Consider the following 57671-nt stretch of genomic DNA (forward strand, 5'->3'; position numbering starts at 1 on the left):
ATTTATTTATCCTCGCTGGTCATCTCTGACTCACGACAATTAAATATATTACCATCTCTCAACCTTCTGGTCAAGAATTTTTTTAAATTTATTTTTTGTCGTTTGTCTTATTGACTCGCGACAAGTAATTATATTACCTGATTCATTTCAGAATTGCAAGAACTTTTTATTCTTTTTTGAAATGAATTTTGTCATCGAGGCTTTTCCTCAATACGACTTTATCTAAGATACAGGATTATTTTGATTTTGGCAAGCATTTTTTGCTTTTTTCAAAAAAACTATATCCAATCACAATAATCGCGATGACTTAATTAATTTACACTATTTTTTTCTTTTTGGCAATAGTTTTTTTAAAAGAAAAAGGACACATTATTGTGTCCTTTTATTAACAACCCTTTTTTACATTCCAATTGTATCGTGTAATTCCTTTTGGCGATCCAATTCTTGAAATTGCAGAAAAAGACATGTATGAATTTGATGAATCTGATCTTCGCAGTTATGCATTATCCAATAATATATCGTGTGATACATTGCTTTAGATATTCGAACAAGGGTTGGCTCAGAATAGCATCCCCGTCCACGCGCATAATATCTTAAAATTTCAAACAGTGCTACTTCCACATTTTTACCAAAAGCTTTATCAGCACCAAGATAAACTAAATTAGTATAAAAAATTTGGTTATCCTTCAAAACTTTTAGTAACTGTAACATTCTACTAGAAAAATTATCATACTGATTTGAAAGTAATATTCTGTTCAAATCTTTTATAAAAATACTCTCGGAAAAATCTTCAATTCCCTTAAAATGATAATAAAAGCTCCCCCGTGAAACTCTTGCCACCTCACACAAGGTTTTAACTTGAAAATTCTTTACTCTTTCTGTACTGAGATACTTGTACAAAACTTCTTCTAGCTGTTTTAGATTCATCCAGCCTCCATATATCTAAAAATTATACGATGATAAACTCTTTATTTTTAAATTTTAAAAAACAAAATTTAAAATTAATAAGAATGTAATTTATCAGATTTATATAATTTGTCAAGCTTTTTTATTCAAAAAAGCAAAAAAATGCGAAAAAACTGTATATAATAACAGTTTATTCGCATTTTTCTATTCTTATAATGTAATAGCACCACTAGCTAGCAATTCATCACATTTTGTTGGTTCAAATTTTTGACCAACTTCAAAATTATCTGGTACAACCATGATGCCACGTTTTTGAGGAGCATGAGCCAAGCCTAACTCACGTGCTGAGCAAATCATTCCATATGATGGAACGCCACGTAATTCACCAGGCCAAATTTGTGCACCATTGGGCATTAAAGTACCAGGCAATGCAACAACAACTTTTTGGCCTGCCTCAATATTAGGTGCACCACAAACAATCTTTACATCATCATCTAATCCAACATCAACTGTTGTTACATGCAAATGATCAGAATCAGGATGGGCTTCACATGTTTTTACGTAGCCATATACCAAAGTGGGCTTTGATGGCTTTAATTGATCAGAAAATCCATTATCTGTAAGAACTTGGTTTAATTTAGCAAGATCTTCAGCTGTTAATTCAACTTCGCCATTATTTAAAGCATCATAGTTAAGATATTGATCAACATTAAAAAAGTTAAATCCGATAACTTTGTTATCTTCATCTAAAACTCTGGTAACTTGACCCTTTTCTTCATAGTGACTTCTGCCTTTATCTTGACCCAAAATAACAATTAAAGTATTTGGATATGCATGTTTATTTGTACTTGCAATCATTGATAATCCTCACTTCTGTTAATCAAGTGAACGCAAAAAACTTTCGACTTGGTCTTTAGTTTTGCGGTCCTTATTAACTAGTCTACCAATTTCTTGACCATCTTGGTAGACAACAAAGCTAGGAATTCCCAAAATCGACAAATCTTTCGCCACTTCAACCGAATTATCTCTATTTATTTGAAAAAACTTACTATCAGCAAAGTCTTTTTCAATTTCTGGCATAATCGGATCTAAAAAACGACAGTCTGGACACCAATCAGCGGAAAATTCTAAAACTGTTCGTCCATTTCTTGTTAGTTCAGCTAATTTTTCTTTAGTTAATGCATCAATTTTTTCCATAACTTGCCTCCTTATGCTTACTTTTTATAAGTATAATAAATCAAAATCTTAAAAAAGTAAATTAATTAAAATGAGCATGTAGGGCATAGATTGGATTTCCCTTTGAAGCGAATTTATGCTCATATTCCGTTTCAACATTCTTAGCTACAATTTCTTCACTTTCATGATGTAAATCGACACTAACAAAATCAAACGTCATGCCATAGTTATTTAAACTCATTAAACTATAACTAAACAAGCCACTATTGTCAGTTTTAAATTCAAGATGACCAGTTGGCTTTAAAATGGTTTCATAGTTTTTCAAAAAATCTTTGTAAGTTAATCTTCTCTTTTCATGACGTGTTTTTGGCCAAGGGTCACTAAAGTTTAGATACAAGACATCCACACTATTTTCAGCAAAAAAGCTAGCGATACTAATAGCATCCCCACGCAAGATTTGCAAATTGTCTAACTTCTTTTCTAATTTTGTACGCAAAATAATTCCTGCAGCAGTAGTTTGCAACTCAATCGCAACGTAATTTCTATCAGGATGTTTTTGAGCTAAAGTTGTTATAAATTGGCCTTTCCCTGAACCAATTTCTACTTCTAAAGGGCGAGAAAAATCTTCAAAACGCTTTTCCCACTCAATCCTAATTTCTGGATTAGGGTCTTGTAATACACTTTCTGGGTGTTCATCAACTAACTTAACAGCCCATGGTTTGTTTCTTAATCTCATAGTTACTCCTACCTTTTCTTTTTTAATTTAATCGGTAAATATAAATTGGTAATCATCAACATAAAAAGCAACAAAATAGCTGCATTTAGCAATGCTATAACTTTAATTTTAAAAATTATTATCCAAACTATTGCTATCACTATAACTTGAAGAAGCAAAGCCCATGTAATTACTGATTTCACTTCTCTAGTATTATCTTTTTTTATTGGCATAACATGATACATAATATGTCGCTGATACAAATTTTTTATTGGTAATAATTGATATGCTGTTAAAAAGGTTACTAAAGCTGAGAGTATTAGTAACATATTAGTATCTGTTATCACTAAAGACAACAAGACAGCAAATGCTGTCATTCTGACAAGTAATGAAATATAGTCAGGATTTCGAAGGAGATTTCTTTGCAATAAAAACTGATTAGCACTCTTTGTTTTTTGAAAATTAAGCAAAAAGTCTAGATATTTTCTTCGCTTAATTACAACTGCTTTTTCAGCAACATCTGTAAACATACTATAGAAAATAAAAACTCTGTTTTGCCTTATACGTTCTTTTTCATATGCTTTTGACCAGTCAAAACTATCAAGTTTTTGTTTGAAAATATAAATAGCAAATCCAATAAGAGCAATTAACAATGCAGCTGAAGCGGAAAAATCGAATAAACTAGCATAAATACCTAAAAAAGCAATCAAATAAAATAAAACTTTAGAGTAATGATATTGAAAAGATAAAGATAAGTATTCAAGTTGCAAATATACTGCTTTTAATAGATAAAGCAGTATGGCAATAATCGAATATCCTCCCAATTGAATTCCCAACTTTATCCCAGCAAAAGGAAAAGCAATTCCGATTACTAATGTCAGAATAATAAATGGCAAAACTAAACTATAACCTTTCAATTTCTTTAAGTATGCAGCCATTTCTGAATCTTTTACAAATAAAAATTGTAAATCAGCTTTTCTTAAAAGCGTGACTAACTCCCCCGGAACTAAACTAATAGTAAAAACAATTGCAAGCAAAGGCTTATAAAACCATAAATTAGCGGGAATTTTTGGTAAGTTTTGTGCATACCAATACATAAAGCCACCAAATAAGAAAATTAAAGCTAAAACAAAAAAATCATTAAATACTAAACGCAAATAGCGCAAATTTTTTTTAATATTTTCTTCTAGACGTTTTTTAGCTAATTCAACCATTTTGCACCTGCTCTCTTGAAAGAATTTCGTAAATCTTATCAAAAGAATCAGAACTTGATAAACCATAATGATGCTTAATTTCATCTAATGAACCACTAGCTTCAACACACCCATTATTCAAAACTGCAAATTTTGAAATTGTAGTTTGTACTTCACTAAGAACGTGGCTAGTCATCAAAACCATTCTTCCATCTTGAATTGCTTTATTTATTAACTTAGTCAAACTAAGCGCAGATAATGGATCTAACCCTGTAAAAGGTTCATCAATCACTAAAAGCTCTGCATCAGTCATAAAGGCGGTAATCAACATAACTTTTTGCTTCATCCCTTTAGAGAAATGAATTGGCAACCAATCCAATTTATTATCAAGTCGGAAAATCTTCAAAAGCTCATTTGCTTTTTTCCAAGCTTTTTCTGGATTAAGCTCATAAGCCAAAATAGTTAAATCAATATGTTCTTTTAATGTGAGCTCAGGATATAAAACCGGAACTTCTGGAATATATGCTAATTGCTGTTTAAACTTATCGGGATTTTTTGTTAATTCAAGTCCGTTTAAGCTAATTAAGCCTTTTTGAGGCCTCAACAACCCTAAAATATGCTTAATAGTGGTAGATTTTCCTGCACCATTTAAGCCAATTAAACCTACGGCTTCGCCAGGCTTTATTTCTAAATTCAAATTTTTAATTACGGCTACGCCATGGTAGCCTCCACTTAAATTTTTAATTTTTAATGTCATAATCTTTTTCCTTATTAACTACAATCGTAATTATGATAACATGAACAATGAAAGAAACTAAAGATTAAAGGAGCGAGTGCAACAATGAGCCATTTAGATGACAATTGTTTATTCTGTAAAATTATAAAAGGAGAAATTCCAAGTTACAAGGTTTTCGAAAATGATGACGTTTATGCATTTCTTGATATTTCTCAGGTAAATCCCGGGCATACTCTCATGGTACCCAAAAAACATATTGTTAATTTATTTGACTACAGTCAAGAAGATGCGGCTAAATATTTGCAATATATCCCAATGATTGCGAATGCCATTAAAAAAATCGATCCTAAGATTAGCGGAATGAATATTGCAGCGAATAATGGAGCTAGTGCAGACCAAGTAGTAATGCACTCGCATATTCACTTCATCCCTCGATTTGAAGGGGATGGCTTTAAAATGGCTACTAGAAATAATGCTGATCAATATACTCCTGAAAAATATGAAGAAATCGCTAATGAAATTCGAAAAGAATTTTAACAATTATAATTAAAGAAAGAAGGAATTTTATATGTTTAAATCATTTGGTTTAGGTTTTATTTTAGGCGCAGGTGTTGGATTAGTCGCAGCATTTTTGCCAACAGATGATGAGAAAAGATGCTTAAAAGATGATGTTAAAGATTATGTTGATGGTACTGTAAACGATAGCACTACTTTTTCAAATAACTTAACTACCTTTCAAGACAATTTAAATAACTTCAGCCAACAAACTCCAATTGCTACTGAAACTCTTTCATCATTACAAAATAGAACAGAAAAGTTTCAAAATATTGTGAACAAAAAAACTGATGAATTGAAAGATAAAATCTCTAATTTGAATGAGAAATTAATTTCTTTAAATGCCGATTTAAAAGAAAGAAACTAAGACGTTAAGCCAGTTACTTTTATAGTAGCTGGTTTTATTCTAAGCAAAATAATAGTTACAGGCATAAAATTTAACTAAAGTAGTGTTTAAGAAACTATGACTTTTTTGTGAATTTGAATAATTTTGAAACAAGATTCACTAAAGTATGCTATATTATAAGGCAGTAATGTTTATAAGGATGTGGAGATTTATTTCTATGAATAAATATTGGAAAAAAGCTGCAGCTATTGTTGCTGTTGCAGGTATCGCTTTGTCTGCTACTGCTTGTTCAAGTAGTGCAACTTTAGTTAGCTACAAGGGTGGAAAAATTACCCAAGATGAATACTATAAAGAACTAAAGTCATCACAAGCAGGTAAGAGTACCCTTGCTAACATGATTATCTACCGTGCTTTAAAGCAACAATATGGTAAAAAAGTTTCTCAAAAGCAAGTTGACAAAGAATACAACGCTTATAAGAAACAATATGGTTCTTCATTTGAATCTGCATTAGAGCAAAATGGTTACACAACTTCTAGTTTTAAGAAAAATATTGAAACTAACTTGTTAACTGTAGCTGCTTTAAAGGATATTAAGAAGATTACCTCAAAACAAGAACAAAAAGCTTGGAAGAGTTACCAACCAAAAGTTACAGTTCAACATATCTTAGTATCAAAGAAGTCAACTGCTGAAGATATTATTAAGCAATTAAAGAGTGGTACTAGTTTTGCAACTTTAGCAAAGAAGTATTCAACTGATTCAGCTACTAAAGATAAGGGCGGTAAACTTGCAGCCTTTGATTCAACTGATACTACTTTAGATTCAGACTTCAAGACTGCTGCTTTCAAGCTTAAAACTGGTGAATATACTACTACCCCAGTTAAAACACAATCTGGTTACGAAATCATTAAAATGATTAAACACCCTTCAAAAGGCAAGTTTAGCGACCACAAGAAAGAAATTGATGAACAAATTTACCAATCAATGGAACAAGACACTGCTACTATGCAAAGTGTTATCAGAACTGTTTTAAAGAAATCTGACATTTCAATCAAAGACAAAGACCTAAGCAATGTTCTTTCATCATACATGTCAACTACAACTAGTTCAACTACTAGCTCAAACTAGTTAATATATATCAAGATAATAAAAGCCACTTCAAATGAAGTGGCTTTTTATTTACTCTAATTTAATTTATCAATTTTATCTAAATCACTATTTTTTGGTCGATAAAACTTACGTCCACTTTGTGCAAAAATTGGATTAGTAAATTCACCTGGCTTAGTTTCTTGTAATGCTTTAGTTATTTCATAAATGCTTGCATCTAAATCATCGATTCGATGTAGTAATTCTGCTTCAAGCAAAGCAGGACGTTTGGCTGCTCCATATTCAGGTAAGCCATGATGTGAAATAACCATATGCCGTAGAAGAACTACATCTTCGCTTTCTTTATCTATTTTTAGTTCATTAGCTGCCAAAACAATTTCTTCATCACCAATTACCAAATGTCCTAATAAATTTCCTGCAGTAGTATACCTAGTGGCTACTGGTCCAGTAAATTCAATAACTTTTCCTAAATCATGTAAGATACATCCTGCAAAAAGGAGCGATTGATTAACTTGAGGATAGTTTTTACTAATGGCCTCTGCATCCCTTAACATTGAAAGAGTATGATACGCTAAACCCGCTTGAGTAGCATGATGGTTAGATTTCGCTGCAGGAAAGGCATAAAACTTATTACTCCATTTTTCCAAAAGATAACGAACTATCCGATTCCAAGTTGGATTTAAGATTTTGAACACATAATCGTTAATCTCTTCTTTCATACTTGCTGAAGCTTCTGGAGCTTTTTTTACAAAACTTGATAGATCATACCCATTATCATTATTTATTGGTCTAATTGAAAAGATTTTGATTTGGGGACGATTTTGATACTCATCAATAACTCCATTAACAGCTACCAAATCCCCTGTTGGATATTTTGCCAAATCCTCTTCATCAGCATCCCACAAATTGGCACGCATGCTTCCGGATTTATCTGCTAATTCCAACATCAAATATGTTGTTCCTTTTTTAGTATGAAAAAGTTGAGCATGCTTAATCAGCAAAACTTGGTCAAATTCTTCACCTAAATTGTAATCCATTAAATTTTTTAACATTATTCACCCCTACCCTTCAAAAGTTAAAACATGTTTAGTCAAAGCATTGGCTAAAGATTTTCTTGCAGTAAAAATAATAATTTGACTTTCTTGTGCTAATTGTTCAAGTAACTTAATAATATTTTCTGTACGACCATGATCAAAGTTAACAAAAGAATCATCAATCAAAATAGGTAAATTAATATCATCTTGAATTTGTTTAGCAAAAGCCAATTTTAAAGCAAAATATAATTGTTCTTTTGTTGCCCTAGATAAATATTTGATTTCTATCTTTTTTCCAGTGCGATTAGTAACTTTAATTGTCTTTCCAAAATTAATTGCCTGATAATTACCATTAGTTAACAAAGTGAAATACTCTTGACTTGCAACTAACATTTTGGGAAGTCTTTCACCAGAAGCAATATCAAGAGCCCTAGTAATTATCCGACTAGCTAAAATATATGCTAAATATTTACTAGTCGCAGTATTCAATTGCGTATTGGTTGTTTCAAGTTCCTGCTTTTGCCGCTCAATCTCATCAGAATTTGCAAAGTTTTCCATCTTTACTTTAATTTCAGCAGCATTTTGATTTAACTTAGCTAAATAAAGTTCTAACTGATGATTTTGTTTCTTTAAAGCATCTTTTTTTTGTTGCCACTTTTCTTCATCAAGCATAATTTCATGTAATTTTTCATGACTATCTTTAAAGTTTTCCGATAATGCATTGAGACGATTTTCTTGCTCCTTATTAGCAAAATAAGCTTCACGCAATTTTAAATATTCATCCCAAGATTTCACTTCCGCTTTTAATAGTAGGTCATTAATCTGCTTAGAAATCGTTTCAATTTTCTTTTTTAAAGTTTCGATATTTGTAACCAAACTTGCCTTATTGGCTGCAAGTATACTTCGCTGTCTTACAGTAAGTTCCAGGCTATTTAAGGCTTCATTTACTTCTTCCAAAGCAAGTGGGCGCTTTAAATATTTACCTAAGTTTACAATATAATTTTGGAGCTTAGATTGTAATTTTTCGACATCAATTGTGAAATTACTAATATCAAGTTCAATCTCTTTTAGTTTATTTAGCTTTTCAATTACTAAATTAAGCTCTTGATTATTAGGATTAAAACCATATTCTTTAACAAAACTAGCTAATCTTGCTTCTCTTTGTTTAGCAACTGCCTTTCTCTTAGATTCTTTAAATCCTAAATAGCCCGTAAGTATAAACAAAAATAAAGCTAAAATTGGATTTATTATTAAAGAAATAGTTCCTACAACTGCTAAGCCAACTATCCATGGCATAATTTTAGACTTAGTTGTATTAGTTGGGGAGCTTATTTTTTTAGCTGAAATTTGTAATTGATTAATATCAACTTCTTCCAAATTTCTTAAAAATGGATACAGAGATATAAGTTGTTCACGTTGTTTCTTTCGTTTATCAAGCTCATATTTTTTATATTCAAGTTGATTTTGCCAATCCACAAACGAATTGCGTTCTAATAACAATTTTTCCGCTTGTTCTTGATCAAAGTCATCAGCTTGTAAATTCTTTAATTGTGAATTATCTTCTTCTAAGTTTGCTAGTAAATTCTTTTTCTCAACTACTAAGTTTTGACACGAATTAAAATCAGCTTCAGAAAATTTAACTTCTGTAAGACTGTTTTTCAATACTTGATATTTTTTATATGAAACTAATTTCTGTTCTAATTCTTTAGCTGCGATAAGTTTTTCATTGTTGGTTTTATACTCATTTTGACTTTTAATATATTCTGAGCGTTGCTTATTTAAATCATTTTCTAAAACTTTATAATTAGCAAATTCTGCTTGTTTCTGACTTAAATCATCTAATTCATCAATTCTTTTAGCAAGTAACTGATTAACTTCTGGTTTTTTTCCTAATTTCTTAAACAGAGTTCCTGCTTCCTTATCAAATTTATCTCTCAAATTTAAAAATTCTGTTGATTTTGCCGCACCTAAATAATAGATTTGTTCAACTAAATCATTTTCTGTCAATTTCATTATTTGAGCTAGCGTATCTTGATTAAAGATAAAGCTGTCAGCATAAAAGCTACCATCAATATTTTGAATTTGATCAAAAAAAAGACTTTCAGGCACAATATGCCCATCTTTTTTGACTGTTAAAGTTCCTTTTTTACTTTTATCTCCCTTAGCCCATAGTCGCTCTAACTCAAATTCACTACCATCTAATTCAAAAAACAAGCTACCTCCCATTGGGCTAACTGCAGCTAATGGTTCATATTCTTCAAAGAAGGGGCTCTTACTACTTCTCAAATAAAAGCCAAATAGAATTTGTTTAATAAACGCAACAGTCGTACTTTTTCCAGCCTCATTTTGACCAAAAAAAACATTGATTTCTTTACTCGGGAGGGAAAAAGTAAGATTAGATAACTTACCAAAATGTATAATTTTAATTTTCGTTAGTTTCATCATCAATTCCCTTCATACTTTGAGCCAAAATCACTAATGCTCTTTCAACAGTTTCTTGTTGAAAATCTTCTCTTTGACATAATTTAGCTAAATACTGATCCTTTTTAATTAGGTCTTGGGCTAATTTCAAAAAAGCTTCTTTATTTGTACTTTCTAACTTTGCTTCAGAAAATGCTTTTTGCTCTTTAGCCCCTAATTTTATTTGTAAATTACTTTTTAATCTTAAATCAATTACTTGGCTAGAAAATGCTAGATTTTGACTTAAATTATTCCAAAAATCACTATCTGTAATCAACTCAATTTGAGCTTCACTTAAAAATTGGGCTTTATTTATCACAACATAAAAAAATGTTAATTCTTTATTTGCTTTATTTAGTTCACTAATAAGCCAGTTTTGCAATTCTGCTTTTGAAAGTTGCTCTGTTAATGTAAGCTCCAATTTTTTCCACAAAATTGGAGCTGTTTTTTCAAAAGATATTTTAGTTTCTTTTCTTTCTTCATCAACTATCGCTAAATAACAACCCTTTTCACTCAACTCATTAATGTGGCGTCCTTGAATATTACCAGGATAAATAATTAATGGTTTCTGAGACAAAACCTGTCTAGCATGAATATGCCCCAAAGCAAAATAATCATAATCTAAGTTTCTCAGCTCTGCTACTTCAAAAGGCGCATAAACATTTTGATACGCTTCAGTAGTTTTAACACCTGCATGCATTAATCCAATAGTATAGTTGCTATCTTTAACAGGGAATTTACTTACCATATTTTCAGTAATATGGTTATTTTGATAGGAAAATCCTACTACATTGTATTCAAAACCTTGTTTAGTTTTTAGAGATATTTTTTCAACTTTTTGTCCATTTCCTAACAAGTGAAAGTATGGACTGGCATTAACAAATAAACTATTTAAGTCCATATAGTCGTGATTTCCAAAAATCATAACCACTTCAATTTCGGCATCTGTCAATCTCTTTACTTGTTCAGCAAAAAATAACTGACTTTTCGGACTGGGCTTGTTTGAATCGAAAGTATCCCCAGCTATCAATACCAAATCAACTTCTTGGGCTAATGCCAAATCACAAATACGCTGAAAAGATTTTTCAGCCGCACTTTTTATTTCTTCATAAGTCTTATAAGGCAAAAAAGATAGTCCACGAAATGGACTATCTAAATGCGCATCTGCTAAGTGAATAAATTTCATTTTTATTTACCTGAATGAATACTGATATCTTCATAAAGATCAGTAATTGGCTTAGCAATTGTTTTTTGAATATCATCAAGTAACATATAAATTCCTTGTTCAGCCATAATTACTTGCTTTACATGTGGATCATTTTGAATTTTTTGATTTAATTCTTGATATCTAGCCTTTTCTTCATCAGTCATTTCTTGACCATTTTGTTGTTTTTCTAAAATTCCTTTTTGAAACTCTTCCATTTCACGATAAATAGCTAGACTGGTTTCATTTTCTTTTACACCAGCGATTGCCTTTTTTAAATTTGTAAATTGATCAGTTTCTTGAAATTCAGATGCTAGCTTATTAGCAGTATCATAAATATTAATCATAATTCTCTCCCTTATCTACCAAATAGGCCTTTTATATTATTGTACCATTCTTGAATATTCTTGCCTGCTTGATTCAATCCATTTTGTAAATTTTGTCCAGCTTGTGATAACCAGTCTGAATTAGATCCAGTCGCATTGGCCATACTTTGAGCTGGCTTTTCACTAAACGCTGTACCCTTAGTATACGGTAAAATTCCTTCCATTTCAGCTTTATATAATCTAGTAATACCAGTTTCTGAAATTCCTTGCATATAATGGTTTTGATCTGTTTTATCAAAACCTACCCATGTTGCAACCACGACATCCGGAGTATAACCAACAATCCATTGATCCTTAGTCCCATAAGCCCACGATACTTCTGTTGAGCCAGTTTTACCTGCCACTTCATAACCAGCCGGCTGAGCAGATTGAGCTGTTCCGCTAGTAAAGACTCCCAAAAGCATAGATGTCATTTCTTTTGCCACACTCTGACTCATAATCCTATGGTTACCAATATTAGAATTTTGAGCAATAACATTACCGCTAGCATCTTCAATCTTGGTAATAAAATAAGCATTATTAGGCAAGTTACCTTTATTAGCAAAAGCGCTATATGCTCTCGCCATTTGCAAAGGAGAAACACCTGTTGATAATCCCCCTAATGCTAAAGCCAAATTTTGATCTTTTTTAGCTACTTTGATTCCAAAGTTTTGCATAGCTTGAACACCCTTGGAAACCCCAATTTTATCTAAAAGCCAAACAGCGGCTACATTTTTACTTTGAGCTATAGCTTGATACATTGGAATTGACGTTGAATACTGATTATCAACATTATGCGGCTCATATTTATTAGCGCCAAAAGTCTGTAATTTATCAGATAATTCAGAATCATAATGATATCCGCTTTGTAAAGCAGGTGTATATACAGCTAGTGGTTTTATCGAAGAACCCGGTTGTCTTCTCATTTGAGTTGCACGATTGTAACCTCTAAAGACATGGTCGCCACGTCCACCAACAATTGCCTTTACAGCCTCAGTTTTTGGATCAATAGCGACACTGGCACCTTGAACCTTGGTACCATCACTAGCTGAAGATGGAAAATTAGCTGAGGAATCAAATGAATCTTGCATAGCTGACTGATAGTCAGTATTCAAAGTAGTGTATATCTTCAAGCCTTTATTCATAACATCTTCTTCGGTTAAACCATATTTACTAATTGCTTCATCAACTACTGCATCAAAGAAATAAGGATATTTATAGCCATCATCTTGAATATAATTGTCTTTAAGACTTAATCCTTCAGATTGTGCAGTCTTAGCGGATGTAGCTGATAATTTCTTATTTTGAACCATCAAACTTAAAACTACATTCCTTCGTGACAAGGCATTAGACATATGATCAATTGGGTTGTAATATGATGGATTTCTTAGCATCCCTGCTAAAGTCGCAGCTTCACCAACTGTCAAATCACTAGCATCTTTTCCAAAATATTTATGGCTAGCATCTTGTACTCCCCAAACACCATTACCAAAATAAGCATTATTGAGATACATGGTCAAAATATCTTTTTTAGAGTATACGTGATTAATTTCTATTGCAAAAAACAATTCCTCTAACTTTCTAGAAAAAGTTTGCTGCTGCGTTAAAATAGCATTTTTAGCTAGTTGTTGAGTTAAAGTTGAGCCTCCTCCTGCAATATTACCATGATGAATAAGTAGACTTATAAAGGCTCTCGCCATTCCTTTAATACTAAAACCTGGATTTGTATAAAAAGTCCGGTCCTCAGTTGAGATAACTGCGTTTTGCATATAAGGCGATATTTTATCCAATTCCACAAAGGTTCCCTTTTGTGAATAAAGATTTCCTGCTTTTTGTCCACTAGCATCATATATTTGAGTAGTTGTTGCTAGAGAAGCTTTTAAATTTGCTATATTGGAAGTTTTAACCTTAATTGTATAATAAGATGATGTGATTAAAATCACGGTTAAAAATACTAAAATTAGCCATCTAATCACTTGAAAACGGTGATTAAAATTTTTGATAAAAAGCCAAACAGGATTTGCCTTTTTATTTCGTGAATATTCCCTCATCTATATTCTCCTTTTAGGTAATCAGTTTGATTTTAGCACATTCACCAAATTAAACCAGAAAGCTGAAGATTTTTTATAAATATTATGTCAACTTATAGATTTACTAATAAATACCCAAATAACGAACCAGTTTCAGTTAATGACTTACTTAGACAGCTTTTGATTCCTAGAAAATGGCGTCATTTTTTGCGAATTGAAAAGAAGATATTGATTAATGGGAACTACCGTAACTTCAATGAATTAGTATTTCCCAATGATGAGTATTCAATTATGCTTACCCATGTAGAAAATCAGCAACACTCTATAACTCCAAGTGGCCATCTACCCACAATCATTTATGAAGACAAAAATATCCTCGTAATTAATAAACCTAGTAATCAAAAGACCCATCCCAACTTATTCGAAACAGATACTGCTATGAATGATGTAACAACTTATTTAGGTTATACCCCTTATATCATTCATCGCTTAGATATGCTCACTAATGGTTTATTATTGTTTGCCAAAAATCCTGCAGTTGTCCCAATTTTAAATCGGCAACTGACTACTAAAATAATGAAACGCAACTATTATGCGACAGTTAAGTTAAAAAACATCCCTAATCAAGGGACAATTGATTTACCTATTGCTCAAGATCCCAATGATCAACGTAAACGAATTGTTGACGATAATGGCTTAAAGGCAATTACTCATTATCAAGTCATTGCACGCAATTCAATCCAAAACACTATGACATTAAAATTAACCTTAGAAACAGGCCGAACACATCAAATTAGAGTCCATTTGGCAAGTATAAACTTACCAATTATTGGTGATCCTCTATATAATCCCGATTTTAATGGGGAAGCTTTAGCCTTAACAGCATATGAACTGAGCTTAATTTCTCCATTTACTTTTGATACATTAAAAGTCACTTTGCCAAACAAAAAAGACTATCCAAATGGATAGTCTTCTTTAATAGGGTAATAATTAAGATTATTCTTCGTTTAATGAAGAACGGTCAAATGATGCATCTTTAAGTTCATCATCGATAGTCTTAGTACCCATCCAAGAAATCATTTCCTTCATCTTAGCGGTAATAGCTTCAGTACCTGGTAATAAAAGCTTACGTGGGTCATAACCCTTGTGATCCTTGTCAAGGTCCTTTTCAGACATAATGTAATCACGAGTAGCTTCTTGGAATGCTAATTGGAATTCAGTGTTAATGTTGATCTTAGCAATACCAAGTTGAATAGCCTTTTCAATTTGGTCTTGAGGAATACCTGAACCACCGTGAAGTACAAGTGGAGTATCTGGAACTGCTTCAGCAATTTCCTTCAAACGGTCAAAGTTAAGACCCTTCCAATCTGCTGGGTAAACACCGTGGATGTTACCAATACCACAAGCAAGCTTGTCAACACCTGCAGCAACGAATGCCTTAGCGTCTTCAACTGATGCTAATTCACCACCGCCTTGGTTTTCACCAATCTTACCAATTTCAGCTTCAACAGAAATACCACGTTCGTGGGCTAACTTAACGATTTCCTTAGTCTTAGCCAAGTTTTCTTCAGTTGGAAGTGCGTGACCATCAAACATAACTGATGAGTAACCAAGCTTAATACATTCCTTAGCTGATTCAAAGTCACCGTGGTCCAAGTTCAAAATAACTGGAACTGAGATGTTCATTGCGTCCATTTGGTCAGCAACCATGTCCTTAACGAACTTGTAGCCACCCATGTACTTAGCAGCACCAGTAGAAACTTGAATCAATAATGGAGTTCTAGTTTCTTCTGCAGCACGTAATTCTGCACGAGTCCATTCCAAGTTGTTAGTGTTGTAGGCACCAACTGCATAGTGGTGCTTACGAGCTTCTTTAAAAATTTCATTACCATTGTCAAAATAAGCCATTGATATACCTCCTAGAAATTCTACAAGTTATATTCTACACACAAGTTCCAATATTAACAAGGTCTAGACTTACATTTCTTTTGGAGCGGCTACCCCTAATAAATGCAAACTTTCTGTCAAAACAATTGAAGTTGCTTTAACTAAAGCTAAACGGGCAGCTAATTGGTCATCTTCGTCAAGAATACGAACGTTTGCATAGTACTTGTTGAAGTGCTTAGCAAGTTTTAATGCAAATTTAGCAATAATTGATGGTTCATATTTTTCACTTGCTTTTGCTAAAACTGCTGGGAAGTCTGCTAAATCTTTGGCTACTGCAAATGCCCATTCATCACTTAAATCAAGTTCATCAATTGTAACAATTTGGTTAGCTTTTCTCAAAATACTTTGAGCACGGGCATTAGTGTATTGTACATAAGGACCTGTTTCTCCTTCGAAACGAACCACTTCTTCAAGGTTGAAATCGAAAGCATCTAAACGATCATTCTTTAAATCATGGAAAACAACGGCACCAATACCTACTTCATTAGCAACTTGTTCTTTATTTGGCAAGCTAGGATTCTTCGTTTCAATTTGCTTCATGGCAAGTTCAACTGCATCTTCCAAAACTTTATCTAAAAATACGACATTCCCCTTACGTGTTGAAAGCTTCTTACCACCTTGGGTAATCAAGCCAAATGGAATATGATGGATATCATCAGCCCATTCATGGCCCATCTTTTTCAAAACTTCTTTAAGTTGTTCGAAATATGCAGATTGTTCATTACCTACCACATAAAGTGCTTGAACAAAATCATAGTGCTTTTTACGATATTCTGCTGCAGTTAAATCACGGGTAGTATAGATACTTGTACCATCAGATTTTAAAATCATAGCTGGATTTTTATCTGGGCCTAAATCTACAACTTGAGCCCCACGAGATTCAACAAGGAGGTCTTTTTGACGTAATTCATCAACAATTGCATCCATCTTGTCATTGTAAAATGCTTCACCATGGTATGAATCAAACTCAACATTTAACTTCTTGTAAATTCGGTTAAATTCTTGTAAAGAAACCTTTCTAAACCAGTTCCAAAGCTTAACAGCTTCAGAATCGCCACCTTCAAGTTTCTTAAACCATGCACGACCTTCATCTTCAAGCTCAGGCTTTTCTTCAGCAACTTCATGGAATTTTACATAGTAGTGGAACAAACTATTAATTGGATCTTTTTTAACATCTTCTTCATTACCCCATAACTTATATGCAGTAATTAATTTTCCAAATTGAGTTCCATAATCTCCTAAGTGGTTAATTTTTATAGGAGTATAGCCAACCTTAGTCAAAATTTTAGCAATTGAGTTACCAATTACAGTAGAACGAAGATGCCCCATTGACATTGGCTTAGCAATATTAGGACTAGACATATCAATTGCAACATTACCACTACCCAAATTTTGGTTACCATAATTGTTCTTCTTAACCAAAACTTCTTCTAAAGTTTGAGAAATCAAAGCTGATTTCTTAATTGAAAAGTTAACATAAGGCCCCACAGCTTGAATTTTTTCAAAATTATCATCAGATAAATTTGCTACTATAGCTTTGGCAATTTCTGCTGGATTCTTGTGTAAAGTTTTAGCAAGAATAAATGCTGGGAAAGCATAATCACCCATTTCTGGATTCTTAGGGCGCTCAATCAAACTATTAATTTTTTCCTTTGGTAATTCAACTTGAGAAGAAATCAATTCAACTACTTTTTGTTTAAAGTCCATATCTACACCTCACAAATAAAAAAGTCTCCTTCTAGTTAGACTAGAAAGAGACGAGTATTAACCCGCGGTACCACTCTACTTGATGATAACATCCGCTTTGTTTATTAACATTAATGATAATCAAACACGCCTTCACCACTTCCACTATCTGTCTTCCACCAACACAGACTCGCTTAAAGCTTTCATGGCTACTACTTTTGACTTTTATTCACGTGCCATTATAACAGGCTTTTGTTTTTTTTGCTACCAAAACATTCTTTTAGTAGCTCAATGCTCTCTTTTGATCAAGAGTCCATTTCCCCATAAATTCATTTACTGACATACTTTCTTTTTTGCCAGTCCATGGGTTATTGTAATATAAAGTACCGTTATTATTATAGCCAGTTAAGGTAAGAGCATGATTAATGAAACCATTCATATTAGCTACCCAAACTACAACTAAATGACCGTGAATTAACTTATCTTTAATAGCATCTATACTTGCACCAGTCATGACTTGACTTGTACCTAAGTGCTTATTAACTACTGGTGCGATTCCAGTTGGAAATACCCACCAACCAGTTGAAGAATAAGGGCTACCAACAAACCCATAATTTCCATTACTACTACGTGGTGTTTCATTAGCAACTTGTAACTTACTTACATTTGCTCCTGCATATTGAAGCATCATAGTAACAGCAGTCATTTCACAACCTGTAGGCAGTTCAGGGAGCTGACTAATAACTGGAGCGTCATTTTGAACGTAATAGATTCCACCATATGGATCTGTAATAAAGGTTTGCTTTCCATTAATTATTGTTCCAGTTAATACTTCACCAGTGTTATTTTTAAAAATATATCGGTTGCCATCTTTGACAATATTTCCATTTAATCCAGTAGGATTTTCATATTTCAAGGAAACGTACTGTCCCATTACCCATTGGTTTCCACCTAAGTTGTACCACTTAGCACCATTAGCTGCTACTGCAACTTTGAAATATTGCCAAGAACTTCCATTACGTAAATAGCTCCCAGTTAAACCTTGCATCGTATCATAGTTTTTCCAAACTGCTACACCTCCAAGACCAGAATAATTTATACTCAAAACTCCTGTCTGATCTTGAACATTCATCCCATCATTAGATTTTTGTACTGGCGTAACATTCTCTTTTTTAGGTACTGAAAGATCAATTGCATAGTCGGACTTTACCCATTGATTTCCACCTAAGTTATACCACTTAGTTCCATCTTTCATTGTAGCTACTTTAAAATATTGCCAGGAACTTCCCTTTGACAAATAATGACCTGTTATGCCTTGATTAGTATCATAACTTTTCCAAACTGCCACGCCGCCTAAACCATTATAGTTAATTCTTATTACACCATTTCTATTTTCTAAATTAGCAGGTGCTACAGTTGACTGTCCAGCCTCTTGCTTTTTTGTTGTTTCGCCATTTGGCTGGGATTTATCAACAACATAATCGGACTTTACCCATTGATTTCCGCCTAAGTTATACCACTTAGTTCCATCTTTCATTACAGCTATTTTAAAATATTGCCAAGAACTATCTTTAGGTAAATAATGACCTGTTAAACCTTGACTAGTATTATAGCTTTTCCAAACTGCTACACCACCTAAACCATCATACTTAATTTTAACTACACCTGTTTGATTTTTTAATGTCTGCGGGATTACAACTGGCTGTTGTTGCGTACTTTTTTCAATTACATCTACATTTGAATGTGATTTTTCAATAGCATAATCTGACTTCACCCATTGATTTCCGCCTAAGTTATACCACTTAGTTCCATTATTTGTAGTTGCAACTTTAAAATATTGCCAAGAACTATCTTTAGGTAAGTATTGACCTGTTAAACCTTGATTAGTATCATAACTTTTCCAAACTGCTACACCACCTAAGCCATCATACTTAATTTTGACTACACCAGTTTGATTTTCTATCTTAGCATTTTCAGGTTTTAATGAGGTTACAGGCTGATTAGTTTCACTTTTTACAGTACCTAGATTCGAATCGGAAATAACATAATCTGACTTCACCCATTGATTTCCACCTAAGTTATACCACTTAGTTCCATCTGTGTTTGTCGCAATCGCAAAAGCTTGCCACCGCGTATTATTTCCTAAATAAGAACCAGTTAGTCCAGAAGCATAGCTATAACTTTTCCAAACTGCTACACCACCCAACCCATTGTATTTAATTTTTATAACTTCTCTAATAGGTTGAACCTTTACTGATTCATTTATTTTAGCACTTTCAATGTTTTCAGAACTTTCTGCCGCTTTAACAGATTGGGCACTGAAGAATAACGGAGTTAAGGCCAACAAAAAAGCACTTGATATTCCAAATTTTTTCATACTATACTCCTCCTCTTTAAACGATAAAAGTATACTACTAAAAAAACAGAAACTCTAGTGCTTATATATCATATTTTACTTAAAGAAAAAATGCCATATTCTAACAAAAATATTAGCTTGGTCAATATTTTCACGAACTGTAGCAGCTAATTTGGTGCCCTTACTTGAATAAATGCTTGGGTTATTAGTAAACAGATAGTAACCTGCTAGTTGGCCCTTCTTAATTGGTGCCTCAATTGCTGATTTAGAAAATGCTAATTTTCCTGTAGAACTTGTCTTTTGCCAAATTCCAGTATCTTTTTTAACCACTAAATTAGCAATCTTTTGGTTTCCATCATTTACTTTGATTCCTTTAAGATTGGTTAATTGTGTACCTTTCTTATAAATGTATAATTGATAATTGTTATATACATAGTCAAGCATTTTTTTAGTTTGTGTAAACCGACTTGGATCTGTACCATCTGCATGCTTAGCACCCATAACAATGGTAATTAATCTGCGACCTTTATATTTTAAAGTCCCTGCAAAACAAGCCCCAGCTTTTTCACTAGTACCTGTTTTCAAGCCATCCAAAGGATATGCACTATCATACTGTGATAGTCCTTTTAACATCCAGTTCCAGTTTTGCATTTTAGTTACAGTTGATCCATCCTTAAAATCTAGTTCAGCTAATTTAGAAGTATTAAGTATTTCAGGATAATCAGTCAATAAATGGTCAACTATTTTGGCAACACCAACTGCTGGAATCTCATTTTCAACATTTTTACCAGCTCCAGGATATGCATCTGAACCTACTTCACCATTTTTCAAACCACATGTGGTATATATTTGAGCATCAGTAATGTTCCATTTTTTTAGAAGCGTTCTCATTTGATTTACAGCATTTTCCTGACTTCCATAAACAGCCTGTGCCAACATCATTACTGCACCATTAGCTGATTCAATTAGTGATGCTTCATATAGTTGTTTAACTGTATATTGATGTTTTTCTTGCAATGGAACATTTGAATAATCTGAATTATTGCTCAACTTTACTATGTTCTTAGTAGGAGTCAATTTTTGATTCCAACTAAGCTTACCATCTTTGATAGCTTGTAATGTTAGATAAATTGTAATTAATTTAGACATTGAAGCAATCGGCAAAGCTTGAGCTGCATTTTTTGCATATAAAACTTCACCTGTTTTTTTATCAATTGTAATCGCAGCTTTAACATCTAAATTAACTTCATCTGCATTTATGTTATTAATACTAGTGCTTGCAGATACAGTTCCAGCAGTTAAAGCTAACGAACTAACTAGCAAAAAGCTCAATAAACAAATAATTGCTTTAAAGAATCGTTTCACTTTCTTACCTCTTATTCTAATGAAAATTGTTTCATAAGTTGGGGAATTTTAGCACTAAGTTGGGTTGGTAAAACCACATAACGCTTCTTGAATAGTTCATCCCCAGCCAAAGAATGCAAATAAACAGCACTTGCAACCGTTTCTATCTTAGCAGAAAACTGACCACAAAAACCAGCTAATATTCCTGTTAATGTATCCCCCATTCCTCCTGTTGCCATACCAGGATTGCCTAATGGGTTTTGATAAACTTTCCCAAAGCAGTCATAAATTTTAGTGTGATTAGATTTTAAAACCAAAATTCCATTATTATCTGGAAACAATGATTTCAGAACTGCAAAATTATCCCCATCTTCTTGAAATGGAATCTTTATCTGACTAACTCGCTCCCATTCTTTTTGATGAGGAGTTAACACTATCTTCTTTGCATTAACAGGCAATAAGGTATAATCTTCAGCCAACAAATCCAACGCACTGGCATCTAAAATAACAGTTTGTGTGCTTTTAACTGTATTTTTTACTAACTTCAATAACAATTTTGCTTGTGCATCAAGTCCCAAACCAGGGCCAATTGCAATTACATCGGAGTTTTCAATTGCTTCAACTAATTTTGTATCTCGCCAGTCTATAAACATAACTTCTGGAATACGACTATGCAATGAACATAAGTTATTAATATCAGTTGCAACACTGGTTAGTCCTGCACCCGAATTAACAGTAGCTTCAGCTGACATAATAATCGCTCCACCAAAATTGAGATTTCCCCCAATTAGCAAAACACGTCCATACATTCCTTTATATGAATTGCTAGGGCGCTTAAAAATTGTGGATCTAACCACTTTATCAGAAATTTCTATCATAATTCGCCTCATAAATATTATAACTACTTACATTTTAGCAAAAATTTGGTATGATAAATAACGTAATTAAAAGCCTCAATGGCGGAATAGGCAGACGCGCAGCGTTCAGGTCGCTGTTCTGGCAACAGAGTGCAGGTTCGACTCCTGTTTGAGGCATAGTAGCTCTAACATATGTTAGAGCTTTTTTATTACCCAGGAAATACTCAGCTAAATGCACTTATAAGTTGCGTAACTTCAACTATAAGTTGCTTGTTGCTATCTAGGCCTCTTGCTATAGTCAAAATAGTTGATTTTAAATATTTAGGAGGTCTTTTTATGAAAAAAGAAGAAAACAAAAAGAAGCCAATTTATAAAAGAATTTGGTTTTGGCTAGTAGTATTAATTTTGGTGGGAGCTGCAAGTTCAACATTTGGAAAAAACACTTCTAATTCAACTAGCTCATCAAATGCAAGTTCTTCTTCGAAGAGTTCAAGTAACGGTAATCTAGTTTCTTTGACAAACTTCAACAAAATTAACTTATCATCCTCAAATGGTGATAGTAAGGAAACAATCAGAAAGTTATTTGGAAAAAAAGAAGCATCAACTAGTTCATCGACAGTTGAAAATATAAAAACAGAGCTGCTAACTTGGGATAGTGTAGATAATGGTAGTTTTGCTTCAAACATTACAATTAATTTTGACAATGATCATGCGGTAGTCAAAAGTATCAGTGGTTTAAAAGTAAATCGTTCTAAGAAGTTATCACTGAGCGATTTTGAGGCAATATCTGATGGGCAATCACAAGATGATGTCAAAAAGAAATTAGGAGAACCTAATGGTTATACCATTACAGATTTAGCAGGCTATAAATCAGAAGTATGGGAATACACTTCTGGTATTAAAGGTAGCGTTGGTGCCAATTTCAACATCACTTTTACTGATGGTAAAGTTTCAGGAAAATCACAATATGAAATGAAATAAAAAAATTCTAGGATATATTTCTATATCCTAGAATTTTTTATTTTCTCTTAAAACAAAATGTTGCTATAAACAATATCCAACTAGCAAAATTAACAACAATCAATAAATTAAACCAAAGAGGAACCCTAAATGATAAAATCGCATTATTTACACCTATTTTACTTTGTACTACAGGATTACCGATTTCTGTTTTTTGCAGATGGGTTAACCTCTTTCCATTAACTATCAATTCTGATTGTTGATACATTATTAACGGTAAAGTAATCTTTTCTTTTTTAGAACTATTCCATTTCAACTCTAAAGAGCCATTTTTTAATACTCGATGTTGATATTTTATATAATCATCTTTTATAAATTTTTCATATAAATCTCTTACATCGTTAGGATTCAATTTTTTATTTGTTACTGGCAAATAGTCCGGCTTTATGTTGAGATAATATCTGAATAATTGACCTGGCTTATTACCAAAAGCTTCTACTTGTTGCTCATTAAAAACTTTTGATTTAGGAGAATATATCATCACTGAATTAGTTTGTGAAGAAGTTCTTTGCACCCAAGAAAAAGTTTCCTGATATGCAAAAATTGTTACTAAAGCAATACTAATTGTGTATATCCACTTTCCATATTTTGTATTTTTAAATAAAAGCTGACTACTATATGCTAAGCCCAGCATAAACAAAGCATAAAAAACAATTGTAAACCTAAATGGAAACTGGAATGATGAACCTAATCCTGGAAAGATTTTCTGTACCGTACTCCAATTAATTAACCAATTAGTAGCCAACAGCAAAAAGAGTGTCCCAACAAAAGTAATATAAAAATTATTTATATTCAGCTTAAAAGTAATAATTGCTAGTAATATTTGCAACAAAAACAAGATTGCAACAGCAATTAGAAAGTCTTTTAAAGCAACTCCTTTAGGTGATAAGTGGATGGTTGCTCCTGCTAAATCAAATGTCCCAGGACTTGATATTTTGTTTGTCCTATAAACTAACAAAAAACAACCCCAGATTGTGCCTGTCAATCCAATTCCCCAAAGAGCAGATTTTACTAATCCTAAAATGAAAAGCCCTTTATTTGTTGTTCTAATAAAACTTAAAAATAAGAATGGGCAAAATGCTAAAGCCAATAAAATAAAGGAAAGAAGGTGGATATTAGCTACTATTGCAAAAATCAAAGTAACGACTTGCCAATGATAAGGATTCTTTTTCTCTTCTAATAGATTAACTATTTGAATACAAAGATACGGCATTAAAGCCGCACCCCAAGCAGAAAAATTGCTCCCAATTAGCCAGACTGGAATCATTCCAACATTGTTATATAAAATAGCCAATATTACCCCCAGGTAACTAGGGCAATTAACCTTTAAGCACATCCGATATATTCCAATTCCGGAAATAAGCAAAAGAATTAAGCCAGAAACAATTTGATATTGAAACCAATTATTAGTAATAAAAAGTAATACACCATTTAACCAAGCAAACAAAGGCCCATAAAAAGCATTAACAATTTGTCCAGTTTGTTGAAATGTATAATTCATCTGAAACCAATTAAAACTGCCATTAGCCAATTGCATCTTTATATCATAAAAACGGGACCAGTGAAAAACAGTATCTGATCCCAAAATAGTCGCATGAAAAGCTATCTGTGGTAATAATGTACCTAGGCTAGCTACTAAAATAATAAAATAAGGTATTATAACCTTGATTCTTTCTTTATTCATTATAATGTTGTCACCCTAAAAATCTCATGTTATGCCTAACATAATAAAACCCTATTTTTTAGTTATCAATAACTATTCTTGCTAAATTAATATTCCTTCTAAATGGTCCATCTCATGTTGGCAAATTTCTGCTGCGAAACCTGTCAAAGTCAACTCCTGATTTTCCCATTTTTCATCAAAAAAAGCAACTTTTACCTCTTTAAATCTAAGTGTATTACGGCTTCCAGATAAAGATAAACATCCTTCACTAACTTGATAAGGATTCTTGCGTTCAAGAATCACTGGATTGAACATGACTACATCAAAGAAGCCAATATTCACGATAATTACTCTTTTAGAGTAACCAATCATATTAGCAGCCATACCAACACAACGTTCTTTATTAGCTTGCAAAGTATCCCTTAAATCTCGCCCAATCGACAAATCAGCTTTAGTTGCTGGTAAAGATTTTCTTTTTAAAAACATTTCGTCTTTAATTATTTCCTTAATCATCTACTCACCATCCAATAAGTTCATATTCTTAAATATTATCATAAAAAAAGGGCGCCCCTATCAGGGCGCCCACTTTTTAAATTATTTAAATATTACCATTCATAATCTTCTACATCTGCTCTACCAAGACCTGTTGCATGATCAAGAATAATTCTTTGTTCATAACGAGCAACATTGCGCTTAGTTGCTTTAACCATATCTGGATTTACAGAAACATAATCAATTCCACTCTTTACTAAAAATTCCGTAAATTCTGGATATTCTGATGGAGCTTGTCCACAAATTGAAACTGTCTTTCCATCTTTGTGAGCCGTCTTAATCAAATGACGAATAGCTCTCTTAATTGCTAAGTTTCTTTCATCAAATAAGCTTGATACAGTATCATTATTCCGATCACAACCAAGTAAGAGCATCGTTAAATCATTAGAACCAATTGAATAGCCATCAATATATTGGTTAAATTGATCAGCTAAAATAATATTAGAAGGAATTTCAGCCATCATATAAATCTTAAAGTCATTGCTCCGTTTTAAGCCAGCCTCAGCCATAATTTCAATAACTTTCTTTAACTCATCTACAGTTCTGACAAATGGAATCATTACATTCAAATTAGTCAAACCATATTCATTTCTTACCTTTTTAACTGCTTCTAGCTCTAACTTAAAGGCTTCAATATACTTAGGATCATAATATCTTGATGCTCCACGCCAGCCTAATAAATCGGCACTTTCATGTGGTTCAAATTTATCGCCACCCTTTAAGTTACGATATTCACCACTCTTAAAGTCGCTAAAGCGCAAAACAACTGGTTTTGGATTCATAGCACGAGCAACTTTACTAATACCATTTGCTAATTCATTTACCACTCGTTCTGGGTGTCCAGTTTCAATCAAATATAATGGGTGTTGATGAATATAAGTAGTCCATAAGAATTCTTCTCTCATCAAACCAATTCCATCACAAGGTAAATCTTTATAACGATCTACTAAATCTGGATCACCTAAATTCATCATAACGCCTGTGGCAGTTGGAGCAAAGTATCCTGCAACAGGAGTTGCAACACCTTGTTTAGGCTTTTTAACCATATCAGCTACAACGCCTTGATATACAACCCCATTTTTAGCATCAACAGTGACTTCCTGTCCATCTTTCAAAACAGCAGTTGCCTTAGCGCCACGACTTGCAGTACCAACAATACATGGAATCTGCATTTCACGAGAAACAATTGCAGCGTGGCAAGTCATACCACCATTATTTGTTACAATAGCACTAGCTTTTTTCATTGCTGGAACCCAGTCTGGTGAAGTCATCAAGGTAACTAATACTTCACCATCTTTAAATTTATCAATATCTTCTGGGTTTTCAATCACATGAACAATACCATGTTTGATACCAGGACTTGCTGGTAACCCACTTACTAATACTTTGTGATCTGTAGTTAAGTTTTCATCGCTAGTATCTTTGGACATTTTTCCGGCCTTTTTTCTTTGAGACCAAACGGTTTCTGGACGAGCTTGAACTAGCCATAACTTATCATCTTCATCTAATGACCATTCCATATCCATATAGCAACCATAGTGTTTTTCAATTTCTTTAGCATAACTTGCTAATTGCTCAACTTGTTCATCAGTTAAGCAAGGCTTAGTTGCAATATCTTCTGGTACTTTCCGATCCTCTACACCGCCATCACGCAAACGGATAAGTTCAACATTTTTATTATTAATTGTTTTATCACTAATTTTGCCACTTGCTTTATCTACAACAAAGTTATCTGGCGTTACAGTACCTTGAACAATATATTCGCCTAAGCCCCATGAGCCTTCAATCATAACCTTGCTATCATCACCGGTAGCAACATTAACTGTAAACATAACGCCACTTGCCTTAGAAAAGGCCATCATTTGAACAGCAGCAGATAAAGCAACTTTTTCATGTGGGAATCCCTGCTTTACGCGGTAATATGTTGCTCGATCAGTAAAGGTTGAAGCATAGCATTCCTTAACCTTTTGAATGACATTATCACGTCCATGAACATTCAAATACGTATCTTGTTGTCCAGCAAAGGAAGCATCAGGTAAATCTTCAGCTGTTGCACTAGAACGAACTGCAACAAAAGGTTCATTTACTTTCATCTTCATTGCCAACTTATCGTAGTTATCACCAATTTCTTTAGCTAAGTCAACTGGCATCTTTGCAGCAACAATAAGTTTTCTAATTTGGCTACAAATCTTATGTAGTTCATCAGAATCATCAACATTTTTCAATGTTTTGAGTAGTGCATCGATTTTTTCATTTAAACCAGTTACTTTCATGAAGTAACGATATGCTGAAGCTGTAGTCGCAAAGCCATAAGGAACTGGTACGTTAGTTCCCGAAGTCAATTCACCAAGTGAAGATGATTTTCCCCCGACTAAATCAACATCTTCACGCTTTAATTCATCAAACCATAATACATTTGCATTTTTTCTTTGGTCCATAAAAATCCTCTAAAAGAAATGTCTTTCTTTTTACTATGTAACCGCTTTCTAACCACACTTATATATTGCTATTTTTTTATTAAATAGTCAATATTCATGTATAGACCAATTGCTATTATTTTCAAAGTTCTTTGGTACTTGTATTAAATTGAGAGGAAAAAATAACTCCGCTATACAAATAGCGGAGTTCGTTAAATCATGGATTCGCTAGTCTTTTAAAACAAAAAGCACAAAAATAAAAACGGCTATAGAATAGCCGTTATAAAAGACTGCTTAGACATTGTTATTAAATTACTGATTATAATCACTCAACTATTAGTAATTTATAAAATGACTAAATAATAATTTTTTAGGAGCTAGGCTTAGCTCCCTTCTTGCTATGCTATCATTCAAAATAATTATAGTCAATACAGAGTTAAATTGATAATTCCTAACTTTTAAAAACATATTATTTTTTACGGTTATTTTTACAATAGTAATATATAAAAGCTCCTATAAATAGAATAACATATACTAAACCTTCCATTTTTATCTCCTATAAGTTATAGTGTTTTACAACCTTCTAAAACTTTTTGTTATACGTAGTTTTAAATTTAACAGTTTTTCAACTTACTGATTTAACAACCTTCTAAAACGCTAAAGTTGCGGGCATGTAATACTTACCAGTTTTTCAACTTACTGATTTAACAACCTTCTAAAACAGTTGCTACAGGTGATTTATTTAATGCTGGGTTTTTCAACTTACTGATTTAACAACCTTCTAAAACTGCTTTTCCTAACCAGCTCAAGAAACCTGAGTTTTTCAACTTACTGATTTAACAACCTTCTAAAACGCGGTCAAGTTCGGTCAATTGATTAAAGAGGTTTTTCAACTTACTGATTTAACAACCTTCTAAAACACTAGCTCGTTGTACTTACTGTTGTAGTTCGTTTTTCAACTTACTGATTTAACAACCTTCTAAAACGTTGTAGCCAGTCGCAAAATGATACAAGCCGTTTTTCAACTTACTGATTTAACAACCTTCTAAAACGTATACCAGTTAATCAAATCTCCACGGTATGTTTTTCAACTTACTGATTTAACAACCTTCTAAAACACATGGTCTATGATGATGGCTGTTTTACCTGTTTTTCAACTTACTGATTTAACAACCTTCTAAAACATACATCTAAGAACTCTACTAAAACAACTGGTTTTTCAACTTACTGATTTAACAACCTTCTAAAACCGACGTTTTATCATCAGCTTCTCAGATTGTAAATCAGTACCAGTCGACAAAATCCTCATCAATATAACAGACTCTTGAATCCCCACTAACAACCTTAAAATTCGGAGATGAAAATTCCATTAATATCAAAGGTACATTTACTTCTTTTACAAAGGTAATTAAGTTATTCAGTTGTTCTTTTGTAAGATAATGACTTACATTTGCAAAAGTAACAACCGAATTCAATTTACATTCAATATGAATTTTAACAACTGTTTCAATTATAGCATAAGGATCACTTAGTACAGAATCATCAAAATGAATTCCATCAAATTTAAATAACTTTTTTAAATCTACATTTTCATTGACTTCAATTGGTAAGTCAGTCATAAAGATTATATCTTGAATATCGGTGCTAAGTTGCCTCCATTTATCAAATATTCTATTCCGATGCTTTTCACTTATATTCTCAAATAAATTTGAAATAATTTTAGTTAGATAAGAATTAAGACAATCTTGTGTAATTAAAACATCTCCAACCCAGTCAATAAATTTATTCTTTTCAAGTTGATTGTAATGCTCATCAAAGAATTTTACTTTATCGCTTTTTCCTTGAAAAGAAAGAATGAAATCACGATAAACTGCAGAATTAGCCACTTTTATAAAAGTTACCTTACCATCTGATACTTTAATCGGATGATGTCCTTCATAACTAATAATCATATAATCACTGTCCTATCTGAAGTGTTCCGTACATCATCTACTGCTGTTCCAATTAAAAAGTGCATATCATTATACTGCTTTTCTGTTAGCATTAATGACTGTACTAAGCCTTCTTCTGGCAAGAAATTTCTTATTCTATTTTCTAAAAAATTAGCCATTTTTCGATTAACACAAACTCGGACATAAACAGAAAATTGGATCATTACAAATCCTTCATTAATCAGTTCTTTTCTAAATATGCGATAGTTCTTTCTATCTTGAGCCGTTTCTGTAGGCAAATCAAACATTATCAACAATCGCATGGTTCGGTACCTCATTGACAAAATCCATCACACTTTCTACTTTATCCACATCACTGCTTAAATATCCTAAACACTCCTTGGTAAATAGATCTATTGCATTAGCTAGAAGGATAGCTTTTCCATTATATTTAATCTGTAAACTAAGCAATTCAACCAATCCATATCGCACATCTGGAGTAAAATCTTTTAATTTTTGTCCTGCTACCCAGTAATCTACAAAAGGTCTAAATGGTTCCATTAAATCTGATGCTAAGTTAAATTGATTGGCAATAGAAGAATGGTGAACTCCTAAATATGTTTCATAACCATTTTGAACAATGCGACGATTAAAAGATGATAACAATATGGAATAACCATAATTCAAAGCTGCATTAATAGTATCTCCTTCATCTTGTCTGACAAAACTCTTTCCAAAAAGTTCTTGGAAATACTCTCTAGCTACTACTGCTTCTCGATTGCTTACATCATTAAACTCTAGCTTATTAATTTCTTCTTCAACCTTAGTAAACTCTAATTTATAGTTTTTTAAGACCCTGAGTTGATTATTCATTTTTAACCAGACAATTTTAGTCCATAGTTTTTCTTTTAAAGAATTATCCCAATTTAACTGCGCAAGTAATTTTTGATAATTACATTTAGGTGCATAATAATTCACTGTCTCAGTTATTGGATTATATTTATTATCTACAAATATTACCTTACAGCCTCGCTCAGCCAATTTACTTATCAATTGAGAAGTTATAACAACTTGCGTGCTCTCAACTAAGACCAATGCAATATCTGAAAGCGGAATCTGAGTAATTCCATTACTCGTTTGTACCTGCATCATATTAGCAGAATATGATAATTTAGCATGTTGCGTTATAATTACATTTCTCCAACTCACTTTTACTCACTCCTCTTGTTAATAACAAAAAAAGATGTTAATATTTAGATGTTGAGTTAACAACCTCAACATTTCAATTTACTGATTTAACAACCTTATTTTTAAAATCAAGCAAGGCTTTCGGGCCGAGTTTTCACATGTGTACCGCTTATAGCGGTCTTTTTTTTGCAGTAAATAAAAAAGGATTACACCTATCATTAGTGTAATCCTTTTTCTATACAAAGGTTAATTATAAGTCTTTGACTTTAACACGTCTTTCAAATAAGCCTGTTGGAGATTGATAGATAAGTTGTGCTTCTGGGGAAATACTCGAAGTTATAATTCTTCCAAAATCTGATATATTTAATTCTTTAATTGTTGCCCTCGTTGATTTTGCCTGAAGGCCTTTAAGAATTGCTAATATTGTATCAGCCTTCTTAGAAGCTTCTAATTTTATAAATTTATTTCTACTGTTCCGCAATTTTTCTCTAAAATCTCTGCTATCAAACAATTCAAAATATTTATCAACTATTTCAATAATTTCATCGAATACTTCAAGTAGACATTTATCTGGATTTTGAACCTTATCACCAAATTTATGTTTTCGACAATCAACATCTTCAATATAATCAAGAATATATTTCATATTTTGCTGTGACAACACCAATTGCTTTAAATTCGGTGTATCAACAGTCCCAGTTAGCATAAACTTCTTATTACCATCAAGAACAGCTTGCTTAAATGGCATCTTACCAACTAAAACTCTGAATCCTTCAATTCCACGTTTAGCCTTACCATTCTTATCAAACATTACCATTGGTTCAATAACTTTGCGTAAATCTTCATCATAATTCTTTGAAGCTTTAAGCATGGCAGCAGCTCTCATCGGAATACCAACAACGCGATATTCTGACCCCCTCTTTTTATCTACTTTGACTAATGCAAGGTATGCATCATTATTATTACTATATCCACCATAAATATCAGTTGGTCGATCAAGCTTCTTAGGAATCAAACTTTTGGTTTTAGCCGTAGTACGTTCAATAATTGGGAAAAGCGTTTGTTTAAACATATTATTATTACGGGTGTAAACTGCATGTGATATATTCATATACTTGAAGTTATATGCAGTAGTTAATTTGTCAATAATATCTTTTTTACTAAAGACTTGTTGATTGGTATGGCTAATGCAAATTGCATCATCCTTACCCCAAATCAACTGATAAATAAAGTTGAATTTCTTAATTTTCTTAACTGGATCATCTTCTTGATTTTCAGCTTTGCCAAACTTCTTAAATTGTCCATATACAAAGTATGGTCTAAGTTTTGGATAGACTTGATACAAGTAATTACCAACAATCGTAGTTAAGTATGCGTCAATAGCATGGTGATAATCATTAACTTCACGACTCTTGTATAAGTTAAATTCCTTACGCAAGATAGAATTGTAGCTAGCTTTTACTTCAATAATCTCAGTATCAGGTAACTTAGCCTGCAAAATATTAGCAACTAACTTAATAACTTGACTAGTTTCTACTAATTGCCGGTTTACGAATCCTGAAGCCATATTTCGAGAAATCTTTTCTGGATCTGTAATCAAGTTATTAAATTTACGTTTACTAATAAGTCCAAGTTCAAGCCATTTCTTCCACATTTGACGAATAGTAATTCCCAAACCTGCAGCTATTTTATTTCCAAATAAGAGTACTGGCACATTATCAGATTTACCGTTGTTATAAGCTCTTTGAACAAGTACTCTGTTATCAAAGGAATCATCTTTAATAAATGATTGTGGATAAATATGATCAATATCATAATCTTGCAAGTTATCTAAAGATAATTTTTCACCACTATAGGCATCCCTACCCATTTGCTTAAAGTACAAGAACACCTTGTCCTTAGCCAAAGGCTTATTATCTTTCATATTCTTTAGTTCATTTTTAACCGCATCATCTAAAAACTCATCGCTAATCTTGGCATATATCTGATCAAGTTGAGCCTTACGTGACTTAGTCATTTGTGGATTATCTTGATCTTCACGAGCGAATTCAATAGCAATTTGACTAGGCTTTTTACCATGAGCAGCGGCAATAATATCATCAACTACTCGCATAACTTGACGAATTGCCTTTTTATTCTGTGGAGAAGTATATGCTTCAACCAAGATATCTTTCATATCTTTCGCTTTAGTAAAGGAACTATTAGCTTCTACAATTTTTCTTTTTATAACCGGATTAGCTAAAACTTCAGTTAAAGTTTCAGGTTCATTCCAGAGTCTTTGCAAGATATTAACACCATTTTCATCCGTAATTTGAGTTAATAACTTCTTAGATAATCTCCCCCATCCTGAATAGCGTTTACTACTTACTTGTTTAATTTGTTCAGATGTTAGCCAAGTAATTTCTTTTAGCTTCCGCTTGAAAATCTTACGGTCTTCAAACACAGTTGACCATTCAATCATCTTTTCGAAGTCAGCTTGCTTATTAGGATTATCAATCTCATCACCAAAGATATTACGATAATCAATATAAGTTGAAAAACTATTGTTAAAATTAATTCCATCAGAAAGGCCCTCAATCAAACCTGGAATATTGCCCTCTACTAATAAATAATTCTTTAAGTTATCTAAATTGATGCTTTTTTGCTTCTTAAATAATTTTTCAAAAATATCATGCTTTAGTTCACTTGTTAATTTTTTGCCGTCAATTTTTATTCTATTTAATTCATCTAATATCATAAATTTTTGATAAACTAAACTAGATTTTGGTAAAACATCTTCAGCTAATAAATACGTATCCTTCCTTGTCATTCTCTTGATAAATTGATTAGCTGATTCTGTAGTATCAACCATTTCTTCCAAATTCCAAGGCGTTATTTGACCTTGCTTTTGACGTACCATCCAGGCAAACTTATTTTTATTTTGTTTATCTTTAATACTTTGATTATCAATTAATGGTCCAACATAATAAGGCACCCGGAATGATACAAGTTCACTAATTTCATAAGGAGCATTATTTCTATGACTTTCTACAGGATTAGGTGTAATCAAGAATGGATAATACTTTCCCTGTTTTTCAAGTATTTGCGTCAATTCAACTTGATGCAATTGATATGGAATCACTCCATTTTGATTGGTTCTTTGTTTTGGTAAAAATTCACCTAAATCAAGTCTAGCCTTAATCTTATTAGCTAATTCTGAATCATCTAAATTATCAGAAACAAATTTGCCAAATACTTCGAAGTTGCTTATTACATCGGCAAAATTTTTGTCCCCTACCTTCTTATTTTTAAACAAATTCTTAGCTTCTACTAAATCAGATTTACGATAATTAACATATAAATTATAGGCTGATAGCAGTTTTTTAGCTTTTTTCTGATCACTTAAAGAATCAATATATTCTTTAAATATTTTCAAGTCTTCCTTATGATCATCATATTTCTTAATCATCGATTCAGAAAGACTCATTCCATCTGGAACAATCTCATTTAAAACTATAGTATTATAAATGCTTTGCAGTTCTAATACAAATTCTATTTGTGCATCTGTCAATAAACTAGTCAAATCATCCAAAGATTCATCAATATTAGCATCGCTAAATTTTAATTTATAGTCCTTCACATCAACATCAGTAAGACTAAAGAGTGTATCTAATCTAAACATATAGCCCATAAAAGAGTTAGCAACTTGTTTAGCAATATCTTTATTAAGCTTAGCTTTATCCTTTGAATCAGCTTCTTTAATTAACAAAGTCGCTACTTGTTTAAGCTTGTCTTGCTTATATAAGTTTTTATCTTTAATAATATCTTCAATCTTAGATAAATTATTAGTTGCAAGTTCTGGTGAATATTCAGAATAAATTTCTTTCAACAAATCATTTAATTTATCAACAGGTCCAATCCCATCTTCACCACGCAAAGAAAACTTAGCTGCTTTAAAAGCATTAACTGAATCTTCTCTTAAAAAGTTCCCGCGATATTTAACAATATGGTGAACAGCCATAAATATTTCGCGTAAATCATGTTTTTGATTATCATGCATCAAAGCATTACGTAAGTGGTAAATAGTTGGATATTTTTTATAAAATCTCTTGTCAGCTTTTATACTTTTAAAAACAATTGCATTAAATTGCTTACGACTATCTTTAGGAGAATAGTCTGATTCTTTTAATCTTCTAAAAAAATTAGGATCTATTTTTTCCATTTCTGGATCAAAGATTTCTTCAAGTAAACCTAATCTCCAGTGACGTCTTGCTAATCTTCTTCTAGTAGTTCTAAAAGAACGTCTATCAGCTGCAGCTTGCCCTTCTTTAAAAAGGCGTGCGCCGATAGCAGTCTTCCCCTTTAGCTTCAAAATATTATTTTGTTTATCTGTTACTACGTAACCACATGAGTTTGTCCCGATATCGAGACCAATGATGTAGTCTTTTATTTCTTTCATAAAGACTTCCCTCCATATTTTTCCTATAACTCGTTAATCTTGACATACCTAAATTATCCTATAACTTCAATACAAATAAAAGGACTCAGTTATTCTGAGTCCTTTTTATTATCAATTTAGTCTAATCTCCTAAAAACTTAATTCCAGCCATTTGCCTGAGATTATACAATACTTCCCCAACTTGAGCAGAAAGTACCCAATAGTCAAACAATTTTTCATCAGAATCAGCGAACAAATCCGCAAATTCATTCATTTCTTCATATAGCGGATTATCTGGCACCTTAATCCGACTAGCATGCTTTTTGCCATCTGCATCATAATAATCAACCTTATGCATATTTAAAATCGAATCTATTCCAACAACCTCTTTATCGCCACAGATTTCGGACCCTTGATAAGTTGTTGTATTTTTGGCAATATCAATAGTCACACCAAAGCCATGATAATCTAAAATTGCAATCCCAGATAGATCAATCTCATTTTTATATAAAACTGGAGAATACATGCAAGAATTTGGCATCCCAAACAAAGCAATCGCTACATAGACACCATACACCCCAATATCCATCAAGGCGCCTCCCGCAAATTCGGGTTTAAAGATATTAGCTCGCTTCTGACCAGGAGCCAAAGTATGCATTCTAGAAGAATATTGCCGGACATTCAAATATGCCCCATCAACTTTAGGTAACTTTTCAACCTCATTCATTAATTTTTGAAAAATTTTAGTATGAATATGCCGAGCTGCTTCAATAAAGTGACAATCATGCGTATCTAGTAATTTAGCAATTTCATCATATTGTTTTGGATTAGTAAAAGCAGGCTTTTCAACAATTACATTTTTATCATGTTCAATAGCCATCTTCGCCTGCTTAAAGTGTAGCGAATTAGGGGAAGCTATATAAACTACCTCAAAATCGCCATTTGCAAAAAAGTCTTCCAAATCATCAAAAAATTCATCAATTACTAGTGGCTCACCAAATTCCTTAGCTCGCTCAAGTGAACGCGAATAAACAGACGTAACAGTCCATTTTTTAGTTGCTTGAGCTGCCTCAACTAATTGCTTGCTAATCCAGCTTGTACCAATAATTCCTAATTTCAGCATAGAAAGCGCCTCCTTTTTAGATTATTATACAAAAAAGTTGCTAGCACTACCGCGCTAACAACTCTCAGTTTCTCTTATTTAGTGATGAAATCTAACAGCTTATACATAATCTGCTTATTTTCAGAAGGAACTTGTCTTTGCAGAATTTGCTCTGGACTTTGTTTTAAAGCATTGTTATGTAAAGCATATTCACCATCATTTACTACCATTTCACGCACATTATCTGCTAATGGCTCAAAGTGAAATTGCAAACCAATTACATGACTACCAAACACAAAGCCTTGATTTTTTACTAAATCACTTGAGTAAAGTAAATGCGCACCTCTTGGCACTTCAAACATTTCTTCATGCCAGTGCATAGCTAACATTTTTTCAGGTAAACCCGCAATAACATGATTTTGTAAATACACTGGCGCCCAACCAACTTCTTTATGTGGTGCTTTACCAATCTTGCTTCCCAATACTTTGGCAATCTGTTGTGCACCATAGCAAGCTCCTAACATAGGTGTATCACTAGCTAACAACTTGGTTATTAAAACTCGCTCTTCTTTAATCCAAACTAAATCATCGTTAGGACTCATCGGACCACCCAAAATAACTAACATGTCAGTTTCACTAGCTTCAGGCAATTTTCCAAATTGATATGGATGATAAACATACATTTCATATCCTCTATCACGACACCAGTCAGCAATTGCCCCAGGACCTTCGTTAGGTGTATGTTGTAAGATATTAACTCGCATAATGCGCCTTTCTATTACTACGGCAAAAATTGAATTAGGTCTCGCCTGCAAATACCTAAGATGCATTAATTATAGCACGCTCAATAGTCTATATTTAAATAAAAAGAACAAGATACTATCTTGTTCTTTTATCTACAGATTTATCTAAATTCAAGTACATCCCCAACATCATAACGAGTAGAAACAAGCTCTTTTTGGCTTTCATCTGGCTTACCAATAGCAATAGCCATTACAGGAACATAGCGAACTGGATCAAGTCCCATCGCAAGTGCCATCTTAGTTGCATCATATCCAGCAATCGGATTAGTAGCAAATCCTCTTGCTCTAGCGTCAAGCATGAATTGCATTGCAGCTAAACTTGCGTCAACCATCGCATCAGCTGTGAGCAAAGTTCGATCAGCTTTTTCATATATTGGCAAAAAAGTTCCTAAAATTGTGTCCAAACGTTCCTTAGTAATCTTCTTTTCTTCATACATCCCTTGCCATAAGTCACGATACTTTTTAAAAGCGTCTGTATCGCCAAAAAGAACAACCATTGCCGAACAAGTATCAAGTTGTGGATAATTAAAAGGCATAAAAATTTTACGCAATTTTTCTTTACCTTGATCTGTATCAACCACTACAAAATGCCATGCCTGCAAATTACATGATGAAGGCGCAGTTGTTGCTTCTTTAACTATTTCTGTCAAAACACTTCTGTCAATTTTACAACTTCTATCAAAATGTCTTACAGAGTGACGTTTAAGCATTACATTAGAAAAAACATCATTCTTAAATTCTGTTTCTATCATTTTTATTACCTCTTTGTGAAATATCTTACTTTTAATACAGCCATATCATAGCACTATTTTTATCAAAAAAATCCGCAACTTATACACATAGTAAAATATTGTGTTATAAATAAATAAACCGCTTTCATTTAAAGCAAAAAGTGATTAGATATTCTTGTAAGCAGGAAACATATTTTAACAAAAAGGAGGTATTTATCTTATGACTAGTTATCTTGTTAACAAAGAAGATCTTGTTAACTTTCTTGATAATCCCAATATGAAAAATCAAGATGGTTATATGTTTGCTTATGTCACTTCACCCGAGGTCCTAGCTCGGCTAGTTCCAGCTCCATTAAAGCCGGTAGCTCCCGTTATTGCAGGCTATATTACTCACATGGGTAATCCTACCTTTGCTAAACCTTATGATGAAGCAGTTCTCTATAGTTTAGTATCCTATGGCGGACGAATGGTGGGCGCCTATCCTTTTACCCTATTTTTAAGTGGTGACGGGGCTGAAGAAGCTATGCTTGCTGGTCGTGAAGGTGCCGCTATTCCCAAAAAGTTGGCTGATAAAATCAGCTATACAGAAGCCAACGGTTGTACGCACGTAGTAGTCACAAGACATGGCGTAGATTTAATCAATCTTACCTTTACACCAGGTATTCCAAATAATCCTGATATTGCTAAACAATTAATGGGGAGCCAATCAGCATTAGACACTCCAACTGATACTTATAGCTTTTTCTTTGACTATAAGATTGACCAAGACCATGATGGTCATAACCATTTCATTAATACTCGTTTAATTGCAACCAAAACGACTGGCACTACTCATGCATTTACACCTGGTAATATCACAATGGAATTAGGTACAAGTAGTGATGACCCAGTCAGCGAATTGACCATATTAAAACCAATTGGCGGTGCTCATTACCAAATGACAAGTGGAAAAATGCACGAAACAATCCAACTTACCCAAGTCGATTCTAATGAAATTGCACCATATTTAATTACCGGTCGCTATGATCAAGCTATTTTAGGAAAGTAAGGCGTTATTATGTTTAAAAATATTACTATTGCAGGTGCCGGAACATTAGGAAGTCAAATTGCATTTCAAACTGCTCTTTGTGACTTCAATGTTAGAATTTGGAATCCACACCCAGAAAGAGCTAAGCGGCGGTTGGCTGCACTTCGCCCATTTTATAAAAAAGATATGGGGTTGACTGATGAACAATTTGATAAAGCAATGGCAAATATTCTTTCAATTACCAATGACTGGGAAATTCCATTTAAAGATTGTGATTATTTAATTGAATCCGTCCCAGAAAGTTTAAATGTAAAGGCAGATTTTTATCACAATGTTTGTCCACATTTACCAGAAAAGACCATTATTGCATCAAATTCATCAACCATGGTACCAAGCCAACTTGTTAACTATGTTGATCGCCCTGATAAGTTCTTACATATGCACTTTGCTAACCATATTTGGACAAACAATACCGCTGAAATTGTTGGAACTGATAGGACTAAGCCTGAAGTTATTGAAGATGTAATTGAGTTTGCTAAGGCAATTAAGATGTTACCAATTCATATGAAAAAAGAACAACACGGTTACATTATGAACGCTTTATCTGTACCATTCTTAAATGCTGCTCTTGAATTATGGGCAAATGGTGTCGCAGATCCAATCACAATTAATAAAGATTGGATGAATTCAACTGGCTGTCCATTTGGCCCATTTATGTCAATGGACATGGTTGGTATTCGGACTGTTTATGCAATCTGCGCACAACAAGCTCGCACTCCTGAGGAATTAAAGGTAGCCAAAACAATGAAAGATATGATTGATGCTGGTCATTACGGTATTGAAGCAGGTGAAGGCTTCTACAAATATCCAAATCCTGCTTTTGAAAGAGCCGACTTTTTAACTTCAATTGAAGCTCGTTAAAAAATCTTTTATCCCTCAATAAAAAAACTCACCTTAAAGGTGAGTTTTTTTCTAATCAATTCCTTCCATTAAACTATGAATTCGTTTAACTAAGAACATTAAAATAATCCCAAAGACAATACTTACAACCCCTACAGCTAAGAAATATTGTACTTCTGTTTTTGGTGTATAAAGTTTAACTGTTTGTGCAGTTACAGCTTGTCCTACTGAATCAGCCATATACCAAAGTGACATCATTTGTGACTTAAATGCTTTAGGAGCTAACTTAGTTGTAACTGATAACCCAATTGGGGAATTAAGCATTTCACCAATTTCCACCAAGAACCATGAACCTACAAGCCATAATGGACTTACACGGTGATCTGGTGAAATAAATGCAGGAATAGCCATCCAAACATATGAAAGCCCTGCAAAGATTAAAGCCCCAGAGAACTTACCAGGTGCAGATGGTTGCTTCTTCCAATTATTCCAAAGTGCCACAAACACTGGAGTTAAAATCATGATAAACAAAGGATTTAACACTTGGAAGTTAGCAGCTTCAAAATGCCAAGCGCCTAAATGAAGAATTGTTCTATCTGCAGCAAAAAGTGCCAAAACAGTTGAGCCTGATTCTTCAATTCCCCAGAAAATTGCTGCTGCTATAAATAAAGGAATGTAAGCTAATACACGATGCTTTTCAACCTTAGTAACCTTATCACTTCTAAGCATCATAACAAAGTAAATAACTGGCATCGCAATTGCAATTACTGTAATTAAGTTAATAATGCCATCAATATTCAAGCTACCCATGAAAAACATTATAGCCAAAACAAGAACTAAGGACAAAAGTCCAAGTAATACTTGCTTTATAAGTTTTTGCTTTTCACTTTCATTAAGTGGATCATTTGGCTTAAAGTCCTTTTCATTTAAATACTTCTTACCATCAAACCAGTATTGTACCAAGCCAAAGAACATTCCAATTGCTGCAAGAGAAAATCCAGCATGGAAGTTAGTTTCATCACCAAAAAGATGTAACCCAAAACCACTAGCTGCCCAAGGAACCGCGATAGGAGCAATCACTGCCCCTAAGTTAATACCAAAAACAAATAAACTAAAACCAGCGTCGCGACGGTTGTCATTTTCTTCATATAAATCACCAACCATTGCACTAGAAGCAGGATTAAGTAATCCTGATCCCATAACAATAAAGGCAATAGATAGATATAAAGCAGCTGCTCCAAATGGCATCGACAAGCAAATATGTCCTAACATAATGAGAACTCCACCAATAAAGGTTGTTCTTCTAGGTCCCCATACTCGGTCTGCTAACCAGCCACCGGCAATTGTTGAAATATAAACAAGTGATCCATAAATTGACATGATTGACGCAGCTAAAGTTTGCGACATTCCCAAGCCGCCTTTTTCCAGTGCGTAATACATGTAAAAGATGAGGATTGCTCTCATCCCATAATAACTAAAACGTTCCCACATAACTGTATAAAACAGTGTGGCGAGACCTCTAGGCTGTCCAAAGAAAGACTTATCGAGGTCTTTTTTGTTATCCATATATCTTTATCTCCTTAGATTAATTTATTGTCAGACTAATTAATTATTAATAATAACAATGTGTAAAATTTTAATATATAAATCACTTATTGTCAAATTGGTATAATTCAACTTTACCTTTCATATCATATAGTCATATCTATCATATTTAAATATTGGTATATACGAATTTAAAAACAAATCCAAATGGACTATACCGTCTTCAATTTTATTATTTAGTAGTTCTAACCAACTGAGCATAAGCTTCAAATTCTGACTCTTTATAACAGCATAAAAACACCTTAATAGCAAAATTATGTCTTTTAAGCCATTCAGCTACTGCTTCACTTGCAACACTTGCAGCCTGCTTCACTGGATATTCATATACTCCAGTAGATATTCCAGAAAAAGCCACTGAATTACATTTATATTCCAAGGCTAAGTCTAAACTTTTCTTATAACATGACTGCAATTGCTGCTGAGGATTCTGGCTCAATTTAAAAACAGGTCCTACAGTATGGATAATATATTTACAAGTTTTTAAATCAAAAGAAGGTGTAATTTTAGCTTCACCAGTATCACACCCATTTAATTTCTTACAGGCTTCTAATAAATTAGGCCCAGCTGCTTGATGAATTGCACCATCAACTCCTCCTCCACCTAATAAAGTCTTGTTGGCCGCATTAACAATTGCATCAGCTGGAAAATTTACAACACTCGCCTTTACAACGAAAATATTTTTACTTAATTCGATTTCTTTCATTATTTCATCACCTATTTTAATAATAGCACTAAAAAAGCTACCCATTCGGGTAGCCCATTTATGAAACAAAAGGAAATAATATAGAAAGGAGGTGATAAAAATACAGGAAACTTTCTCCATCCACATATCTACTGTGGACAAATTTATTATACCAAGTAATGATAAAAAGTGCTTAAAAAAGCACTTTACTTTTTAATTTAATTTAAATACAAATTTATTACTTTGAATAAATAAATACTAGCTTACTATTAATTCATGGACTATAATTATGATTATTTAATTAAAATATTAATTTAAGAGAAGAGGGAATACGATGAAATCACTCACTTTATTTTTAGATGATGTTTTTGTAAAAATTATTGAAGATGACACTTTCAGCATTAGTTTTCATAATTGTCAGCCTGAAGATTTTGAAATTACGCCAGGAGAAAATACCACCATTAAACAAATTCATTCCAGTCAGGGATTATTCATAAAGAAGAAATATTTTTCATTATCTTTTAAATCTAAAGACGAGGTGACTTCAATCATTGAATTAAAACTGCCATCTCTTGAACATTTAAACGGCATTTGCGATGTAGGTGGCATCAGTCTTCGCAATTTAACAGTTAATACAATTGATATTCAAGTTGACAGCGGACTAGTTTATCTCAATAATATCCACGCTGAAAAAGTTTCAATAACCTGTGATACTGGAACTGTAAATGCAGATAAGTTAATTGTCTCAGATCATTGTGATATAAACGTTGATTCTGGCACACTGTTCATTAAAAATTCACTAACGAGCCTTTGTGGCTACGATATTAAATGTGAAACCGGAATTTCTAAATTATTCGGTTCTGTTAAAATTCGTGGTGACAAGCGTCTTTTTAAAGCTGGAGTGCCAATGTATCGTCTCAGAAATGATACTGGACTTTGTACAATTGAATAAAAGAAAATAGCCAGAGTAACTCTGGCTATTTCTATAGGGTTTATTTATATATAGGGGTTGGGAAGACCAATTCTTCCACTTTCTAAGAATGAAATAATTATCTGATTGTAAAACAAATAAAGTGGGAGTTTCATTTATTTTACTTGTGGGAGTATTCAGAAAAATTATTTCGTGTTTGCAGCATTGCTGCACGGTCTACTGAGGTAACAGTAGAAATAAAGGTTTTAAGCTAACTTACCCAAATGAATCTAGGGGGTTGTTTTAATGAGGGTGATTCATTTAGTAAACTTCTAATAGCTTAAAAGGATTGTTATGAACTGTTGCTAGGACACGACCACCTCCTTAAATAATTAATTATTAATTTTCTTTTTTATTACCCAATAATTTGAATAATAAGCTCGTTGTCACAAGTCCTATACCTAGTATCTGAACTAACTTTTCATGATTACCAGTCTGAGGTAAATTCTTATCATAATTGATTAATGATTTCTGACTTAGGTTTAGGCTTTGAGCATGTGAAATTGGCTTGTTAGACATTAAATTATTTATTTTTCTTTGTTCATTTTCTTTCTCTAATTTATTTGAAATTTTAGACTTAGAAAATTCACCATCGTTATTTAAAACAATTTCTGGCTTGTAGGTTACAGTTACGACTATATTTTTTTGTAATACATTTTTGCTATCTACCATTAATGTATCCGCATAATGTCTAGCTATTTCTGGTGTGATTACTTCTTTATACTTATTAATGTTTGAAGTCCAAGATGTTATTGGTGTTTCAATGCCTGTAACTAAATCCTTAGATATTGTACGTTTCCATGTAGACACTTGCACGTTATCCTCAGGAACTGAGACTCCATCAGTTGAAACATAATGCACTGTATAAGTAAACTGCTTAGTTTCCACTTTTAAAATCGGATCATGCTTTAGCACAACAGTAAAGATTTGCATTTTTGCGAGGTAATAAGCATTATTTGAAAAATTATCACTCACTAATTCATAGCCTGCATTTTCAAAATTCTTAATTGTTTCAGCTGTACTATATTCTACTTTGTCACCAGTAAATCCAGTTAAAGTAACGGAAGTTAATAATTTATTATTTGAATCTTTATCAACATAATTAATTACAATTGTTTGTTTGTCGGCACTGTAGTCAATAGTTACTGTTTGATCACTGTCATCTGCACTTGGAGTCACTTTTTCTACTGTGCTTTGACTTGGGGTGTATCCTGCAACAGTTAGTGTTGTGAATTTATTCCAATCACTTGTTCCATCAGTAGTCCAACTACCATAAGTCTTGTCTCCTTTCACATTGTCAGTAGTTACTGTTCTTGTGAAAGTTACTTCTTGCTTAGTGGTGTTTTCTGTACCATCAGGATTCTTAACAATTATTGTTCTTGTGACTGTCTTGTCTTCTGTTGCTGGTGTTATCGCATGGTTGAAGGTCAAGTCCACATATTGAGTTGCACTATCATCTGTATCAAGCTTAGTTGGTGCTTCTGTTGATGATACAAAACTGTAACCCTTGCTTGCCAAGTAACTCTTAATAGCTTCACTCAAGGTGTTCACATTATCTACATCAACTGTACCATTACTTGCACCATCTACTTCGGTTGTTAAACTACTTGGTAATTCTATTTCTACTGCACTGCCAATGTTTACATCGTATGCACGTAGCTTAAGCACTTGCTTGTCTGCACTGTAGTCAATAGTTATCGTTTGATTACTATCATCTGCACTTGGGGTTACCTTTTCTACAATGCTTTGACTTGGGGTATATCCTGCAACAGTTGGTGTTGTGAATTCATTCCAATCACTTGTTCCATCAGTAGTCCAACTACTATAAGTCTTGTCTCCTGTCACATTGTCAGTAGTTACTGTTCTTGTGAAGATTACTGTTTGCTTAGTGGTGTTTTCTGTACCATTTGGATTCTTAACAATTATTGTTCTTGTAACTGTCTTGTCTTCAGTAGAGCTTGAATGAGTATGATCAACTGTAATATTAATTACTTGTGGTTGGTCATCCTTAGTTGAATCTGCACTTTGACTGTGATCAAAGTTAGTTGGAATTTCAATAGTTTCAGGAACTGTGTACCCCTGGTTCTTCAAGTAATTTTTGATTTTTTCAACACCGTCAGTTACATCGCTACCAACATTCTCATCACTTTTACCATTGAAAGTAGTTGGCACATCAACAGTAACTTCCTTGCCAGTAGTCTTATCAACTGCAACTACCTTGATAGTTTGGGTGTTACCAGTATAAGTTACATCAACTGTTGAATTACTATCAGTATCCTTTGGAGTTACCTTTTTTACTGTGCTTTGACTTGGTGTGTAGCCATCAATACTTGGCACAGTGTATTCAGGATAATCTGGATTAGTTGAAGTCCACGGAGTTGAACTTATTACCTTACCAGTCACTTCATCAACAGTCACAGTTCTTGTGAAAGTTACTGTTTGAGTAATAGTTTCAGTAGTTCCATCTGGCTTGTGAACATTAATAGTCCTAGTAACTACCTTGGTAGTGTCAACGCCATCTGGATAATACTTGTTCGGATTATCAGGTAACTTGTCGCCAGGTTGTGCTGGACTATCAGGTGTTACATCCACAGTCTTGTGCTTCAAGTGAATAGTAGTATCTGGAGTTTGACTTCCATCATTATTGAACTTGATTTCAGTTGGCACCTTGTTACCATCTACTAGTTCGTAACCATCCGGAATCTTTTGGTCATCACTTGAAAGTGGTGTAGTTCCGCCAGTTACACCGTTAACTGGAACTGTCTTAATCGTCTTACCATTATCATTGTCATCTACGAAGATTACCTTTGTGTTGGTTGGGTTGCCAGTGTAAGTAATTGTTACTGTAGTATCCTTATCAGTTACTGCAGGTGTAGCTTCTTCAACACTAGTTTGGCTTGGGGTGTAACCAGGCTTGTCAGGTGCAGTGTATGAAGCCCACTTGTCAGTAGTAGTCCAATCACTGTATGTTACCTTGCCATTTACTTCATCAACAGTTGCAGTTCTGGTGTAGTGAACTGATTGAGTTGCAACCGTCTTCTTTTCACCAGTTACTGGATCAACTTCGACAATAGTTCTAGTGATTGTCTTGTTAAGGTCAGTTGCAGTTACGCCTGATGGGTACTTCTTGTCAGGATTGTCTGGCAAGTTATCGTCAGTTGTCTTTGGACTATCAGAATTTACTGTTATAGTCTTATGCTTCAAGTGAATAGTAGTATTTGGAGTTTGGCTACCATCATTGTTGAACTTGATTTCAGTTGGGATAGTATTACCTGGTACTAATTCATAACCAGCTGGAATCTTTTGGTCATCACTTGAAAGTGGCGTGGTTCCACCAGTTGTGCCATCAACCGTAACAGTCTTTACCGTCTTACCATTATCGTTATCATCAACGAAGACAACATTAGTATTAGTTGGGTTAGCGCTGTAAGTAATAGTTACTGTTTGGTCCTTATCAGTTACTGAAGGTGTAGTTTCATCCACGCTCTTTTGGCTTGGTGTATAACCAGGCTTGTCAGGTGCAGTGTATGAAGCCCACTTGTCAGTAGTTGCCCAATTAGTATAAGCTACCTTACCAGTTACTTCGTCAACAGTTGCAGTTCTGGTGTAGTGAACTGTTTGGGTTGCGACAGTCTTGCTTTCCTTAGTTACTGGATCAACTTCGAGAATAGTTCTAGTGATAGTCTTGTTAAGGTCAGTTGCAGTTACGCCTGATGGGTATTTCTTGTCAGGATTATCTGGCAAATTATCGTCAGTTGTCTTTGGACTATCTGGCTTAACTTCAGTAGTCTTGTGGCCAACAGTGATTGTTACTGGTTGTGGAGTCTTATCAGTATTTGAGTCACCATTATCAGTGTTATCAAAGTTCTTTGGAACTTCAACAGTATCAGGAACAGTGTAACCGTGAGTAGTTAAGTAAATCTTAATCTTGTTGATGCCATCAGTGATATCAACAGTACCACTAGTTGTTCCATCGAAATTTGTTGGAATAATAGTTGGGATCGTTACATCTGTGTTAGTTTCGGAATCATGAACAGTAACAGTGATAGTTTGCTTATCTGGGGCATAAACTACCTTAGCATTTACAGTTTGTCCGTCTGTCAATGTATTAAATTGATTGGTTAAGTCATAAGAAGTGGACTTGTTGTAATCCCCAGTTGATTGGTTAGTATCCAAATGGTAACCAGTTGGTGCTGCAGGGACATCTTGACTAGTTAAGTCAGCCTTAGTTGTAATTTCACCATTTACCTTGTAAGTAGCAGTATTTGTTGCTTCATCAACATCTTGTGCGATAGTTATTGACGTCTTGTATGAATCAGCAACAGTATTGCCATCAGTTGTTTGGTAAGTAATTTTCTTATTAATGTTTTTGGTAGTGATGGTATGTTTGTGCTTCAAATAAACTACTATGTCCGGAGTAGTTGAGTCCCCGCCAGCAAAGGTAATGGTTGTTGGCACTTGATTGCCAGGAACTAATTCGTAACCATCAGGAATTGTCGTCTTAGTCCCATCAACAGGAACTGTTTCTGAAGTATAACCATCCACTGGAACGGTATTAACAACCTTATTATTGTTGTCTTGATCCTTGAAGACGATATTCGTAGTCTTATTATTGGCTGTGTAAATTACCTTAGTGTTGTCACCCGGGTTAGTGATGTCGCTACCAGAAACTGTTGTCTTAGTTGCTGTATAACCAGGAACCGTTGGCGTAGTTGTATCACCAGCCTTAGTTGGATCATCTGAATTATTGTTGTAAGTTGGAGTGTCTGCTCCTTGAATTTCCTTACCACTTTCATCAACTGGAATAATTTTTCCAAATGAATTGTAAACTATATTATATTCTCGGGTTGGATTTTTAACACTGACTTCTGAATCATTATTCGCTTCTGATGGAACTATTTTGGCATAAGCCCCCTTTATTAATGGTACCTCAGCACCTGGTAAAATTACTTTTCCAGTTGAATTCACTGGTATTTTAGAGTCTGTACTTTCATAACTTATTACACTAGAATCCAATGGATTAGTTGGATCAAAAGTTTTATAAACTGTAACTGAACTAGATACTGAATCTTTTACTTCCTTCCCATTATTATCGATATAGTGAATTGTCTTAGTTAGAGAAACAGGACTTTTTACTAACGTACGATGATAAGTAATAGTTGGTTTTTCTACACTCTTAAAATCATTCTTATCCAAAATGCCTAATCCAACTTGAGTATAGTCAGCTCTAACTCTGTGCTTTCTGACATCTGGGCCAACATAAACATCTTCAGGATCCCCATTATTAATTGGATTTATAACTCCTAATAAGAAACTAGCCTTTCCTTTGGTTAAGAAAACCATAGATTCTTTAACAGGGTAAGTTATTTGACTTTCATCATTAATTTTTACCTCTGCCCCTTTGGAAATAAAGACACTTTCTGAAAGCTGCTTATTTTTTGGAAGACTAGAATTAACTTCTTCAATTAAACTCTTAGCACCTGAATTTCCATTACTAATATCATGTTCTACGGCTTCCATTGCTGAACCCTTGGGAACAAAAGCTGCAATTGCCCCTTCCACAGGTTTTATAAATTCAGCTCTTTGATTTTCAGCTTTATAACGCTTATTTAAAGGTTGTTCAGAATCAGGCAACTGCCGATTTAAGGTATCTTGTGTAAAATAATCTTCTCCTTCATAAAGGTTATCAGTACCTGATTCAACAAGATATTTCGTTAATTTTAATGCAGTAATATAATTGAAAGCTAATCCACTCGAAGGATCCCTAAAAATTTCAATAATTCCTTTTTCATTTTTAGTAGGATTTCCATATAGCTCACGTTTATCAATTACTGCATCACTTAATTCAACTACCATATCATATTTTTTATTCGTCGCAGTATCCAATACAACATTTGACCATCTAGCATACAAATGAGTATTACTATCTACTTCAGCATACTGCAATCTATTAGGGTTACTAGGTTCATCAAAATTTCGAGGTTCTTTATTTTGAGTATTAGTGCCTGATAATTGAATTTCTTCTTTTAATTCTTTTCCATCATTGCTTTTAGTAACTTTATAAAGTTTTACAGAATCCGCATGCGAATTATACTCAAATGTATTTTCAACATAAGCGTGATCTGTCGCTTCAACAGCATGTCCTTGTTTAAATGCAGCTTCCTGCTCTTCTCTTTGGTCTTGCCATTCATTTAATTTACTTTGATTGTCTTTAATTTGTTGTTTAATATCTGAAGCTTGCTCAGCGTAGTCTGCTTGTACTTTTTCTAATCCATCTACTTCATCGTTTACTTTAATTACTTTATCTGAATCTTGTTTTATGTTGAAGCCAGCTTTTTGTGCGGTATCTATTTCTCGATTCAATTTATCTTTTGCACTGTTTACTTCGACATTTTTAGAAATAATAGGAGTATCTGAGTTTTCAATCTTAGATGTGTTATTTAATTTGAGAGAATTAATACTAGAAGAGGTATCTGCAAGCGCATAGCCAGTACTCCAATTTAAGAAAATTAAACTGGAAATAGCAAATGAAGCCAAACCAATACTCGTCTTTCTAAAAGAAAATCTCTGTATTTCGTTAATCTCTTCACATAATCTATCATTAAAAAAACTCATAATATTAAGAATAACTCCTCCATAAGTTTAATAAAATTATTTCATCAAATTTCAAGCAGTCACTATATTATCAGACGTAATGTAGCTATTTCAAGATATATAGGTGTGCTTTTTTGAAAATATTTTCATTGATTTATATTGCCAATTAATAACTTATTTTCAATAAAATATTTAAATTTGTGATTTTTTCACTAACTAAAAAAAAAAAAAAAAAAAAAAAAAAAAAAAAAAAAAAAAAAAAAAAAAAAAAAAAAATAGTGTACTTTATCAGGGAATTTTCATTAGATTATTGCTATCTTTTTCTACAACTCGATAAATATACTCTATTTTTTGTTATTTTATTTTATGTGACTATTTTTAGCATTTATTTACTATTAACAATTAAACGTTTACTAAGTTCAATAAAATAATTTATATTAGTATTAATATAAATTTTTTACAAGAAAGGACCAATTATCCGATGACAAGTATCCGTGAAATTGCTAGAAAAGCAGGCGTATCACCTGCTACCGTTTCAAGAGTTTTGAACAGAGATAAAACATTTTCTATAAAAAATTCCACTCGCCAAAAGGTCCTCAATCTTGCAAAATCCTTACACTATGAGCTTAAGCCCAATCGCCCTTCTAATGGCCCAAAGAGAAACATTATTGTATTATGCGCGTTAAGCGTTGAAACTCTCAATCGAGATTTATACTTCTCTGATATTAAGAAGGGGCTTTATAAAGAAGCAGATATTTCTCATATTACGGTCGTTAATTTCATACATTTTCCAGATTCTAAATTCAGATTTTCTGATTTAAAGAAGTTTGATGGCATAATTGTAATTGGAACTTTTACCTCAAATTTCTTAGAACACGTAGCCAAATATAATACGAATGTTATTATTATCAATGAACCTCGGGATTTTGAAAAATTTGACTTAATTCGTAATAACTACTATTCATATACAAATAAAATATTAGATCTTCTATTTGAACGTAATTTCCATAAAATTGCACTAATTGGTGGAGCAGTTAATCAAATGGATTGCCTAGGCCTTTCAGACGAATCCTGCATAGATCCTCGCTCACGAGCTTACCGAAGCTGGATGAAAAGTCATGATTTACCAATCCAAGAAATCGCTACTGATTGGACTTTAGAAGCTGGATTTAATGCCATGGAAAAATTATTATCTACGAAAAACACTCCTGAAATAGTAATTGCATCAAGTGATTTATTAGCGGTTGGTGCTTATCGAGCTATTCATCTCCATCAATTAAAAATTCCCGATGATATCCAACTCATTAGCTTTAACAATTCAGAAGTAGCTTCTTATTTAGTACCTTCTCTTTCTTCTATTAACGCTCCAACCTTAGAAATGGGGAAAGCCGCTATTCGATTGCTAAATGACCGCTTTATTAATCAACGCACACAAGCATGGCAAGTGGTACTACCTTCTAAATTTATTGAACGTGAAAGTAGTTATTCTAATCTCGATAATTAAAAGGACTTTCTTGGAAATTCAAATATAAAAGTTCAATAAACATCTAAGAATAAATTCTTTTTGATAAAAAATGTTGATAATCATGGTTATGTAGCGCCTTGATATATCAACATTTTTTGTATTATAGATATTTTTTCAGTTACTTAAAATTTATTAAAATTAGTCAATTGTTAACTCTGTTTCTGCATCAAAGAAATGGGCTTTATTCATTTCGAATCCCATTTGAACCATACTACCTGGTTTAGTGAAATCACGTGCATCAACTCGAGAAACTAATTCACTTTCACCTACTTTAGTATAAAGTTGAGTTTCAGATCCTAACAATTCAGAAACAGTTACAGTAGCATTTACCACGGTTTCAGGGAATGCTTGCAAGAAAACTTCTTCAGTATGTACATCTTCAGGTCGAATACCAAAGATAATTTCTTTATTATCATATCCTTTTTCTTTAAGAATCTTTAATTTACCTTCTGGAACGGGAATTGCAAAATCTTGATTATTCTTATCAATAATCTTTCCATCCTTCAAAATAACACGGAAAAAGTTCATAGCGGGGGACCCAATAAAACCTGCAACAAAGACATTGGCTGGCTTATTATAGACTTCTAAAGGACTACCAACTTGTTGAATTTTACCATCTTTTAAGACAACAATTCGATCAGCTAAAGTCATGGCTTCAGTTTGATCATGAGTTACATAAATAGTAGTAGTCTTCAATTCTTGATGAAGTTTTGCAATTTCTGCTCTCATTGAAACTCTAAGCTTAGCATCCAAGTTACTTAATGGTTCATCCATCAAAAAGATTGGCGCATCCCGCACAATTGCCCTTCCTAACGCCACACGTTGGCGTTGCCCACCAGAAAGAGCTGCAGGTTTTCTGTCTAGTAAGTGTGCTAATCCTAAAACTTCAGCCGCACTTTTGACCTTTTTATCAATTTCTTCTTTTGAATAGTGACGTAATTTCAAACCAAAAGCCATATTGTCATAAACACTCATATGTGGATATAAGGCATAGTTCTGGAAAACCATGGCAATTTGCCGATCTTTTGGTGCGATATCATTCATGACCTTGCCACCAATTTTAAGAGTTCCCTTTGAAATTTCTTCTAGTCCAGCAATCATTCTCAAAGTGGTTGACTTACCACACCCAGATGGACCAACAAAAACAATGAATTCATGATCATTGATATGCAAATTAAAATCAGTCACTGAATAATCAGTTGCATTATCATACTTCTTATATACGTGATCTAAGTCTACTTTAACCATTTTTATCTCCATTTACTCTGCTTACTTAACTGCCCCGTTGCTCATTCCAGCAATAATATTCTTTTGAAAAATCATATATACGATGGTAATCGTAATAATCCCAACTACATATGATGCAAAACTTGGACCATAATCATTGAAATATTGTCCAGTGTAGTTGTATTGGAATAGCGGCAAGGTCCACATCCGGTTATCCTTGTTCAAAATTAGTAATGGAAGCATAAAGTCATTCCAAAACCACATTGCATTAACAATTAAAGTTGTTGCATGCATTGGCTTCATTAAAGGAAAGGCAATCTTGAAATAAGTTATCCACTTACTTGCACCATCAATTTCAGCTGCTTCATCCAAACTTTCTGGAATACTCAACTTGATGTAACCAACATACAAGAATAAAGTTTGTGGAATTGCATAAGTTAGGTACAAAATAATTAAGCCCCACATATTGGCTAGTCCTATCCGGTTCATTAAAACCGTGATTGGAATCATAATTACTTGAAATGGAACGAAAATACCCAAAATTAAAAGTGAGTACATAATGTTAAAAGCGCGTTTTTTGCTCATATTTCTCGCAATTGAATATGCGGCCATTGGTACAAAAAGCATTACCACGATAACTGAACAAATACTAATCACAATTGAGTTCCAAAAGTAGCCACCAATCCCATCAGCAAACAAGTGTTCATAGTTAGCCCAGGTCCATGGATTGGGAAAAGCAAAGAAATTCGCCATAATTTGCTTAGTTGTCTTAAACGAACTCAAAAATGAATATAAAATTGGAACTAAAATTAAAATTCCACCAGAAATCAACAAAACATATTTCCAAAAATTCCCTGGCTCACGTTTACTTTGCATATTTACCTCTCCCTCTACTGCACTTCATACTTGTTAGATAGCTTAACTTGCAAAATTGAAATTAATGCAATTACAACAAATAACACTAAGGCAATTGCATTTGCATACCCATATTGATTATTCTTAAAGGCATAATTATAAATTAATAAACCAATTGAGGTAGTTGCATCAGTAGGTCCACCACTAGTTAAAGCAAAAATTTGATCAAATGCCGTAAAACCAGCCTTTAATGCCATAATGAATACCATTGAAATACTTGGAAGAAGATATGGTAATTCAATCTTCCAAAAGATTTGTGTATTATTTGCTCCATCCATTGCAGCAGCTTCTTTAATTTCATCAGGAATGCTTTGTAAACCAGCTAAGAAAATAATGACTGGCATTGCAATTCCCTGCCAAAGCATAACAAAGATTACTGCAATAATTGCGCCAACTTGGTTGCCTAAAATTGAATCAGTTAAAAAGTCTAAATGAAGCCAATTACCAATTGCTGGTAATCCATAATTGAAGACTTGTTTAAAAATCAAAGAAACTGTCAATCCTGATAAAACGGCCGGGAAGAAAAACCATGCTCTCCAAAATAACCGCCCCTTAATCTTGGCATTCAAAGCACGTGCAATTAAAATACCAAAAGCAATTTCTCCCACAATTAAGCACACAGTTAATAATAATGTGAACCCAATGGCCTTCATAAACTTGGCATCCATAAAGAGAATTCTATAGTTATTTAAGCCAACAAAATTAAAGTTATAAGTAAAACCATTCCAATCTGTCAAACTATAAAAGGCGCCTTGAACCATTGGAAAATAGAAAAAGATGATCTGTAAAATAATTGGGACAATCAGAAAAGTCCAACCCCAATACTTAGCAGCAAATTTTTTCAACGTCATTTTTGCTCCTCCTGTCAAGATTAATTAGTAGCCTTCATAGGGTTAAAGGTAGTGTTAAAGTCACTTATTAATTGTTTCTTGTCTCCAGTCAAAACATAATTACCAGTCAAATTGAAGAAATCATTTTCAGTGGTCCATTTTTGGCCCAGCCAAACCATATGTTTCTTAGTAAATGCATATTTACTTAAACCACCTAATTCTGAATCGATACCCTTTTGCTTAACACCTTTAATCGTACATGGCGAGCCATCTTGGTCATAATACATTTGCATTGCTTCAGGACTACACATGAACTTTAGAAATTCATCAGCTGCTTTTTTATGTTTGGATCTTGATGAAATTGACAGTGCCATATCACCTGAACCTACTGTCATTTCTTGACCTGGTTTATTACCAGGGAAGGCAAAGGTTCTAATTTTAAATTTAGGGTTCTGTGTTTTAATTACGGCTAAAGCCCAAGAACCTTGTGGCATAATTAGAGCTTTGCCACTAGTAAAGGCCATAACTGCATCGTTATAGCTGGCTCCTTTCCAGTTCTTCTGACCATTGCCTCGAAGTAAGTCAAGTCTTTGAATGTCAGCTTGAATATATTTATTATTTAGAGAAATTGAATTAACTGGAGAATATCTAATTAAATTTTCTGCCTGATTAAATCCACCAGTAACTGTCGCTAAAGATAAGTTATGATACCCATTTAAAGTCCACGGCTCTGTCCCAGCTATAGCAAATGGTGTCTTTCCTTTTGCTTTAATTTCTTTAACTAAATGCTCTAGTTCTGACCAAGTTTGAGGAATTTTTAAACCTAACTTTTCAAACTCAGTGGCATTGTAGTAAAAGCCATATAAATTAGCACTCAATGGAGCGTTGTAAATTTTGCCATTGATAGCAAACTTTTCAGCATAATTGTTAACAATATTTTTAATATATGACTTATGAGTCATATCAACAAAATATCCCACCTTAGCCCAAGTTTGGTAGTCTAAGTTCTGTGGATAAGTGTTGATAACATCTGGTGCATCCCCAGATAGCATCCTTACCTTCAAAACATCACCAGCAGATGGAACATCGGTTTCCTTCACTCGAATATTAGGATGTTCTTTTTCAAATTTTTTAATCATTTTCTTTAAAGTTGCTTGCATTTCTCTTTTCTGATTAAAAAACTCAATCGTAACTTTTTTATTGCTGCTTGCATCTTGTTTTCTACACCCGGTAAGACTCAAGAAAGCTAACGCGATAATTCCACCAGCAACTAACTTTAGCCACTTCTTCATCGCTATTCTCCTCTCACTACAAATTAAATTATTTTAAATACACTTGTTAACGCTTTCATACTAAACTATTATATAATTACTGTAAACAGTTAATTAGCTCCCTTGTACTTAAAATACAGGATAAAGTTTTGTACAATAAAGCTTTGAAACGTTTACTTAATTATTTACCATATAGAGGTTTTTTTATGACAAGTATCAGAGAAATTGCTAGAAAGGCAGGGGTTTCACCTGCTACTGTTTCACGAGTTTTAAGCCAGGATAAAACTTTTTCAATTAAGGATTCAACTAGAAAAAAAGTCTTAGAAGTTGCCAATAATTTACACTACGATCCTCGCCCTAATCGCCTATTGATTAATATCAATAATAAAAAACGTAAAATAATTATCTTATGTGCTTTAAGTGTTGAACAGCTAAATAGGGACTTATATTTTTCAAATATAAGTCAGGGGTTACAAGAGGAAGCAAATGCTAGTCACTACACAATAAGTAGTTTTATTCATTTTCCAAAACCTAATTTTGATTTTTCATCTGTAAAAAATTTTGACGGAATTGTAATTATTGGGACATTTTCCTCTAAATTTATAAAACGAGTATCACTTTATAATCCAAATATTGTAATCATTGATGAATATCGTCATTTTGATGAATACGATTTAATTCGCAATAATTATTTTGAACTTACTAATCGTGTTTTAAATATACTTTATCAAAGAAAATACACTAGGATTGGTTTTATCGGGGGCTACTTAAATGAAATGACTCATACTCATTTATCAAAAAAAATGAATATTGATCCTAGAACCAAAGCATATGAAACTTGGATGAAGCTACATAACTTGCCGATTAATGAAGTAATAACTAATTGGACACTAGATGAAGGGTACAGTGCTATGGATAAACTACTAAATTCATCTAATCCGCCTAAAATTGTCCTCGTTGCAAGTGATGTATTAGCAATGGGAGCTTATCGATCAATTCATCTACATCAAAAAGAAATCCCAACCGACATTCAAATTATCAGCTATAATAATTCGGAAGTTGCATCTTATTTGGTTCCTTCGCTCAGTTCAATCAGTGCTCCAAGTTATCAAATGGGGCAAGCTGCTATTCGACTTTTACATGACCGCTTTATTAATCACCGTACTATTCCCTATCAGTTACTTTTACCTTCAAAATTTATTGAAAGAGAAAGTAGTATAGCCAATAAAAAAAATAGAATCTAGGATTACTAGACTCTATTTTTTATTAGCTTCAAATTATTCATTTTTTTCTGCTTTAATATCCTTGGCAAGCTTGTTAACAATCTCATTGTGCATCTTTTCATCCAGCTTAACTTTAGCCATGAAAATGATCATTCCCACAATTGTAGTAACTAGTGGTATGTAAAAGGCAAAAGTCTTAAACAAGAAGATATCGTGTGCTGTAATACTTGATGCAGCAACATTACCAGTCATACCCACAATACCAGCAATTACACCAGTTAAACCAGTAGTTACGGCACCATTAAACTTATCAAGCATTGGACGAACTGCACTAGTAGCAGCTTCTGATCTGTGGCCAGTCTTTAATTGCCCATATTCTACACAATCAGCAATAGTTAATAGTAAAACCATAAATACAAGTGGTCCAGCTAAAGTATAGAAAAGTTGTGCAATTAGAGTCATAGCCACATTTTGAGTAAATGAATAAATAATGTATGCCAAAACCATTGTAAGCATTGAGCCAATCATAATCTTTCGCCGGCCAAAATATTTAGCCAAGAATGGATATGAAATAATTGAAACAAATCCACTAAAAATACCTAGCCAACCTACATATTGCCATTTATCTTGTGCATCAAGAACATAACGGAAGTAATAAAGCATAAAACTGTTAGTAATTGATGTACCTAATCCATAAATAATATATGAAAGTGACATCCAACCTAATTGATCATTAGTACCGATAGTTTTAAAAATTTGGCCAATAGTAATTTCTTTTTGATTTTGATCAGTAACAACTGAAGCCTTTTCTTTGGTACCAAATGCCGTAAATGCCGCACCTACAAATTGAGTTAAACCAATAATCAATGCAAACATAAACCAACCATGCTCATTAAAGTTACTTGAACCTGAGAAATAAGTTAACAATACTGCATATAAAACAGTAATAATATTACCACCAATAGTTGAACCAATTCTAGCACCAGTTGCAGTGAAACCACGATCATCTGATGATAATGACATTGCTGGTAATAATCCCCAGAAAGAAATATCTTTAAATGCA

The 57671-nt window shown here is 33.2% G+C and carries 44 protein-coding genes, 1 tRNA gene and 1 CRISPR repeat array (1 of these 46 running past the window's edge); of the genes, 11 read left to right on the forward strand and 34 right to left on the reverse strand.

Annotation, left to right across the window (positions count from 1 at the left end; genetic code table 11):
- Positions 1-399: 399 nt before the first annotated feature.
- From ETI37_RS03480 to ETI37_RS03505, 6 genes are all read right to left on the reverse strand, one after another.
- Positions 400-927 (reverse strand): hypothetical protein, encoded by a 528-nt coding sequence (locus ETI37_RS03480; protein ID WP_006586438.1) that lies wholly within the window; start codon positions 925-927, stop codon positions 400-402.
- 189 nt (positions 928-1116) lie between these two features.
- Positions 1117-1764, reverse strand: coding sequence for a YtpR family tRNA-binding protein (gene ytpR, locus ETI37_RS03485; RefSeq protein WP_006586437.1), 648 nt, complete (start codon positions 1762-1764; stop codon positions 1117-1119).
- Positions 1765-1782: 18 nt separating this feature from the next.
- Positions 1783-2103 (reverse strand): thioredoxin family protein, encoded by a 321-nt coding sequence (locus tag ETI37_RS03490; RefSeq protein ID WP_006586436.1) that lies wholly within the window; start codon positions 2101-2103, stop codon positions 1783-1785.
- Between the two features lie 61 nt (positions 2104-2164).
- Positions 2165-2818, reverse strand: coding sequence for a tRNA (guanosine(46)-N7)-methyltransferase TrmB (gene trmB, locus ETI37_RS03495; protein WP_006586435.1), 654 nt, complete (start codon positions 2816-2818; stop codon positions 2165-2167).
- Positions 2819-2826: 8 nt separating this feature from the next.
- The gene (locus ETI37_RS03500; protein ID WP_006586434.1) at positions 2827-4011 is read right to left on the reverse strand and encodes an ABC transporter permease; all 1185 of its coding nucleotides are present in this window, start codon (positions 4009-4011) and stop codon (positions 2827-2829) included.
- Positions 4004-4747, reverse strand: coding sequence for an ABC transporter ATP-binding protein (locus ETI37_RS03505; protein ID WP_006586433.1), 744 nt, complete (start codon positions 4745-4747; stop codon positions 4004-4006). The genes ETI37_RS03500 and ETI37_RS03505 overlap by 8 nt, the downstream gene beginning before the upstream one ends.
- Before the next feature lie 84 nt (positions 4748-4831).
- On the opposite strand from ETI37_RS03505, the gene ETI37_RS03510 reads away from it, so the two are divergent.
- From ETI37_RS03510 to ETI37_RS03520, 3 genes are all read left to right on the forward strand, one after another.
- The gene (locus tag ETI37_RS03510) at positions 4832-5263 is read left to right on the forward strand and encodes an HIT family protein (RefSeq protein WP_006586432.1); all 432 of its coding nucleotides are present in this window, start codon (positions 4832-4834) and stop codon (positions 5261-5263) included.
- A gap of 31 nt (positions 5264-5294) precedes the next feature.
- Positions 5295-5648: a YtxH domain-containing protein gene (locus ETI37_RS03515; RefSeq protein WP_006586431.1), complete on the forward strand. Its 354-nt coding sequence runs from the start codon at positions 5295-5297 to the stop codon at positions 5646-5648.
- 196 nt (positions 5649-5844) lie between these two features.
- The gene (locus ETI37_RS03520) at positions 5845-6753 is read left to right on the forward strand and encodes a peptidylprolyl isomerase PrsA (RefSeq protein WP_006587686.1); all 909 of its coding nucleotides are present in this window, start codon (positions 5845-5847) and stop codon (positions 6751-6753) included.
- A 56-nt stretch (positions 6754-6809) separates the two neighbouring features.
- Here the strand turns inward: ETI37_RS03520 and ETI37_RS03525 are convergent, their stop codons facing one another.
- From ETI37_RS03525 to ETI37_RS03545, 5 genes are read right to left on the reverse strand one after another with little or no spacing between them, the layout of a single operon-like run.
- Positions 6810-7784: a 3'-5' exoribonuclease YhaM family protein gene (locus ETI37_RS03525; protein ID WP_006586429.1), complete on the reverse strand. Its 975-nt coding sequence runs from the start codon at positions 7782-7784 to the stop codon at positions 6810-6812.
- A 9-nt stretch (positions 7785-7793) separates the two neighbouring features.
- A complete protein-coding gene (locus ETI37_RS03530) occupies positions 7794-10208 on the reverse strand; it encodes an ATP-binding protein (protein ID WP_034530369.1) in 2415 nt (804 codons plus the stop codon).
- Positions 10189-11412, reverse strand: coding sequence for a metallophosphoesterase family protein (locus ETI37_RS03535; protein WP_006586427.1), 1224 nt, complete (start codon positions 11410-11412; stop codon positions 10189-10191). Before ETI37_RS03535 ends, ETI37_RS03530 begins: the two co-directional genes overlap by 20 nt.
- Positions 11413-11414: 2 nt before the next feature.
- The gene (locus ETI37_RS03540) at positions 11415-11777 is read right to left on the reverse strand and encodes a YlbF/YmcA family competence regulator (RefSeq protein ID WP_006586426.1); all 363 of its coding nucleotides are present in this window, start codon (positions 11775-11777) and stop codon (positions 11415-11417) included.
- Positions 11778-11788: 11 nt separating this feature from the next.
- Positions 11789-13846, reverse strand: a complete 2058-nt coding sequence (locus tag ETI37_RS03545) for a PBP1A family penicillin-binding protein (RefSeq protein ID WP_006586425.1) — start codon at positions 13844-13846, stop codon at positions 11789-11791.
- Between the two features lie 84 nt (positions 13847-13930).
- On the opposite strand from ETI37_RS03545, the gene ETI37_RS03550 reads away from it, so the two are divergent.
- Positions 13931-14794 carry an RluA family pseudouridine synthase gene (locus ETI37_RS03550; RefSeq protein ID WP_006586424.1) on the forward strand — a complete coding sequence of 288 codons (864 nt, stop codon included), beginning with the start codon at positions 13931-13933 and terminating at the stop codon, positions 14792-14794.
- 27 nt (positions 14795-14821) lie between these two features.
- Here the strand turns inward: ETI37_RS03550 and ETI37_RS03555 are convergent, their stop codons facing one another.
- The 5 genes from ETI37_RS03555 to ETI37_RS03585 all read right to left on the reverse strand — a co-directional run bounded on the left by ETI37_RS03555 (position 14822) and on the right by ETI37_RS03585 (position 22036).
- Complete coding sequence (locus tag ETI37_RS03555) at positions 14822-15733, reverse strand: class II fructose-bisphosphate aldolase (RefSeq protein ID WP_006586423.1); 912 nt, start codon at positions 15731-15733, stop codon at positions 14822-14824.
- 69 nt (positions 15734-15802) lie between these two features.
- Positions 15803-17479: an arginine--tRNA ligase gene (argS, locus tag ETI37_RS03560; RefSeq protein ID WP_006586422.1), complete on the reverse strand. Its 1677-nt coding sequence runs from the start codon at positions 17477-17479 to the stop codon at positions 15803-15805.
- Between the two features lie 259 nt (positions 17480-17738).
- Positions 17739-19835, reverse strand: coding sequence for a C39 family peptidase (locus ETI37_RS07885; protein WP_006586421.1), 2097 nt, complete (start codon positions 19833-19835; stop codon positions 17739-17741).
- Positions 19836-19910: 75 nt separating this feature from the next.
- Positions 19911-21179 carry a serine hydrolase gene (locus ETI37_RS03580; protein WP_006586420.1) on the reverse strand — a complete coding sequence of 423 codons (1269 nt, stop codon included), beginning with the start codon at positions 21177-21179 and terminating at the stop codon, positions 19911-19913.
- Positions 21180-21190: 11 nt separating this feature from the next.
- Positions 21191-22036, reverse strand: coding sequence for an NAD(P)H-hydrate dehydratase (locus ETI37_RS03585; protein WP_006586419.1), 846 nt, complete (start codon positions 22034-22036; stop codon positions 21191-21193).
- A 72-nt stretch (positions 22037-22108) separates the two neighbouring features.
- Here ETI37_RS03585 and ETI37_RS03590 point away from each other — a divergent pair.
- Positions 22109-22192 (forward strand) — tRNA-Leu (locus ETI37_RS03590).
- 159 nt (positions 22193-22351) lie between these two features.
- Positions 22352-22996 carry a DUF3862 domain-containing protein gene (locus ETI37_RS03595; RefSeq protein ID WP_006587691.1) on the forward strand — a complete coding sequence of 215 codons (645 nt, stop codon included), beginning with the start codon at positions 22352-22354 and terminating at the stop codon, positions 22994-22996.
- Between the two features lie 37 nt (positions 22997-23033).
- On the opposite strand, the gene ETI37_RS03600 is transcribed toward ETI37_RS03595, so the two are convergent.
- From ETI37_RS03600 to ETI37_RS03645, 10 genes are all read right to left on the reverse strand, one after another.
- On the reverse strand, positions 23034-24719 hold the full coding sequence (locus tag ETI37_RS03600; RefSeq protein WP_006586417.1) for a hypothetical protein: 1686 nt from the start codon (positions 24717-24719) through the stop codon (positions 23034-23036).
- 81 nt (positions 24720-24800) lie between these two features.
- Entirely contained in the window at positions 24801-25211 is a 411-nt protein-coding gene (locus ETI37_RS03605; protein WP_006586416.1) for a peptide deformylase, read from the reverse strand.
- Positions 25212-25303: 92 nt separating this feature from the next.
- A complete protein-coding gene (gene ppsA / locus ETI37_RS03610; protein ID WP_143458489.1) occupies positions 25304-27688 on the reverse strand; it encodes a phosphoenolpyruvate synthase in 2385 nt (794 codons plus the stop codon).
- Positions 27689-28287: 599 nt separating this feature from the next.
- Positions 28288-28917: direct repeats of the CRISPR family, unit length 36 nt; unit sequence GTTTTTCAACTTACTGATTTAACAACCTTCTAAAAC.
- A 33-nt stretch (positions 28918-28950) separates the two neighbouring features.
- Positions 28951-29619, reverse strand: coding sequence for a type II-A CRISPR-associated protein Csn2 (csn2, locus tag ETI37_RS03615; protein ID WP_006586414.1), 669 nt, complete (start codon positions 29617-29619; stop codon positions 28951-28953).
- The gene (cas2, locus tag ETI37_RS03620; protein WP_006587693.1) at positions 29616-29921 is read right to left on the reverse strand and encodes a CRISPR-associated endonuclease Cas2; all 306 of its coding nucleotides are present in this window, start codon (positions 29919-29921) and stop codon (positions 29616-29618) included. Before cas2 ends, csn2 begins: the two co-directional genes overlap by 4 nt.
- Positions 29899-30807: a type II CRISPR-associated endonuclease Cas1 gene (gene cas1, locus ETI37_RS03625; protein WP_006586412.1), complete on the reverse strand. Its 909-nt coding sequence runs from the start codon at positions 30805-30807 to the stop codon at positions 29899-29901. Before cas1 ends, cas2 begins: the two co-directional genes overlap by 23 nt.
- A 229-nt stretch (positions 30808-31036) precedes the next feature.
- Positions 31037-35224: a type II CRISPR RNA-guided endonuclease Cas9 gene (gene cas9 / locus ETI37_RS03630; protein ID WP_006586411.1), complete on the reverse strand. Its 4188-nt coding sequence runs from the start codon at positions 35222-35224 to the stop codon at positions 31037-31039.
- Positions 35225-35345: 121 nt separating this feature from the next.
- Entirely contained in the window at positions 35346-36326 is a 981-nt protein-coding gene (locus ETI37_RS03635; RefSeq protein WP_006586410.1) for a Gfo/Idh/MocA family protein, read from the reverse strand.
- A 74-nt stretch (positions 36327-36400) separates the two neighbouring features.
- The gene (locus tag ETI37_RS03640) at positions 36401-37069 is read right to left on the reverse strand and encodes a type 1 glutamine amidotransferase (protein ID WP_006587695.1); all 669 of its coding nucleotides are present in this window, start codon (positions 37067-37069) and stop codon (positions 36401-36403) included.
- 140 nt (positions 37070-37209) lie between these two features.
- Complete coding sequence (locus ETI37_RS03645) at positions 37210-37860, reverse strand: nitroreductase family protein (protein WP_006586408.1); 651 nt, start codon at positions 37858-37860, stop codon at positions 37210-37212.
- 199 nt (positions 37861-38059) lie between these two features.
- On the opposite strand from ETI37_RS03645, the gene ETI37_RS03650 reads away from it, so the two are divergent.
- Positions 38060-38887, forward strand: coding sequence for an acetoacetate decarboxylase family protein (locus tag ETI37_RS03650; RefSeq protein WP_006586407.1), 828 nt, complete (start codon positions 38060-38062; stop codon positions 38885-38887).
- A gap of 9 nt (positions 38888-38896) precedes the next feature.
- Complete coding sequence (locus tag ETI37_RS03655) at positions 38897-39787, forward strand: 3-hydroxyacyl-CoA dehydrogenase (protein ID WP_006586406.1); 891 nt, start codon at positions 38897-38899, stop codon at positions 39785-39787.
- 51 nt (positions 39788-39838) lie between these two features.
- On the opposite strand, the gene ETI37_RS03660 is transcribed toward ETI37_RS03655, so the two are convergent.
- Together ETI37_RS03660 and ETI37_RS03665 are read right to left on the reverse strand one after the other, a co-directional pair.
- The gene (locus ETI37_RS03660) at positions 39839-41332 is read right to left on the reverse strand and encodes a peptide MFS transporter (RefSeq protein ID WP_006586405.1); all 1494 of its coding nucleotides are present in this window, start codon (positions 41330-41332) and stop codon (positions 39839-39841) included.
- A gap of 211 nt (positions 41333-41543) precedes the next feature.
- A complete protein-coding gene (locus ETI37_RS03665; RefSeq protein WP_006587697.1) occupies positions 41544-42074 on the reverse strand; it encodes a macro domain-containing protein in 531 nt (176 codons plus the stop codon).
- 313 nt (positions 42075-42387) lie between these two features.
- Here ETI37_RS03665 and ETI37_RS03670 point away from each other — a divergent pair, with 313 nt between their 5' ends.
- A complete protein-coding gene (locus ETI37_RS03670) occupies positions 42388-43005 on the forward strand; it encodes a DUF4097 family beta strand repeat-containing protein (RefSeq protein WP_006586403.1) in 618 nt (205 codons plus the stop codon).
- 357 nt (positions 43006-43362) lie between these two features.
- Here ETI37_RS03670 and ETI37_RS03675 read toward each other — a convergent pair whose 3' ends face one another.
- Entirely contained in the window at positions 43363-49638 is a 6276-nt protein-coding gene (locus tag ETI37_RS03675; RefSeq protein ID WP_006586402.1) for a mucin-binding protein, read from the reverse strand.
- Positions 49639-50098: 460 nt separating this feature from the next.
- On the opposite strand from ETI37_RS03675, the gene ETI37_RS03680 reads away from it, so the two are divergent.
- Entirely contained in the window at positions 50099-51121 is a 1023-nt protein-coding gene (locus tag ETI37_RS03680; RefSeq protein ID WP_143458486.1) for a LacI family DNA-binding transcriptional regulator, read from the forward strand.
- A 159-nt stretch (positions 51122-51280) separates the two neighbouring features.
- On the opposite strand, the gene ETI37_RS03685 is transcribed toward ETI37_RS03680, so the two are convergent.
- From ETI37_RS03685 to ETI37_RS03700, 4 genes are read right to left on the reverse strand one after another with little or no spacing between them, the layout of a single operon-like run.
- Entirely contained in the window at positions 51281-52390 is a 1110-nt protein-coding gene (locus ETI37_RS03685; RefSeq protein WP_006587700.1) for an ABC transporter ATP-binding protein, read from the reverse strand.
- A 21-nt stretch (positions 52391-52411) separates the two neighbouring features.
- Positions 52412-53245, reverse strand: coding sequence for a carbohydrate ABC transporter permease (locus ETI37_RS03690; protein WP_006586399.1), 834 nt, complete (start codon positions 53243-53245; stop codon positions 52412-52414).
- 14 nt (positions 53246-53259) lie between these two features.
- Entirely contained in the window at positions 53260-54135 is an 876-nt protein-coding gene (locus tag ETI37_RS03695; protein WP_034535740.1) for a carbohydrate ABC transporter permease, read from the reverse strand.
- Between the two features lie 20 nt (positions 54136-54155).
- Positions 54156-55406, reverse strand: a complete 1251-nt coding sequence (locus ETI37_RS03700) for an extracellular solute-binding protein (protein WP_006586397.1) — start codon at positions 55404-55406, stop codon at positions 54156-54158.
- A gap of 185 nt (positions 55407-55591) precedes the next feature.
- On the opposite strand from ETI37_RS03700, the gene ETI37_RS03705 reads away from it, so the two are divergent.
- Entirely contained in the window at positions 55592-56629 is a 1038-nt protein-coding gene (locus ETI37_RS03705) for a LacI family DNA-binding transcriptional regulator (RefSeq protein ID WP_006586396.1), read from the forward strand.
- A gap of 33 nt (positions 56630-56662) precedes the next feature.
- Here the strand turns inward: ETI37_RS03705 and ETI37_RS03710 are convergent, their stop codons facing one another.
- Positions 56663-57671 carry the 3' portion of a glycoside-pentoside-hexuronide (GPH):cation symporter gene (locus tag ETI37_RS03710; RefSeq protein WP_143458485.1) on the reverse strand. 395 nt of this gene lie beyond the right edge of the window, so 1009 of the gene's 1404 nt are visible here — the last part of the coding sequence; its start codon lies off the right edge, out of view; its stop codon occupies positions 56663-56665.

The sequence above is a fragment of the Lactobacillus mulieris genome (assembly GCF_007095465.1).
In the GTDB taxonomy this organism is placed as follows: domain Bacteria; phylum Bacillota; class Bacilli; order Lactobacillales; family Lactobacillaceae; genus Lactobacillus; species Lactobacillus mulieris.

What these genes read in the sequence shown, in the direction of transcription:
- ETI37_RS03685 (WP_006587700.1), bottom strand. Translation starts at nt 52,390, where the DNA reads ATGGTTAAAGTAGACTTAGATCACGTATATAAGAAGTATGATAATGCA.
- cas2 (WP_006587693.1), bottom strand. Translation starts at nt 29,921, where the DNA reads ATGCGATTGTTGATAATGTTTGATTTGCCTACAGAAACGGCTCAAGAT.
- ETI37_RS03705 (WP_006586396.1), top strand. Translation starts at nt 55,592, where the DNA reads ATGACAAGTATCAGAGAAATTGCTAGAAAGGCAGGGGTTTCACCTGCT.
- ETI37_RS03555 (WP_006586423.1), bottom strand. Translation starts at nt 15,733, where the DNA reads ATGGCTTATTTTGACAATGGTAATGAAATTTTTAAAGAAGCTCGTAAG.
- ETI37_RS03635 (WP_006586410.1), bottom strand. Translation starts at nt 36,326, where the DNA reads ATGCTGAAATTAGGAATTATTGGTACAAGCTGGATTAGCAAGCAATTA.
- ETI37_RS03490 (WP_006586436.1), bottom strand. Translation starts at nt 2,103, where the DNA reads ATGGAAAAAATTGATGCATTAACTAAAGAAAAATTAGCTGAACTAACA.
- ETI37_RS03535 (WP_006586427.1), bottom strand. Translation starts at nt 11,412, where the DNA reads ATGAAATTTATTCACTTAGCAGATGCGCATTTAGATAGTCCATTTCGT.
- ETI37_RS03640 (WP_006587695.1), bottom strand. Translation starts at nt 37,069, where the DNA reads ATGCGAGTTAATATCTTACAACATACACCTAACGAAGGTCCTGGGGCA.
- ETI37_RS03680 (WP_143458486.1), top strand. Translation starts at nt 50,099, where the DNA reads ATGACAAGTATCCGTGAAATTGCTAGAAAAGCAGGCGTATCACCTGCT.
- ETI37_RS03540 (WP_006586426.1), bottom strand. Translation starts at nt 11,777, where the DNA reads ATGATTAATATTTATGATACTGCTAATAAGCTAGCATCTGAATTTCAA.
- ytpR (WP_006586437.1), bottom strand. Translation starts at nt 1,764, where the DNA reads ATGATTGCAAGTACAAATAAACATGCATATCCAAATACTTTAATTGTT.
- ETI37_RS03545 (WP_006586425.1), bottom strand. Translation starts at nt 13,846, where the DNA reads ATGAGGGAATATTCACGAAATAAAAAGGCAAATCCTGTTTGGCTTTTT.
- ETI37_RS03530 (WP_034530369.1), bottom strand. Translation starts at nt 10,208, where the DNA reads ATGAAACTAACGAAAATTAAAATTATACATTTTGGTAAGTTATCTAAT.
- ETI37_RS03520 (WP_006587686.1), top strand. Translation starts at nt 5,845, where the DNA reads ATGAATAAATATTGGAAAAAAGCTGCAGCTATTGTTGCTGTTGCAGGT.
- ETI37_RS03480 (WP_006586438.1), bottom strand. Translation starts at nt 927, where the DNA reads ATGAATCTAAAACAGCTAGAAGAAGTTTTGTACAAGTATCTCAGTACA.
- ETI37_RS03510 (WP_006586432.1), top strand. Translation starts at nt 4,832, where the DNA reads ATGAGCCATTTAGATGACAATTGTTTATTCTGTAAAATTATAAAAGGA.
- ETI37_RS03550 (WP_006586424.1), top strand. Translation starts at nt 13,931, where the DNA reads ATGTCAACTTATAGATTTACTAATAAATACCCAAATAACGAACCAGTT.
- ETI37_RS03670 (WP_006586403.1), top strand. Translation starts at nt 42,388, where the DNA reads ATGAAATCACTCACTTTATTTTTAGATGATGTTTTTGTAAAAATTATT.
- trmB (WP_006586435.1), bottom strand. Translation starts at nt 2,818, where the DNA reads ATGAGATTAAGAAACAAACCATGGGCTGTTAAGTTAGTTGATGAACAC.
- cas9 (WP_006586411.1), bottom strand. Translation starts at nt 35,224, where the DNA reads ATGAAAGAAATAAAAGACTACATCATTGGTCTCGATATCGGGACAAAC.
- ETI37_RS03665 (WP_006587697.1), bottom strand. Translation starts at nt 42,074, where the DNA reads ATGAAAGAAATCGAATTAAGTAAAAATATTTTCGTTGTAAAGGCGAGT.
- ETI37_RS03700 (WP_006586397.1), bottom strand. Translation starts at nt 55,406, where the DNA reads ATGAAGAAGTGGCTAAAGTTAGTTGCTGGTGGAATTATCGCGTTAGCT.
- ETI37_RS03515 (WP_006586431.1), top strand. Translation starts at nt 5,295, where the DNA reads ATGTTTAAATCATTTGGTTTAGGTTTTATTTTAGGCGCAGGTGTTGGA.
- ETI37_RS03695 (WP_034535740.1), bottom strand. Translation starts at nt 54,135, where the DNA reads ATGACGTTGAAAAAATTTGCTGCTAAGTATTGGGGTTGGACTTTTCTG.
- ETI37_RS03675 (WP_006586402.1), bottom strand. Translation starts at nt 49,638, where the DNA reads ATGAGTTTTTTTAATGATAGATTATGTGAAGAGATTAACGAAATACAG.
- ETI37_RS03500 (WP_006586434.1), bottom strand. Translation starts at nt 4,011, where the DNA reads ATGGTTGAATTAGCTAAAAAACGTCTAGAAGAAAATATTAAAAAAAAT.
- ETI37_RS03595 (WP_006587691.1), top strand. Translation starts at nt 22,352, where the DNA reads ATGAAAAAAGAAGAAAACAAAAAGAAGCCAATTTATAAAAGAATTTGG.
- ETI37_RS03645 (WP_006586408.1), bottom strand. Translation starts at nt 37,860, where the DNA reads ATGATAGAAACAGAATTTAAGAATGATGTTTTTTCTAATGTAATGCTT.
- ETI37_RS03690 (WP_006586399.1), bottom strand. Translation starts at nt 53,245, where the DNA reads ATGCAAAGTAAACGTGAGCCAGGGAATTTTTGGAAATATGTTTTGTTG.
- ETI37_RS03505 (WP_006586433.1), bottom strand. Translation starts at nt 4,747, where the DNA reads ATGACATTAAAAATTAAAAATTTAAGTGGAGGCTACCATGGCGTAGCC.
- csn2 (WP_006586414.1), bottom strand. Translation starts at nt 29,619, where the DNA reads ATGATTATTAGTTATGAAGGACATCATCCGATTAAAGTATCAGATGGT.
- ETI37_RS03605 (WP_006586416.1), bottom strand. Translation starts at nt 25,211, where the DNA reads ATGATTAAGGAAATAATTAAAGACGAAATGTTTTTAAAAAGAAAATCT.
- ETI37_RS07885 (WP_006586421.1), bottom strand. Translation starts at nt 19,835, where the DNA reads ATGAAAAAATTTGGAATATCAAGTGCTTTTTTGTTGGCCTTAACTCCG.
- ETI37_RS03660 (WP_006586405.1), bottom strand. Translation starts at nt 41,332, where the DNA reads ATGGATAACAAAAAAGACCTCGATAAGTCTTTCTTTGGACAGCCTAGA.
- argS (WP_006586422.1), bottom strand. Translation starts at nt 17,479, where the DNA reads ATGGACTTTAAACAAAAAGTAGTTGAATTGATTTCTTCTCAAGTTGAA.
- ETI37_RS03600 (WP_006586417.1), bottom strand. Translation starts at nt 24,719, where the DNA reads ATGAATAAAGAAAGAATCAAGGTTATAATACCTTATTTTATTATTTTA.
- ETI37_RS03525 (WP_006586429.1), bottom strand. Translation starts at nt 7,784, where the DNA reads ATGTTAAAAAATTTAATGGATTACAATTTAGGTGAAGAATTTGACCAA.
- ETI37_RS03650 (WP_006586407.1), top strand. Translation starts at nt 38,060, where the DNA reads ATGACTAGTTATCTTGTTAACAAAGAAGATCTTGTTAACTTTCTTGAT.
- ETI37_RS03655 (WP_006586406.1), top strand. Translation starts at nt 38,897, where the DNA reads ATGTTTAAAAATATTACTATTGCAGGTGCCGGAACATTAGGAAGTCAA.
- ppsA (WP_143458489.1), bottom strand. Translation starts at nt 27,688, where the DNA reads ATGGACCAAAGAAAAAATGCAAATGTATTATGGTTTGATGAATTAAAG.
- ETI37_RS03585 (WP_006586419.1), bottom strand. Translation starts at nt 22,036, where the DNA reads ATGATAGAAATTTCTGATAAAGTGGTTAGATCCACAATTTTTAAGCGC.